Source organism: Desulforadius tongensis (genome assembly GCF_016907915.1).
Classification (GTDB): Bacteria; Bacillota; Desulfotomaculia; order Desulfotomaculales; family Desulfohalotomaculaceae; genus Desulforadius; species Desulforadius tongensis.
This window is the reverse complement of sequence record NZ_JAFBCW010000020.1, coordinates 1-46,018: the sequence shown is the minus strand read 5'-3', so window position 1 is coordinate 46,018 and position 46,018 is coordinate 1. Positions and strand designations below refer to the sequence as shown.

The 46,018-nt window shown below is 46.1% G+C and carries 44 protein-coding genes, 1 rRNA gene and 1 riboswitch; of the genes, 15 read left to right on the top strand and 30 right to left on the bottom strand.

Annotated elements, in window-relative coordinates; all coding sequences use genetic code 11:
- Positions 1–280 precede the first annotated feature (280 nt).
- A complete protein-coding gene (locus tag JOC37_RS08935; RefSeq protein ID WP_204618150.1) occupies positions 281–559 on the bottom strand; it encodes a DUF1294 domain-containing protein in 279 nt (92 codons plus the stop codon).
- 98 nt (positions 560–657) lie between these two features.
- Here JOC37_RS08935 and JOC37_RS08930 point away from each other — a divergent pair, with 98 nt between their 5' ends.
- Positions 658–2,604: a molybdopterin-containing oxidoreductase family protein gene (locus JOC37_RS08930; protein WP_204618148.1), complete on the top strand. Its 1,947-nt coding sequence runs from the start codon at positions 658–660 to the stop codon at positions 2,602–2,604.
- A 62-nt stretch (positions 2,605–2,666) separates the two neighbouring features.
- Here JOC37_RS08930 and glpX read toward each other — a convergent pair whose 3' ends face one another.
- The 3 genes from glpX to JOC37_RS08915 form a co-directional block, all read right to left on the bottom strand.
- Positions 2,667–3,635, bottom strand: coding sequence for a class II fructose-bisphosphatase (gene glpX / locus JOC37_RS08925; RefSeq protein WP_204618147.1), 969 nt, complete (start codon positions 3,633–3,635; stop codon positions 2,667–2,669).
- 94 nt (positions 3,636–3,729) lie between these two features.
- Positions 3,730–4,620 (bottom strand): mechanosensitive ion channel family protein, encoded by an 891-nt coding sequence (locus JOC37_RS08920; RefSeq protein WP_204618145.1) that lies wholly within the window; start codon positions 4,618–4,620, stop codon positions 3,730–3,732.
- A gap of 105 nt (positions 4,621–4,725) precedes the next feature.
- Positions 4,726–6,276 carry a Na+/H+ antiporter NhaC family protein gene (locus JOC37_RS08915; protein WP_204618144.1) on the bottom strand — a complete coding sequence of 517 codons (1,551 nt, stop codon included), beginning with the start codon at positions 6,274–6,276 and terminating at the stop codon, positions 4,726–4,728.
- 377 nt (positions 6,277–6,653) lie between these two features.
- Between JOC37_RS08915 and JOC37_RS08910 the strand changes: the two genes are divergently transcribed.
- Both JOC37_RS08910 and JOC37_RS08905 read left to right on the top strand, forming a co-directional pair.
- Complete coding sequence (locus JOC37_RS08910) at positions 6,654–7,166, top strand: winged helix DNA-binding protein (RefSeq protein WP_204618142.1); 513 nt, start codon at positions 6,654–6,656, stop codon at positions 7,164–7,166.
- A 58-nt stretch (positions 7,167–7,224) separates the two neighbouring features.
- Positions 7,225–8,235 (top strand): inorganic phosphate transporter, encoded by a 1,011-nt coding sequence (locus JOC37_RS08905; protein ID WP_204618140.1) that lies wholly within the window; start codon positions 7,225–7,227, stop codon positions 8,233–8,235.
- Here the strand turns inward: JOC37_RS08905 and JOC37_RS08900 are convergent.
- The 4 genes from JOC37_RS08900 to JOC37_RS08885 all read right to left on the bottom strand — a co-directional run bounded on the left by JOC37_RS08900 (position 8,212) and on the right by JOC37_RS08885 (position 10,548).
- Positions 8,212–8,484 (bottom strand): TM1266 family iron-only hydrogenase system putative regulator, encoded by a 273-nt coding sequence (locus tag JOC37_RS08900; protein WP_204618138.1) that lies wholly within the window; start codon positions 8,482–8,484, stop codon positions 8,212–8,214. The two genes, JOC37_RS08905 and JOC37_RS08900, sit on opposite strands and share 24 nt — an antisense overlap.
- Before the next feature lie 68 nt (positions 8,485–8,552).
- On the bottom strand, positions 8,553–9,467 hold the full coding sequence (gene glsA / locus JOC37_RS08895; RefSeq protein ID WP_204618136.1) for a glutaminase A: 915 nt from the start codon (positions 9,465–9,467) through the stop codon (positions 8,553–8,555).
- A 125-nt stretch (positions 9,468–9,592) separates the two neighbouring features.
- The gene (locus JOC37_RS08890) at positions 9,593–9,781 is read right to left on the bottom strand and encodes a 4Fe-4S binding protein (protein WP_204618134.1); all 189 of its coding nucleotides are present in this window, start codon (positions 9,779–9,781) and stop codon (positions 9,593–9,595) included.
- A 98-nt stretch (positions 9,782–9,879) separates the two neighbouring features.
- Positions 9,880–10,548 carry a cyclic nucleotide-binding domain-containing protein gene (locus JOC37_RS08885; protein WP_204618132.1) on the bottom strand — a complete coding sequence of 223 codons (669 nt, stop codon included), beginning with the start codon at positions 10,546–10,548 and terminating at the stop codon, positions 9,880–9,882.
- A 228-nt stretch (positions 10,549–10,776) separates the two neighbouring features.
- Here JOC37_RS08885 and JOC37_RS08880 point away from each other — a divergent pair, with 228 nt between their 5' ends.
- A complete protein-coding gene (locus JOC37_RS08880) occupies positions 10,777–11,160 on the top strand; it encodes an ATP-binding protein (protein WP_204618130.1) in 384 nt (127 codons plus the stop codon).
- Between the two features lie 111 nt (positions 11,161–11,271).
- Positions 11,272–11,952: a Crp/Fnr family transcriptional regulator gene (locus tag JOC37_RS08875; RefSeq protein WP_204618128.1), complete on the top strand. Its 681-nt coding sequence runs from the start codon at positions 11,272–11,274 to the stop codon at positions 11,950–11,952.
- A gap of 62 nt (positions 11,953–12,014) precedes the next feature.
- On the opposite strand, the gene JOC37_RS08870 is transcribed toward JOC37_RS08875, so the two are convergent.
- From JOC37_RS08870 to JOC37_RS08830, 9 genes are all read right to left on the bottom strand, one after another.
- The gene (locus tag JOC37_RS08870) at positions 12,015–13,127 is read right to left on the bottom strand and encodes a Coenzyme F420 hydrogenase/dehydrogenase, beta subunit C-terminal domain (RefSeq protein ID WP_204618126.1); all 1,113 of its coding nucleotides are present in this window, start codon (positions 13,125–13,127) and stop codon (positions 12,015–12,017) included.
- Between the two features lie 16 nt (positions 13,128–13,143).
- The gene (locus tag JOC37_RS08865; RefSeq protein WP_204618152.1) at positions 13,144–13,533 is read right to left on the bottom strand and encodes a hydrogenase iron-sulfur subunit; all 390 of its coding nucleotides are present in this window, start codon (positions 13,531–13,533) and stop codon (positions 13,144–13,146) included.
- Positions 13,534–13,646: 113 nt separating this feature from the next.
- Entirely contained in the window at positions 13,647–16,673 is a 3,027-nt protein-coding gene (locus JOC37_RS08860; protein ID WP_204618125.1) for a CoB--CoM heterodisulfide reductase iron-sulfur subunit A family protein, read from the bottom strand.
- Positions 16,674–16,754: 81 nt separating this feature from the next.
- On the bottom strand, positions 16,755–17,606 hold the full coding sequence (locus tag JOC37_RS08855; protein ID WP_204618123.1) for a CoB--CoM heterodisulfide reductase iron-sulfur subunit B family protein: 852 nt from the start codon (positions 17,604–17,606) through the stop codon (positions 16,755–16,757).
- A 5-nt stretch (positions 17,607–17,611) separates the two neighbouring features.
- Positions 17,612–18,226 (bottom strand): 4Fe-4S dicluster domain-containing protein, encoded by a 615-nt coding sequence (locus tag JOC37_RS08850; protein ID WP_204618121.1) that lies wholly within the window; start codon positions 18,224–18,226, stop codon positions 17,612–17,614.
- Positions 18,227–18,555: 329 nt separating this feature from the next.
- The gene (locus JOC37_RS08845; protein WP_204618119.1) at positions 18,556–20,289 is read right to left on the bottom strand and encodes a FapA family protein; all 1,734 of its coding nucleotides are present in this window, start codon (positions 20,287–20,289) and stop codon (positions 18,556–18,558) included.
- A 235-nt stretch (positions 20,290–20,524) separates the two neighbouring features.
- Entirely contained in the window at positions 20,525–21,280 is a 756-nt protein-coding gene (locus JOC37_RS08840) for a UPF0280 family protein (RefSeq protein ID WP_204618118.1), read from the bottom strand.
- 1 nt (position 21,281) lies between these two features.
- Positions 21,282–21,683 carry an NIL domain-containing protein gene (locus JOC37_RS08835; protein ID WP_204618116.1) on the bottom strand — a complete coding sequence of 134 codons (402 nt, stop codon included), beginning with the start codon at positions 21,681–21,683 and terminating at the stop codon, positions 21,282–21,284.
- Between the two features lie 345 nt (positions 21,684–22,028).
- The gene (locus JOC37_RS08830; protein WP_204618114.1) at positions 22,029–23,237 is read right to left on the bottom strand and encodes a homocysteine biosynthesis protein; all 1,209 of its coding nucleotides are present in this window, start codon (positions 23,235–23,237) and stop codon (positions 22,029–22,031) included.
- Between the two features lie 118 nt (positions 23,238–23,355).
- A riboswitch (SAM riboswitch) is annotated at positions 23,356–23,469 on the bottom strand.
- Positions 23,470–23,609: 140 nt separating this feature from the next.
- On the opposite strand from JOC37_RS08830, the gene JOC37_RS08825 reads away from it, so the two are divergent.
- On the top strand, positions 23,610–24,356 hold the full coding sequence (locus tag JOC37_RS08825) for a tRNA 2-thiocytidine biosynthesis TtcA family protein (RefSeq protein WP_204618112.1): 747 nt from the start codon (positions 23,610–23,612) through the stop codon (positions 24,354–24,356).
- A gap of 133 nt (positions 24,357–24,489) precedes the next feature.
- Complete coding sequence (locus JOC37_RS13615; protein ID WP_204618110.1) at positions 24,490–25,542, top strand: GNAT family N-acetyltransferase; 1,053 nt, start codon at positions 24,490–24,492, stop codon at positions 25,540–25,542.
- 72 nt (positions 25,543–25,614) lie between these two features.
- Here JOC37_RS13615 and lgt read toward each other — a convergent pair whose 3' ends face one another.
- On the bottom strand, positions 25,615–26,394 hold the full coding sequence (lgt, locus tag JOC37_RS08815; protein ID WP_204618109.1) for a prolipoprotein diacylglyceryl transferase: 780 nt from the start codon (positions 26,392–26,394) through the stop codon (positions 25,615–25,617).
- Positions 26,395–26,568: 174 nt separating this feature from the next.
- Here lgt and upp point away from each other — a divergent pair, with 174 nt between their 5' ends.
- Positions 26,569–27,207, top strand: coding sequence for a uracil phosphoribosyltransferase (gene upp, locus JOC37_RS08810; protein WP_204618107.1), 639 nt, complete (start codon positions 26,569–26,571; stop codon positions 27,205–27,207).
- 197 nt (positions 27,208–27,404) lie between these two features.
- Positions 27,405–28,673, top strand: coding sequence for a uracil permease (gene uraA, locus JOC37_RS08805; RefSeq protein ID WP_204618105.1), 1,269 nt, complete (start codon positions 27,405–27,407; stop codon positions 28,671–28,673).
- 58 nt (positions 28,674–28,731) lie between these two features.
- Here uraA and JOC37_RS08800 read toward each other — a convergent pair whose 3' ends face one another.
- Entirely contained in the window at positions 28,732–29,229 is a 498-nt protein-coding gene (locus JOC37_RS08800; RefSeq protein ID WP_204618103.1) for a BON domain-containing protein, read from the bottom strand.
- A 326-nt stretch (positions 29,230–29,555) separates the two neighbouring features.
- Here JOC37_RS08800 and sdaAB point away from each other — a divergent pair, with 326 nt between their 5' ends.
- Together sdaAB and sdaAA are read left to right on the top strand one after the other, a co-directional pair.
- Positions 29,556–30,233, top strand: coding sequence for an L-serine ammonia-lyase, iron-sulfur-dependent subunit beta (gene sdaAB, locus JOC37_RS08795; RefSeq protein ID WP_204618101.1), 678 nt, complete (start codon positions 29,556–29,558; stop codon positions 30,231–30,233).
- A 12-nt stretch (positions 30,234–30,245) separates the two neighbouring features.
- The gene (gene sdaAA, locus JOC37_RS08790; RefSeq protein ID WP_204618099.1) at positions 30,246–31,115 is read left to right on the top strand and encodes an L-serine ammonia-lyase, iron-sulfur-dependent, subunit alpha; all 870 of its coding nucleotides are present in this window, start codon (positions 30,246–30,248) and stop codon (positions 31,113–31,115) included.
- 3 nt (positions 31,116–31,118) lie between these two features.
- Here sdaAA and JOC37_RS08785 read toward each other — a convergent pair whose 3' ends face one another.
- Positions 31,119–31,445 carry a hypothetical protein gene (locus JOC37_RS08785; protein WP_204618097.1) on the bottom strand — a complete coding sequence of 109 codons (327 nt, stop codon included), beginning with the start codon at positions 31,443–31,445 and terminating at the stop codon, positions 31,119–31,121.
- A 218-nt stretch (positions 31,446–31,663) separates the two neighbouring features.
- On the opposite strand from JOC37_RS08785, the gene JOC37_RS08780 reads away from it, so the two are divergent.
- The 3 genes from JOC37_RS08780 (at position 31,664) to JOC37_RS08770 (ending at position 36,531) form a co-directional block, all read left to right on the top strand.
- Positions 31,664–33,031 (top strand): alanine/glycine:cation symporter family protein, encoded by a 1,368-nt coding sequence (locus JOC37_RS08780; RefSeq protein ID WP_204618095.1) that lies wholly within the window; start codon positions 31,664–31,666, stop codon positions 33,029–33,031.
- Positions 33,032–33,188: 157 nt separating this feature from the next.
- Positions 33,189–34,517, top strand: coding sequence for a L,D-transpeptidase family protein (locus JOC37_RS08775; protein WP_204618093.1), 1,329 nt, complete (start codon positions 33,189–33,191; stop codon positions 34,515–34,517).
- A gap of 166 nt (positions 34,518–34,683) precedes the next feature.
- A complete protein-coding gene (locus JOC37_RS08770; RefSeq protein ID WP_204618092.1) occupies positions 34,684–36,531 on the top strand; it encodes a methyl-accepting chemotaxis protein in 1,848 nt (615 codons plus the stop codon).
- A 51-nt stretch (positions 36,532–36,582) separates the two neighbouring features.
- Here the strand turns inward: JOC37_RS08770 and JOC37_RS08765 are convergent, their stop codons facing one another.
- Positions 36,583–37,218, bottom strand: coding sequence for a CBS and ACT domain-containing protein (locus tag JOC37_RS08765; RefSeq protein ID WP_204618090.1), 636 nt, complete (start codon positions 37,216–37,218; stop codon positions 36,583–36,585).
- Between the two features lie 150 nt (positions 37,219–37,368).
- Here JOC37_RS08765 and JOC37_RS08760 point away from each other — a divergent pair, with 150 nt between their 5' ends.
- Positions 37,369–37,563, top strand: a complete 195-nt coding sequence (locus JOC37_RS08760) for a hypothetical protein (protein WP_204618088.1) — start codon at positions 37,369–37,371, stop codon at positions 37,561–37,563.
- A 19-nt stretch (positions 37,564–37,582) separates the two neighbouring features.
- Here the strand turns inward: JOC37_RS08760 and JOC37_RS08755 are convergent, their stop codons facing one another.
- The 9 genes from JOC37_RS08755 to rrf all read right to left on the bottom strand — a co-directional run.
- Positions 37,583–37,864: a DUF503 domain-containing protein gene (locus JOC37_RS08755; RefSeq protein WP_204618087.1), complete on the bottom strand. Its 282-nt coding sequence runs from the start codon at positions 37,862–37,864 to the stop codon at positions 37,583–37,585.
- 92 nt (positions 37,865–37,956) lie between these two features.
- Positions 37,957–38,322 carry a CGGC domain-containing protein gene (locus JOC37_RS08750; RefSeq protein ID WP_204618085.1) on the bottom strand — a complete coding sequence of 122 codons (366 nt, stop codon included), beginning with the start codon at positions 38,320–38,322 and terminating at the stop codon, positions 37,957–37,959.
- 80 nt (positions 38,323–38,402) lie between these two features.
- A complete protein-coding gene (locus tag JOC37_RS08745) occupies positions 38,403–40,013 on the bottom strand; it encodes a DAK2 domain-containing protein (protein ID WP_204618083.1) in 1,611 nt (536 codons plus the stop codon).
- Between the two features lie 94 nt (positions 40,014–40,107).
- Positions 40,108–41,814 (bottom strand): ABC-ATPase domain-containing protein, encoded by a 1,707-nt coding sequence (locus JOC37_RS08740; RefSeq protein WP_204618081.1) that lies wholly within the window; start codon positions 41,812–41,814, stop codon positions 40,108–40,110.
- A 140-nt stretch (positions 41,815–41,954) separates the two neighbouring features.
- Positions 41,955–42,413, bottom strand: coding sequence for a hypothetical protein (locus JOC37_RS08735; RefSeq protein ID WP_204618079.1), 459 nt, complete (start codon positions 42,411–42,413; stop codon positions 41,955–41,957).
- Positions 42,414–42,547: 134 nt separating this feature from the next.
- Positions 42,548–43,540 (bottom strand): TSUP family transporter, encoded by a 993-nt coding sequence (locus JOC37_RS08730; RefSeq protein ID WP_204618078.1) that lies wholly within the window; start codon positions 43,538–43,540, stop codon positions 42,548–42,550.
- A 455-nt stretch (positions 43,541–43,995) separates the two neighbouring features.
- On the bottom strand, positions 43,996–44,901 hold the full coding sequence (locus JOC37_RS08725) for a putative PEP-binding protein (RefSeq protein WP_204618076.1): 906 nt from the start codon (positions 44,899–44,901) through the stop codon (positions 43,996–43,998).
- 144 nt (positions 44,902–45,045) lie between these two features.
- Positions 45,046–45,777, bottom strand: coding sequence for a hypothetical protein (locus tag JOC37_RS08720; protein ID WP_204618074.1), 732 nt, complete (start codon positions 45,775–45,777; stop codon positions 45,046–45,048).
- Positions 45,778–45,936: 159 nt separating this feature from the next.
- Positions 45,937–46,018: ribosomal RNA gene (gene rrf, locus JOC37_RS08715) — 5S ribosomal RNA — on the bottom strand; the annotation flags it as partial.

Sequence of the window (46,018 nt, the reverse complement as noted above, 5' to 3'; positions counted from 1 at the left end):
GAGGTTTATCAGGAGCCGTATACGAGGCCCGTACGTACGGTTCTGTGAGAGGGATAACGCCGTAGCAAATTACTGCGGCGTTACCCTACTCGATCATATCGGCACGCTGTTCACTGAAAAGCGTTTGTTCCTGCAAACGGCGGCCGGAATTTTCACTGTCCGCCGGTACCGTAAAGCGGCATGGGGAGCTGCCGGTGAAACAAATAGCTATCTGCCAAACAGTCCATATGCTACAATAGTAATTGGGAGTGCAGCTTTAGCATTCCAAGGTGGGGACATTTTAATCCACCAGCTGTCTGATAAAAAAGGCAATTACCGCCCCTTGAATAAGCAGTATGGCCGGTATCCCCCACTTAAATTTTATTTTTTGGGTTTTATGGCGTACTAACTGCATGGCCGCCAGCGCTCCCAGTGAACCGCCAATGACACTGGCCAAAAGCAGGCGGTTTTCAGGAATGCGCCACCTTACCCTTTTACGCCCGGCCAGCCATTTATCCAGCACAAACAGGCCGAAGGTAAGCAGGTTTATGGATATGACATAAAATTTAACGAACTGCATTTTAATGAACTCCCAACTTTTTTTATTTATAGCTTCTTATAGCTTCTTGCTCATCAAATAACTTTCCTGCCAATAATTTAGAAACGGAGTGATACGGATTGACTATTTACAAATCCACCTGCCCGTTGGACTGCCCTGACACCTGTGGAATGCTGGTGCACGTGGAAAATGAAAAAGTAGTCAAAATTGAGGGCGACCCGGATCATCCCCTCACCCGGGGTTTTTTGTGTTCCAAGGGCTACCGCCATTTACAGCGAATGTACAGCAGCCAGCGGATTACTCATCCCCTGGTAAGGAAAAACGGAAGCTGGCAGGCCATTGAGTGGTCAGATGCCTATGACCTGATAGCTGAAAGGTTAAATCATATTAAGCAGCAGTACGGCAGCACCGCCGTTTTACTGCACACCGGCAGCGGCAGCGGGGGGCTGCTGCACCAACTGGATACCCGTTTTGGCAATGCCTACGGCGGTATGACCACCCCCCGGGGCAGTATCTGCTGGGGCAGCGGTTATGCCGCCCAGGAAGCAGACTTTGGCATGCTGCAAATTCACCCCTGGTCGGATGTACTCAATTCCCGCTTAATTGTGCTCTGGGGCAGGGACCCGGATACTACCAACCTGCATATGGTTCCCTTTATTAAAAAAGCCAGGGAAAAAGGGGCTAAATTAATGGTTATAAACCCGCTGCAAATTAAAATGGCCGAAGAGGCGGATTTACATGTCCGGCCCCTGCCGGGAACCGACGGTGCCCTGGCACTGGCCATGGCCGGTGTAATAATTGAAGAAAACCTGCACAATTACCAGTTTGCGCGCAGCTGCGCCAATTACCACAGCTACTGCCAACTGGTTAAAAACTTCTCCCTGCAAAAGGCGGAAGAAATAACCGCCGTGCCGGCGGAAACCATTCGCCGTGCCGCCCTGATGTACGCCAAATGCAAACCGGCCAGCATTCTTTTTGGTTACGGCATGCAGCGCTACGCCAACGGGGGGAATACCGTCAGGTACATTGATGCCCTGGCTGCATTAACCGGTAATATTGGTATTCCCGGCGGCGGAGCTAACTATGCCCACCAGTTATGGCACGGGTTTTTTAATGACCTGGCGGGAAAACACCTGGCTGAAAAAGAGCGCACGCTGGCCACCCCTACACTGGCCGAAGAAATTATCAATGCCCAGGACCCACCGATCAAGGCCATAATTGTCACCCGTTCCAACCCGGTGAACCAGCTGCCCAACACCAAAAAAGTGCTGCAGGCTTTTAAATCTGCCGGCTTTGTGGTGGTGGTGGACATGTTTATGACCGACACCGCGGAAACAGCTGATTTGGTACTGCCCTGCACTTATTTTTTGGAAGAAGAAAATATTATTATCAGTTCATGGAACTATTACCTGGGGTATGTCCGCAAAGTGGTAGAGCCGCCGGGGCAGTGCAAACCGGACCCGGTAATCTTTAGCGAACTGGCCCGGCATATGAACCTACCGGGATTTGAACTGCAAACACCCAGGCAGTGGCTGGAGTGGGCGCTGAAGCCGGCCGCTGAAAAATACGGCCTGACCATAGAAAAGCTAGCCCAGGGAGCAATAAGGCACCCGGCAGCACCGTCGGCGGCCTGGGAGAACGGTAAATTTAAAACTGCCGACGGCAAATTTCAATTTTGTTCCCAGGAGTATCAAGGGGTGTATGAACCACCAACCGAGGAATACCCCCTGCAGCTTATCACCGCCCATCACAGGGCATATATGCATTCGCAGTATCACAACTTAGATAAAAACAGCAGCCAGCCCATGCCGGTGGAAATAAATCCTTTAGAAGCGGAAAAACGCGGTTTATCAGAGGGCCAGCTGGCGGTAATAAAAACCCCCCGGGGTAAATTAAAGGTCAAAGTATCCATTACCGGCCGGGTGCCGGAAAAAGCAGCGTTAATATACCAGGGCCGCTGGTTGAAATCGGGAGGCGGCGTCAACCTGTTAACCCCGGATTTTATACCGGATTTAGGCCCGGGCACACCCTTTTATGACTGTCATTGCCAAATAGAAGCTTTATAAAAAGCAGATATAGACCGGAGAGTGAAAAGGGGCCTAACGGCCCCTTTCAATATGCTAACTAATTATTTCAGAACCAAATGCGGCTTATTGGGCAGGTAATGAACGGCCTTAATAAACCTAACGGTTCCCGTTTTAGCTCTCATTACTATGGAATGGGTTTCCGCCCGGTCGTTGCTTAAATAACGAACCCCCTTTAAAAGCTCGCCGTCAGTTACGCCGGTGGCAGCAAAGATGGCATCATCACCTTTAACCAGGTCGTCCATGTATAATATCTGCCGGGGGTCTTTTAAACCCATTTTCACGCAGCGGCGGTATTCTTCATCGTTCTGCGGCACTAACCGAGCCTGCATTTCCCCGCCCATGCATTTCAGCGCCGCAGCGGCAATAACGCCCTCCGGCGCCCCGCCGATTCCCACGTACAAATCGATACCGGTTTCATCCAGGGCGGTATTGATGGCTGCCCCCACATCACCGTCACTGAACAGGCGCACCCTGGCCCCGGCACTGCGGGCACCTTCTATAAAGTGTTTGTGACGCTCCCGTTCCAGTATCATCACTGTTAAATCGCTGATATTTTTATTATTAACCTCGGCCAAAATTTTTAAAGTATGTTCAATGGGATCATCAATATGAATTTTACCCGCTGCCCGGGGGCCCACAGCAATTTTCTCCATATACATATCCGGCGCGTGCAATAAATTCCCCCGGTCTGCTACGGCCACCACCGCCAGCGCATTGCCGTAACCCTTGGCCACCAGGTTGGTGCCCTCCAGCGGGTCCACGGCCACATCCACTTCGGGAGCCGGCGCACAGCCAAGTTTTTCGCCAATATATAACATGGGGGCCTCATCCATTTCCCCCTCACCGATAACCACCGTACCATTCATGCTTACCGAATCAAACATCTCCCTCATGGCGCTGGTGGCGGCATCATCTGCCTCGGTCTTTTTACCGCGCCCCAACCAGCGGGCACTTCCCAATGCTGCCACCTCGGTAACCCGGACAAGCTCCATTGCCAGTTCGCGATCCATATGTAAACCTCCCAAAAATAACATAATATATAAATACATTATAACATATCATTTTCTACTTTTTAATTAAGTACTGTATACTAAATATTTGATGCTAAATACCGGCAGCACCCGTTCCCGCTTCTCTGCTCTCCACTTCCTGGTAAATGCGCCTGGGGTAAGCAATTTTTACTCCCTGCTGGTAGCAGTGGCGCCAAATATATTCTTTTAACATTTTTTCCACCGTCCAAATGGAGGCCGGTTTAGTTTTGGCAATAATGGTAAACGTACCGCCCCGGTCGTTTTCGTTTATATCGGTAACACCATATACCTGGGGCGGTTCCACCAGGCTGCCCCTTTCATCGGTTAAAAATTGATCCCGGAAATCACGTTCCACCTGCCTGCACACGTCCTCCAGCAGTTCCCTCACTTTAACAGGATCTTCTTCATAGGGAAATGTCACCGACACAATGGCCCGCAGTTCCCGGCGGTTATAGTTTCGCACCGTACGGATTTCTGAATTGGGAATGTAAAATTTTTTACCAGACCATTCCCTGATGGTGGTCATCCGCAGTCCAATTTCTTCCACCGTACCGGTTACTTCCCCGTTAATCTGCACAAAGTCCCCCACGTGAAACTGATCTTCAAACATGACAAAGAAACCGGTAATTACGTCTTTTACCAGGCTTTGGGCACCAAAACCAATGGCCAGCCCCACCACCCCGGCTCCGGCAATAATGGGGGTAATGTCCACAAACTGCTTTAATATTAACAGCACGGCAATGATGTAAATGACATACCTGGTAAAGGACATCAGCATGGTTGCCAAGGTGCGCTCTTTGTTTTCATCCATTTTGGTAAATTTAAATATCCGCGCTATCAGCTTAGTTCTCAGCTTCATTAAAATATAACTGATAATGATTATGGCCACAGTAACAACCATTTTTTCAATTACTGAAAGCCACTGCACCTGTTCCAGCAAACTCATAAACTTTTCTTCCGCCATCCCGGCATTTCACCTACCCTGAAATAATAAAAATTACAACCAAACAGCAGACCTCCCGCATATATGGGAGGCCTGCTGCTTAATATCATATTTCAAATACCACTGTTATTCAACCTCTAATTTTCCCTTTTTCAGGGCAAAAACGGCACCGATTAAAAGCAGTATGGAAAAACCTAAACCGGCCAGTACATTGTTAACCAGCACCATTATAATATAGCCCACCATGCTGATAGCGGCCACCAGTGTGGCATAGGGCAGCTGGGTGCGCACGTGGTCAATATGGTGACAGGCTGCGCCGGTGGAAGACAAAATGGTGGTATCGGATATGGGGGAAATATGGTCCCCGTACACTGCACCGGCCAGCACGGCAGCCATGGACATCAAAATAATATCCGTACCGGTACCGGCACCGGCTGCCATTGGAGCAGCAATGGGCAGCATGATACCAAAGGTGCCCCATGATGTACCGGTGGCAAAGGCCATTAAACCGGAAAGGGCAAAGGCCAAACTGGGCAGCAGGTATACGGGCAGTTTTTCACTTAATTTAGAAGCCAAAAATTTACCTGTACCCAGCTCACCAATTACACCGCCGATGGCCCAGGCCAGTACAAGAATAACAATGGCGGTAACCATAGACTGCATCCCCTTCAGCAGCGCCGGGATAAAATCCCGGGGTTTCATCTGTTTCCGCGGCAGGTACAGAAAAGCAGCAAAAATAATGGTTAAGGCAGCACCGTATACCAGCGATATACTAACGGCGGTATTTAGGAAGGCATCCATCAATGAGCCGCCCTGTTCACCAAAATAACCGCCGGTATACAGCATGGCCAGCGTGGTAAAAAATATCAGCCCCAAAATGGGCAGCACCAGGTCGATAACTTTACCTTTTACCGTACCGTCTTTACTTAATTCCACTTCCGGGCTGCCCGGGGGCTCACCCTTGCTTTGGTCATACAGCTGGCCGGTTTTAAGGGCTCTTTTTTCTTCCCCGGCCATGGGGCCAAACTCAACATTGGTAACAGCGATTACAATCACCATCAGCAGTGTCAGTATGGCGTAAATGTTCATGGGAATCATGGTTATAAAAGCTGTCAGCGGCTCAATACCGGTGACATTTACGTTTTTCAATTGGTCGGCAATAACGGTAATGATGTAAGCGCCCCAACTGGAAAGGGGAGCAATAATACAAACCGGTGCGGCGGTGGAGTCAATTATATAAGCCAACTTGGCCCTGGAAACACGGTGCCTGTCGGTGATGGGACGGGCCACCTGACCCACTGCCAGGCTGTTGAAGTAGTCGTCAATAAAGATAATAATTCCTAATAACATTGTCACCATTTGGGCCCCCGTGCGGCTTTTTACCCGGGCCAGTGCCCATTCACCAAAGGCTCTGCTGCCGCCGGAGGCAGAAATCAGAGCAGTCAATCCACCGAGTAAAAACAGAAAGGCCAAAATGGGAATATTCCACTCCGGGTCTGACATGCTTTTAAATCCAATGGCAAAGGTTTTTTCAAAGGCCGCAATTAAGCTGTAATCGGAAAGAATAAATGCACCCACAAAAATACCTAAAAATAACGACAATAGAACTTCTTTAGTAATTAGTGCTGCCGTAATAGCAATTAATGGCGGAATTACTGACAGCCATCCATATTCCATTTACTTACCTCCTCATTAATAGTCTCTCGTGTCCATTTTGAACATTCACTTTAAAATCTTTTTGTTTTAGTAAATAATTTTTCACCACCTTTATAAAATTATCAGACAACTGTTTTTTCTCCTTCAACTGTAAATATCCTTTTTTATTGTTAAATTTTATCAAAACATCCCGCTGCCGCACAGAAAAAGCGGGAACTTTATACATTTTTATATAATAAAAAAGCCCCGCATATATCTCAAGTTCTTTTATATAAGTATACATTATACTGCGGGGGTTTTCTTTTTTGTTTAAATTTTAGAAATTAGGTGCAAATTAAAAGGATTTTTACAATACTTTGTATAATATTTTGTTATCTTTTGGTAAGGGAGTGAAGCCTTTGGATGAAATAAACAAGACCTGCTTGCTGCATGAAATACTGAATTTAACCCGCGGGCTGTATAAAGCCATTGATGAAGACTGGAGAAAATGCGCCGCTAAAAGTGGTTTAACTGTTTCCCAGCAGCACCTGCTGTGGATTCTTTACTTCGAAAACGGCAGTACCCTTTCGCAAATTAGTGAATACGGTATTTGGCACCTCTCAACGGTTATAGACCTGGTGGAAAGAATGGAACGGTTCGGTATGGTGCGTAAAGAAACCGATGTAAAGGATGCCCGCACCAAACGGGTCTACATAACCGACAAGGGTAAAAAAATGCTCAAAATCAGCTGGAACAATAAGGATAATTTTAAATTTATAGATGCATTAAATTTGGGAAACAAAGAACTGGTACAGCAGTATTTCGATACTCTCTACCGGCTGAACAGATTGTTCAACGGCGAAAAATTTGTACAATATGTTCAAAAGTCAACTAAAAAGCTGCGTAATAAACTGGAAAGAAAAGAATTATAGTCATTAATACCTCAATCCGGAATATGGTGTGAAAAAGAACTTTTTTATGAGGTGCCATATGCCGGAAAGTTTTGGGCTGGTATTTGTTATTGTATTAATGGCTTTAATCTTCGACTTTATTAACGGCTTTCACGACACCGCCAACGCGGTGGCCACATCCATCGCCACCGGTGCCCTTTCCCCCCGCCGGGCCATCATTTGGGCTTCTGTTTTAAACTTTTTAGGAGCGGTACTTTTTACCGGGGTGGCCCATACCATCGGTGCAGAAATCGCCGATCCGGCACAGCTGGAAAATGGTCTGCCGGTAATTATGGCTGCATTAATGTCAGCAGTAACATGGAACTTATTCACCTGGTACCTGGGAATACCCAGCAGTTCTTCCCACGCTCTAATCGGTTCACTGGCCGGAGCGGCAGCCGCTGCTGCCGGATGGGAGACAGTAAACAAAGCCGGCCTTTGGCACATTATTCAGGCTTTGATAATCTCCCCCCTGCTGGCCATGGCAACGGGTTTTTTTATTATGTCCCTGTGCAAACGCTTAATCCCACCATCTTCCGCCGCCAAAGCCGATCATTATTTCCGAAAACTGCAGGTAATTACCGCCTTCTTCCAGGCCTTCAGCCACGGTACAAATGACGCTCAAAAAACTATGGGCGTCATCACCTTTGCCCTGGTGGCAGCGGGATTACAGCCGGACTGCCGCACCATACCCCTGTGGGTTAAAATCACCGCCGCACTGGCCATGGCCGCCGGCACTTCGGTGGGGGGGTGGCGCATAATTTACACCGTCAGCCAACGCATCACCAGGCTGCGTCCGCCCAACGCCTTTTCTGCCGACCTGAGTTCGGCCGGCATAATTATCACCGCTACGTTACTGCATCTGCCGGTAAGCACCACCCATGTTATATCATCCTCGGTGGTGGGAGCGGGCATAAGCGGCGGTGTTAATGCTGTAAACTGGCAGACTGTGCGCAGCATGATCTGCGCCTGGTTAGTTACATTACCCGTCAGCTTTATTTCCGGGACGATAATTTACCGGCTGTTATCAGCATTCATGGAATACATCTGACGGTACTCCAAAACTGATTGACCTTACCTGTACCCCATGTATTTGTCCCAGTTCCTGCTCCATTTCTTGACGTTCCTGCTGGGAGGCTTCCATGGTCAAGGTTATTATTCCCCTGTTTTTACTGGGTGCCGGGATACCGCTGCGGGATAAAATCCGTGCCCCGTAACGGGTCAACACATCCTGCACCTCCGGGGCATGGGAAGCCCGCTCGTCAACAAGTAATCCTAAAATAGTAATATCTCGTTCCACTAAACATTCCCCTTTCTTTTTAGATACTAACTTTATCCACCAGGTGGTCTTCGGCTAAAGACACCGCCTTAAAAGATGCTTAAGTCCAACCAGGCCGATAAATCCTCCAAAATATGTATGCCGGCTGTACTGTTACCTTTCGGGTCCAGGGCAGGACTGTACACCCCAATACCCATCTTTTGAGGCACCACCGCCATTATACCGCCGGAAACCCCACTCTTGGCAGGTATTCCCGCTTTGATGGCAAACTCCCCGGAAGCATTGTACATGCCGCAGGTAACCATAAAAGTAGTGATAATCCGCACTATTTCAGCGGGAACTATCTCCCGGCCGGCAGGCGTACTTCCCCTATTGGCCAGGCAGAGAGCTATATTGGCTATATCTGAACAGGTAACTTCAATGGCACACTGCAGAAAGTACGTATCCAGTATATCTTCCACATCTCCATCCAGCACCCCGGTATCCAGCATGAAATAGGCCATAGCCCGGTTGCGGTGGGCAGTTTCTTTTTCCGAACGGTAAACCTTCTCATTTATACCAATGCTTTCATTACCCGCCATCAACCGGACCAGTTTTAAAATTCTCTCTATCCTTTCACTGCTGTTTTTTCCCTTTATTAAAGAAGTGATAGCTATGGCACCGGCATTAATCATGGGATTAAGGGGTTTACTGGGGTTAAGGGTCTCCAGTTTAATTATAGAGTTAAAGGGATCCCCGGTGGGTTCCATTCCCACCTTTCTAAACACCTCCACCGGTCCCCTGTCCACCAGGGCCTGTATCAAAGCCAGGGGTTTGGCAATACTCTGCATGGTAAACTTAACACAGCAATCTCCAGCGGTGAACAACTGCCCTTTCATATTCGCCACACTTATGCCCACGTTTCCCGGGTCTGCCTTGGCCAGCGCGGGAATATACGAGGCCACCCGGCCGTACTTAACCCGGTAGCGATTTTGCTCTAATATTTTTTGCAACAGTTCTTCCATCTTACCACCGCTTTAGATAATTTTTCTTAGTGTACCCAAAGTTAAATATTAATTGCATCAATGCTTCCAAATAATAATAAAACCCACCGAGATACTTTTATCTCGATGGGTTTCGGCCGGCAGTTTTATTCATCCAGCATGCGAATGGAACTTGCGGGGCAGTTAACCTCACATTCCATACACCCGGTGCATGCCTCGGGATGGATAACCTGGCAGTGGTGGTCATCCGCTTCAAATACGTTGGGCTCCGCCGGGCAGACATTATGGCAGTTACCACAGCCAATACAGGTATCGTGATCAATAACCGGTCGCACAAATATCACCGCCTGTCATTTATAATTATTTAACTAGTATATAAAATAAAAAATCTTTAAACAATAGACAACTATAATCTTAAATAAAAACCGTTTTGTCAACCCATTTCGGCATTCTCTTTCAATTTCTCGTACTGCAGTATTTTTAACCTGCGGTTCTTTAAAGCTATTACTCCCGTTTTGCGAAATTCACTGAGTACCCTGGATGCCGTTTCCTGGGTTAAACCGCTCATGTAAGCCAGGGTTTGAACGGTAACCGGCAGCTTAATTTCCATCCCACCGGGTGCATCCCTGCCCTCTTCATTGGCCAGCCTGACAATAATGGAAGCCATTCTCTGCCGGGCCCTCTTTAATGATAAATCCCTGATCATTTTTCTTGATTTAGTCAGCTGGGACTCAAGCACCGTCAGCAGGCGAATGGCCACCTGGGGTTTGCTTTGTACCAGCTGCTGGTAATAGTCCAGCGGAATACTGCAGTACACCCCGTCTTCATATGCTTCTGCACTGACATCATACCTGCTGTTGGCGGTTAATGACACATCCCCAAACACCGCACCGGGACCAATAATATCAACAATTTGTTCTTTACCGTCGATACTTTCGTAATATAATTTCACCCGGCCGTGCATGATGATATACAACCCGGCACATTTTTCTCCCTCGGAGTAAATAAGCTGACCGGATTTTACCCTGTGCTTTTGTACATTCCTTTGAAATTCCAGCAAATCTTCCCCTTTTAAATCACATACTATAGTTAACCTGCGCACCGGACACCCTGCACATTCCCAAATAGGGGGCTGTTTTTTCAGAAACTATCCCTCCCTTGACGGCCAGCGGTCAACCGCAAGCACCTTTAGCGCTGATTTTATATTAATTTGACATCAGCGCTGTTAATCCTTTATTTATAAAACATGTGATCTATATCATTAACAGTATACAATAAAAGTGCTACTATTAAACACATGCAGCATTAAACAACAAGGAGTGAAATGACTATGGCTAAAATTAAAAGACAAATTGTTAAAATTGATGAAGAAAAGTGCACCGGCTGCGGCAACTGTGTAGCCCCGTGTGCCGAAGGGGCTATTGAAATAGTCAACGGCAAGGCCAAGGTAATAAAAGAAGAGCTTTGCGATGGGGCCGGTTTTTGCATCGGCACCTGTCCCACGGGGGCGCTTTCTTTAGAAACCAGGGAAGCAGAACCCTTTTCTGAAGAGGCAGTTAAAGAACAGCAGGCTAAAAGGGATGTGCATTTTGAAGTTCAAAAATGTTTTAACTGCAGCAGAACCGAAATGGATGCCCCGCTGCTGCCCTGCCGTAAGGAAGGGGAAAGTTTGTGGGTATGTACCAGATGCCTGCCGGCATTAATTCACGGGTAGTAAGAAAAAACTCCTGCCGAACCCAGCCCGGCAGGAGTTTTTTTCTAATTACAGCCGTGTAAACGGGCCAAAATACTGTAAAATATATTTTCCAGAACAGTGGGTGCAGCAATGAACGACAACGTGAAATATTTTAAAAAATGCGCGCTGTTTTCCGAGCTCACCGGTGAACAGCTTGCCAAAATAGCCAAATTGGTGCACGACCGCAGTTACAAAAAGGGCAGTTTTGTTTTTTTAGAAGACGACCCGGGCACAGCACTGTTTATATTAAAACAGGGCCTGGTAAAACTGACCAAACGCAGTGCCGACGGGCGGGAACACATACTGCATTTCGTTCACCCCGGGGAAGTCTTTGCCGAGGTGGTATTGTTTGGCAGCAGCAGTTACCCCGCCAGCGCAGAAGTGCAGCAGGACTCGGTTATCGGCGCGGTAAAAAACAGCGACATGGAAAAATTAATTATCGCCAATCCCGGGATTGCCCTGTCCATGCTGCACATTATGTCCAAGCGTCTGCGCTCTGCCCAGGAAAAGGTGCGGAATTTAGCACTAAACGACGTGCGCAGGAGAATAATACTGGCACTGCTGGAAATAGCAGCAGAACACGGGGTGCAGAGGGAAGAAGACATTATATTAAAACTGACGCTGACAAATCAAGAACTGGCCAGTATGGTGGGAACCTCCAGGGAAGCCGCCAACAGGATAATAAGTGAATTAAAGAAAAAGGGTATTTTAGAAGTAAACCGCCGGCAAATAGTAATTAAAGACCAAAAAAAGCTGCGGGCACTGGTGTAAGCAGCCTAACGACAGGTATAAAAAGGCCCCGTCCCAATGGGACAGGGCGCAGGAATATTTTATCAACGGGGTTCCAGCTCCACTTCTTTATATGTAGACAGCGGCAGCGGTTCTTCAATGTCACGGCCGGGCACATAGTCAAACAAATCCTGTATCCGTTTGCTCATCACCTGGAACATCATGCCCACGGGTATGCCGCTGGGACAGGCTGATTCACACTGCCCGCAGCCAACACAGGATTCTCCCATGTGATTGGCCCTGGTCAGGTGGAAGAGCACAGTGTCCGTTGGCATTTCGATACAGCCCTTTCGCTCGGCCCACTTCAAGTACTTGTCAGCATCGTGCTGGAAGGTGGGACTTATAAATACGCACTCGCGGCAGAAACAGATGGGACAGGCCTGACGGCAGTTGCTGCACTTCAAGCAGGCGGACAGCTCATCCATTAACTTATCCATACTGTTTAATTTGTCGCTGTATTCAGCAATCATTTTTTCTTTTTCTGCCGCCCTGGTTTCCACCAGCCTGCTGATTAAATCGCTGCGTTTGGACAAATCACCGCCGCCGGACAGCCCTATTTTTTCCACCGCACCGGCCAGCTCATCACCGGCCTGAATCAACAGTTCACTATTTACATTCATGCCCACCCAACCGATGTGAATTTGGGCATGCTCTGCAGTAACATGATCACAAATCCGACATGACCGGCGAACATCCGTACCGCCAATTGCCGTTTCCCCGCCGGCCGCCTTGGCCGCCCAATCCTCCGGCTTAAGCTGACCCGATTTTACCAATTGACGGTATGTGCTTGGTTCAAAGGTACCCAAGCAGTCCACACCGATAATCACCAGGTTATCGAGCTTGGCCTGCTGCAGCTTAACCAGTTCTACCAGCGCCCGCACCTCACAGGACCGCAGCACCACACCAACCTTTTCTTTCAATCCCCGGCTGGTGAGGTCGGACACCAACCGGGCAGCGTTTTGTAAACTAACGGGCACCAGCGGGTTGGCACCGGCGGCAGCTTCCGGCTCCTTTACCAGCGTATGCACAGCAGCACCGTCAACGGGCTGCTGCACAAACAGCGCGTCAACAACCTGCTGCTCTAAAAGCCCCTTCATAAAACCAGCCAGGCTTTTTACCGGGTTATTGTTTTCCACCTTTAATATATAATTTTTCATCACTCACCCCACCTCCTTATGTCTGCCATTTTTTACCCATCGGGTTGGGGCCCAATTGTTTTAATTTTTCTACCATCTCGGTAATGGTTTGACCGAAATAGTTGCCTTCGGAAGCACTGATAAATCTAAACCACAGTCGATCCTCTTCCACACCAAACTGTTTTAATATTTCTTTTACCATCGCTATTTTACGGCGCGCCTTGTAATTGCCACTACCATAGTGGCAGTCACCGGGGTGTCAACCACCCACCAGCACACCATCAGCACCTTCCAACAGCGGGCGCACCAAATACATCGGGTCTACCGAACCGGTACACATAACCCGTACAATGCGAACATTTGGAGGGTACTGGATACGGGAAGTACCTGCCAAGTCGGCACCTGTGTAGGAGCACCAGTTGCACATTAAACCAACAATTTTGGGTTCAAATTCAGCGTCTAGCTTTTGTTCCGGAATGCTCACAACAGACCTCCTTTCCCCTCACATGGTGAGGAGTTGCTTATATATTAATTGAACTGCTAACTTATCGCCGCGTCGATTATAGTAAGGAGTTGTTTCTTCTCAAAACCATTTTGCTGTGACGCACTGCTGGGACAAGCGGCAACACAGGCCCCGCAGCCCTGGCAGAGCACTTCACGTACCACAGCCACATTTTTGTTTTCGTCTATTACCCGGGCATCATAGGGGCAGATACTTACGCACAGGCCGCAGCCCTTACACCATTTTTCATTAACCGTGGCCACAATACCCAGGCTTTCCAGGCGATCCTTAGACAGCAGTGTTACCGCCCTGATGGCCGCAGCGTTGGCCTGGGCCAGTGATTCGCTAATCAGCTTGGGCGAATGGGCCAACCCACAGAGATATAAGCCGTCGGCGGCAAAGTCCACCGGGCGCAGCTTCATATGGGCTTCATTGTAAAAACCATCGGCGTTGAGGGGCAGCTTGTACAGGCGGGATAATTTTTCACCGTCTTTCCTGGGCACAATGCCGGTGGACAGCACCAACAGGTCAGCATCCAGCACCAGCTGCCGTTCCAGTACCGGGTCAGTAATTTTAACTTCAATTTTATCTCCTTTGGCATTAACCACCGGTTTGTCCTCCGGTGTATAACGAATAAATATTACACCCTGTTCCCTGGCCTGCCGGTAATATTTTTCTTTCATGCCGTAGGTGCGAATATCCCGGTACAATACGAAAACCCTGGCCCCGGGGTTTTTCTTTTTAATCTGCAGGGCATTTTTAATTGCCTGGGTGCAGCATATGCGGCTGCAGTAGGGGCGTCCTTCCTGGCGTGAACCAACGCATTGAATCATCACTACATTGTTCACGCCCTCCAACCGGCCGCCGGCCAGGCGCTCCTCCAGTTCCCTCTGGGTAAGTACACCGTCATGTTCACCGTAAAGATATTCGGTTGGTTTTGCTTCTTCCGCCCCGCTGGCAACAATTACCACGCCATGTTCCAGCACTTTCAACTGCGAGTCAATTTCCACCGTGGTTTTATAGTTGCCCAGGTAACCGGAAACCGCTGTAATTTCAGCCCCGGTTAAAACTTCCACCAGCGGGTGTTCATTTACCCGGCTGCTTAAATCGGCAATTAACTTTTGCGGATCGGAACCATCAATGGTGTATTTGACGTGACGGGCATTCCCACCCAGCTGGGGTTCCTTTTCTACCAGGTATACGCCAAAACCCTGGCCGGCCAAATTCAACGCTGCGGTCATACCTGACAATCCCCCGCCAATTACCAACACCCTGCGGTTAATTTCAAAGAACGAGGTGTGCACCGGCTTAGCCAGTTTTACCTTTTCCACCGCCATGCGCACCAAATCCTTGGCCTTTTCGGTGGCCGCCCGGGGATTATCCTGGTGCACCCAGCTGGCATGTTCACGAATGTTGGCCTGTTCGTACAAGTAGGGGTTTAATCCCGCTTCGCGAATGCTGGCCATAAACAGCGGAGCGTGGGTACGCGGTGTACAAGAAGCCACCACCACCCGGTTCAAGTCATGTTCTTTAATTCTCTCCTTTATGCGTTCAACATTGTCCTGGGAGCAGGTAAACAGAAATTCTTCGGCGTGAACAACACCGGGAAGGGTTTTTACATATTCCACCACTTCGGGAACTTTAACCACCGATCCGATGTTTATACCACAGTTACAGATAAAGGCACCAATCCTCGGTTCCGCACCTGAAATATCCTTTTCCGGCGGGTACTCTTTAACCTGGGCCAGCGTTCCCCTGGATTCTGCCAGGACACGCCCGGCCTGTGCCGCAGCACAGCTGGCATCCCCCACCGTTTCCGGAATATCCTTCGGTGCCACAAAGGCTCCCCCGGCAAAAATACCGGGTTTTGTGGTGGCACTGGGATTAAATTCATCACACTTGCAAAAACCGTTACTATCCAGTTCTACACCCACCGCCTCGGCCAGCTGTTTGGCCGTGCTGCTGGGTTTCAAACCCACAGATAAAACCAGCATGTCAAATTCTTCTTCTCTGTACTCACCTTCCGGGGTGAGATAACGTATCAGCAGGTTTTTGCTCTGCTGCAGTTCCTTTACTGAAGAAATCATGCTTCTTACATATTTAACACCGTACTGCAGCCGGGCCCGGTCGTAATACTTCTCAAAATCCTTACCGTACGCCCGGATATCCATGTAGAAAATAGTGGCCTCCAGGCCTTCAACGTGTTCCTTGGCAATAATGGCCTCTTTAGTGGCATACATACAGCAGACAGCAGAACAGTAATTTTTACCTCTATGTATATCCCGGGAACCGACGCACTGAATAAAGGCAATTTTTTTCGGTTCAACGTGATCAGAGGGGCGCACCACGTGGCCTTGGAAAGGACCGGAGGCAGCCAGCATCCGTTCAAATTGAACACTGGTGATTACATTATCGTAAATACCCCAGCCATATTCCCCGTAAGGAGCGGGGTCAATGGGTTCAAAACCCGGCGACAAAATTATTGAACCAACTTCCAGCACCAGCTCTTCGTCTTTCATCTGGTGGTTTATAGCGCCGGCCTCACAAACTTTTAAACATTTACCACAGGCTTTAGGATTTTTTAATCGCAAACATTTGTCCCTATCAATGGCATAGGCATTGGGAGTAGCTTGGGCATACATTTTATAAATGGCCTTGCGCTTACCCAGCCCGCCGTCAAATTCACTGGGCACCTTGACGGGACATTCTTCGGCGCACCGGCCGCAGGCTATACATTTCTCCTCATCCACGTAACGGGCCTTTTTTAACACCCGGGCTTTAAAGTTACCCGGTTCCCCTTCTACTCCCAGCACTTCAGCATTGGTGATAATCTCAACGTTCAAGTGCCTGCCCACGTCAACCAGCTTGGGTGACATGGTGCACATTGCGCAGTCGTTGGTGGGAAATGTTTTGTCCAGCATGGCCATGATGCCGCCAATGGCCGGTTTTTGTTCCAGCAGGTATACTTTAAAACCTGCTTCCGCCAAATCCAACGCTGACTGCATACCCGATATACCACCGCCAACCACCATCACTGCTCCGGTTAGTAAATTATTTTTACTCATAATAATTACCAGACCTCCAGTCTCCGTTTTTGGTCCGGATGTCCCAAATTTTATTGATGATAACAGCTAACTAACTACCATTTAACCCGTTTCAGTTAAAGATCTCACCAGGGGCATGGGGTCAACCATATGTTTCTTAAACCACCTGTTGGTATCAGGCAGGCCAAAGGCCAATCCCATTAATTCAGTAAAGTAAAATACCGGAATATCAATACCGCCCCGGCGGCGCGTTTCCAAATTTGTTTGGCACAGCGGGCAGGTGGTGACAATGGCCTGGGCCCCCGCTTCCACCGCCGCATCCAATATCCGTCCGGTCATACTGTAAACAATATCTGCCTTGGTAATTGACAAACTGGCACCGCAGCAATCGGTTTTGTAGGACCAGGTTAAAGGTTCCGCACCCAAAGCCTTCATTAGCTTATCCATGCTCTGCGGATTTTCAGGGTCTTCAAAGGCCACCGCCTCCGGGGGGCGGGAGGTTAAGCACCCGTAATAACAAACCACCTTTAAGCCTGTCAATTTTCTTTCTACCCGTTTGGTAATGGCGGTCAGCCCCACATCCTTTGTAAAGGCCTCCAAAGCTGATTTGGTCTGCACTTCTCCTGTAAAACGGCATCCTAACAGGCTTTCAACCTGTTTTCTAAGTTCATCATTGGTTTTAATGGCATGTTCCGCCGTCTTCAGGCGATTGTAACAGGCCGAACAGGGCACCACCGGATCAAGCCTCTGTTCTTCAGCAATGACAAGGTTTTGTGCCGGTAAAGCCAGGGCTAATTTATGAGAAGTGGCGTGAGCCGATGTAGAACCACAGCATACCCAATCGGGTAGTTCCACCAATTCCACATCTAAAGCCTTACTAACAGCCCGGATGGAATAATCAAACTCCTGGCCGGTGGACTCCAGCGAACATCCGGGGTAATAGGCAAATTTCAACTGTACTACCCCCTTTCTTCAATGGATGCAGAGTTAAAGTTTTGTCCGCATCTGCTGAAACCGGTTCCTTTTACCCGGTCAAAAATCTTTTTCACCTGATCTTTATTCTTAGTCCGGCTGGGGAACAGCGGAAGTTTGCCCTTTTTAAATAAATCTATACCCATTTTCATATCCTCAAACAGATTGCCGCTCTTCAATTTATAGCGAACCAGCATCGTTGGTTCATGTACCCTGCCGCCGGATTTCACCGAGTTTAAGAACGCCTGGTGGAACAGCGGTACATTTTTCACACCGGCCGGCACTCCTTCTTCCAGCGCCATTTCTCTCAATGTATCGGTAACTGCAGAAACCGAAATGCCGTTGGGACACCGGGCACCACAAGTTTCGCAGTTCACGCAGAGCCAAATGGCGGTACTCTTCAACAGTTCATCCTTTAAACCAAATTGAATCATCCTAATAATTTGGTTGGGACGAAAATCGGTATACGAAGCCACCTGGCAGCCTACAGAACACTTCTGACAGTGATAGCACAAATCCACCGGTTGACAGCTTCTTTCTTTAACTTCTTTAATGAAATTAAAATCCAGCTGTTCCGGCCCATGGTTTGTGATAATATTCACTAACTCACCCCTCCTTTGCTGCTGTATTATTGTTAAAATACTTATCTTTATGAAAATTTTATCACATAATTATTGGTTTTTGTACCCTAAAATTCTGCTTTTTTTAAATTTAGCAAAATTCATTTTCACTATAGCAGAATAACACCATTTATATTAAATTAAAAAATTTAACCAAGCACCGCGTTTCACATCATACTTATTTTATTTTTCGCTGCCATTATTTCAGAACACCATCATTTACCCCGGCCATTGTGTCGTTTTTCACAATTATATGTCTAATTTTGTCTAATATAGGGGCATAAAAAAATAACGCGATACCCCGCGTCATTTTACTGGTTCTGTTCTTCTCTTACATATACTTTGTACTCCGTACCGTTGATATTTTTACTGCTGCTGCCTACGGTAATGAAAACATTTTGGTAAGCCTTTTCAATCTTTACCGGGCTGCCGCCGGTTTTAATTACTGTTTTAACCCCCATTTCCGACCCGGCCTCATTAATTTTCACAGCACCTTTGCAGCTGATAATGCCCCCTCTGAAAACGGCATCTATGGTTACATTTCCTTTGGCGTTAATATTGGTATTAATACAGCCTTTACCGGCAATATAAACACTGCCTTCCGCTTCAATATTTGAATTTATGGCGTAAGAAACGGTAACATTGCCCTTTTCTTCATTATCCTGTGCTTCCAAGAAATCCATCACCGCCGATACCCGCTGCTGCAGCTGCTGCAGTTCTTCAATGCTTTTAATTTTCAGCCAGCCCAGTCTCCTAAATTTCAATTCCAATTCTGTAATTAAATTTCTGACCTCGGATGAAACCACAACCTTTTTATTCTTTAACAGGTGTACAAGTTCATTTATTGTTTTGGGCAGATGGGAAAATTTTTTATTTATCAATCCCACTATTAACTGCCCCAGGCAAACTTCCTTATTTAACTGCCTGCACCTTTCCTGCAGCAGGACCACCAATTCAACCAGCTGAATCAATGATTTGTTAATTGATTGAAATTTGATTTTAAGATTTTCCAAATATTGAGACATGCCCCCGGCATTAACAAAGGAGCTGATAACATTTTTACTCACTATCACATCGCCCAGGGCAACAATTTTGGCCCCGTAAACCGATCCGCCAATTTTTACATCACCGGCAGCAAAAACCGACATCCCTTCGGCCACATCTTTATTCACCACTAGATCGCCGTTAAATTCTAAATTGCCGGTACTTAAGGTAACCTCTTCCACCTGGTACACAGGAATAACCTTAAATATCCAGGTGTTTTTGTTCCTTTGTACCAGCGGTAAACCCCGCCCGGTGGAAACAACGCTGAAACCGTTTTGCTGCAGTAAGGTTCCCTCTCCGGCCTGCAGTTCCATTCTTTTATAGTCGGGAGGTTCTATGGGACGGCCATCCACCCCGGTCCCCGGTTCACCGGGTTTTCCCGGTATTTTTACCGCCAGCACCTGCCCAATATCCACCGACGTGAGGCGTTTTTGTCTAAAATCCACCCTGCCGTCAGGCAGTATTTCCGGCTGATTGTTATTCTCTGTATCAATCAATAGGTTTACCGATTCATCAACCCCCGGCTTAAAAGGGGTGCCCTCTGCCACCAGTGTCTTTGTTTCTGATGGTTTTTTTAGCAATGAAGATATTTTTTCCCGGCTTATTCCATAAACTACCCCGTTTTCTTTCAGTGCCTGTACGATTGCTTCCGTGGTAAAGGGGTATTCCGCTTTTAATTGGGGTAAAACTTTTACCGTTACACCATTGGGGGTATATTCAACCTCTATCTGCGGTGCAATAACAACGGCAGGGGTCAGCGTAACGTAGGCTGACAACCTGTCCTTTGAAATTTCCACTGTTATTTTGCCCTGGTCACCCTTGACGGCGGCAAGCTCAACATTATCTTCCCCGCTGATGGAAACCGGCTCGCGCACTTGTTTTCCGTTAACTGTGACCGCTATATCAGAGTGAGGAACCAACTGTACATGTTGATTCAAATCCCCCGGCAGTATTACTTTGCCCTTTTCATTTAAGGTTATTTTATTGGTTCCCATGACCATCATCATACCCCTTTATATGTATTAAAAACATGCTACCAAACTTTGTTACCTTGTTCAAGCCATACACTATATACAGAGTAAAAAATAACCTTACTAGATATTCGTTAAGGTCAGTACAATAATGTATAGGACATTACTCCTAATAAAATAAGACTTTTGTCCTAAATAATCATGTAAAAATTAAACCCGTTATATCACTTTTAACAGCAGTATAACGGGCTGACCATTATTTTCATTAATCACTTTTTTGCACCAGGGGCACCAGTTTAATTTCACCCTGGACAACCATTTTATCATCTTTAATAGCTAAAACACCCTTTACACCGGGAACTGTTACGGCCAACTGCACCGCTTTTTTTAAATCATCACTGTTTTTTACCATATTGGCAGCTGCGGTGGCCACCGCATCGGCAAGGATGGCTGATGATGACAGCACCACCACTGCGTCCGCACTGCCAAAGCTGAGGGAGTGTCCCACAGTACCGGATGAAGTGCAAATTCCCAGCGGTGTTTGTTCCGGCTGTATTTCCAAGGCCATTCGATTGCTGAAGGGCGATTGGGCTGCAAATATGCCTATGTATCTTCTTTTAGCGGAAAGCAAAAATATGTCGCCGCCGTTCTCAATTATTACCTCGCTGGACAGCTGTGACAGCTCCCTTCCTACATACTGGGCAAAGGTTCCGGCCACCGCTGCCATGGGCCCCACCCCGGCCAACCTAGCCGCCTCTGCCATTTCCCTGGCCATTGGCGGTGCCCCGGGTTTTAATTTGTGGGGGGTTAAGGTTTTAGCAAATTCAGGATCCCGCTGGATGTATTTTTCCAGCTGCCGGCGGTATTTTTCAATCATTTTTTTAATTTCATCCACCAGACCCGGGTTAAAGCACCGGCGGGTCACCGCTATATCCAGATCGGTTTCTTTCACCGCCACTTGAAAGTGTTTTAAATCCCGCTGGCGGTGCAGCCGGCGGTAGGTTCTATCAATGTACTGCAAGTTAGAAACAAACCTCCATCGCTTTCATCGGACATACTTTAACACACATTTGACATACGATACATTTGTCACCGTCAAAGTTTACCTGCATGGAAGGCCGCTGCAGATACAGTGCCCCGGTGGGACAGGAATCGGTGCAGCAGCCGCAGCTGGTACACCGCTCTTTATGGTAATTTATTTGTTCAGCCAGCCGCTGTACGGTAATTTTTTGCTCCTTTAAAAAATTAATTCCTTCTTCATAGCGCTCACCGGTCAATTCTAAAACTAAGGTTCCCTCTTTATCGGGGTTAATATGGGCTTTTATTATATTAACTACCAGGTCGAAATCTTTAACCAGGTGGTAAATAATTGGTTTATCAGAGGTTTCCGGTGAGAAACGTAAAATAATTTTTTTCGAAGGCATACTAATCTCCCCTTACATTTTATTCTACCCTGGAAAACGGCATCCTGCTAAGCCCGGCAGCATTTGCACACCGCTCACTGGTTTCGTTTCGCAGGCCGAACTACCACTCAGCCGCCCGGCTCCGGCAGGACCCCGGCATATTCGCCTTCCCTGGCTCAGATGCCGGTAACGCACTTCCTGTGCGTTACCCTGCCTCCGCCTGCCGTCTTCGCTAAGTCCGGCAGCTGCTCACTCAAAAATGCTTACTCCTGCAAATGGCTGCCGGGGCTTTTTATCCTCTGATGGTGCCGCAAAGCGGCATGATGGTCTGCCCCGGAAAACGGCATCCTGCTGAGCCCGGCAGCATTACTTTTTCTGTTTTTCTTCATCAAGGGCTTTGGGTATGATGCTGTCCTCAGCCGAAGGCAGCAGCTGCACCGGCCGACTTATTTCAAACTTACCTGCCTTTATCCATTCCTTTAGCTCATTGGCAATCTCCACTGCCATGGGGTAACTGGACATTGGGGCCGTTTTAACCTTCTTCCCGTTAACGGTAATTTCACCGCTCTTTAAATCTGCATAACTGGCATAACCCAGAATGTCTCCTTTGCGGTTGGGGTATGCATCACTGTAATCTACAATGGGCGCGTATAGTTCTCTGTCGGAACGGGAGGCCCAGCGCATAACTTCTTCATTTAATATGGGTATGGGTATACCAATACCCACTGCTAATGAACAGCCATATCCCAGCATGCTGGTTCCTCTAAGATAACGGGGATTCATCTGCTTCATGTCACCTATTACCGCCAGCGTGCCGCCGCTGGGATGCAGATCAACTCCCGCTGCATTCATCACCGCAGGAAAATGCTGGGTGCCCGGCCAAGCCACGTACCCTATGCCCCCACCCAGAAAAATACGGGTACCTATGCCAATGGTTAAAAAGTGCGGGTCCTTCAGCAGCGGGCTGAGCTGGCCGGAGGTGCTGTAATGGGCGCTGCCCAGTTTCGGCTGCAGCATGCCCATGTAGGTGTAAATGGTTTTTTCACTGCAGTTTACCGCACAGTTATAATTTTGATAAGCATTACGGGGGTTAAACAAAAAGGCCTCATTTATGTCATCCAAGCTGATATCCATCTCCAGCTCCCGGCGGGGATAGCAATGGGTGCCGTAGGAGAAGGCCTTTAAATGAACTTTTTTCCCGGCCACCAGGTCCTCTATCACATGGCCGCCGCCGTAGCGAAATTCCCCGGGAAAGTGTTTATTTAACGGGTCATCCTCGGCGGGTTCGGTGGCACCAATGTAAGCATCCACAGCAGCTATACCGGCATATGCGGGAACTTTGTTCAGCCACACTTTGCTCATTCTTATCCGCGGGCTGGCATGGCCGAAGTTTAAAAAGGCGCCGGAGGAACACATGGGGCCAAAGGTCCCGGTGGTAACCACATCCACTTCCTTGGCCGCCTGGGCAACACCTTTTTCCTCCACCAGAGAAACAACTTCTTCGGCAGTTAAAACCACTGCCTGCCCGCTTTTAATTTTTTCATTAATTTCCGCATAGGTTCTTTCAATGCCCATCAAACATACCTCCCATAAATTAAATAACAAACTTTTGCCGGTTGCTCGGGGGCATGTTAGATTTTATATATAAAAAAACCCCTTCTTAACAGAAGAGGTTTAGCAAATCCACTTTGCCCCCTTATCTGTCAAGAGAATAATCTCTTGCAGGAATTAGCACCGGACCGCCAGTACAGCTGGCGCGGTTGCCGGGTTTCATTGGGCCTGTTCCCTCCACCACTCTTGATAAGAGATGCGCTAACTGTTTATTCAATTAGTAGGAATATTTTAACACTCTAATAAAGTGTTGTCAAATGTTATTTAGTTGGAGATAATAATACCTGGGTTAGATTTCAACACTGAAAATAAACTTAGCAAAGGATGTATTAACCGATGGGAAAAAACAAAAGCAACATTCTCCGCTGGGTATTAAGTGAGGCTGTAAAAGCTGTGGCAGATTACAAGATGATCGAAAACGGCGATAAAATCGCCATCGGCCTTTCCGGGGGTAAAGACAGCACCACATTGTTATACGTTTTAGCTTATTATCAAAAATATTATCCCTACGATTTTGAAATCCAACCCATTCACGTAACCATGGGTTTTGAAGATATGGATATCACTCCGTTAAAGGATTTCTGCACTTCCCTGGGGCTGCCCTTATACATTCAACCGGGGGAAATAGGCCGCATCGTCTTCGACGCCCGGCAGGAAAAAAACCCCTGCGCCCTTTGCGCTAATCTGCGCCGGGGGGCATTAAACAGCGCTGCAGTGGAATTGGGGTGCAATAAGGTGGCGTTGGCTCACCACCTTGATGATGCCATTGAAACTTTTTTTATGAGCTTTTTCTATAATGCCCAGCTGCGCACTTTTTCACCCCGTACCTACCTGGATAGAACAGGTTTAACAATCATCCGGCCCTTTGTATACATACCGGAAAGGGACATCATCAGGTTGTCTAAAAAGGCCGCTGTACCGGTTATTGACAACCCGTGCCCGGCAAACCGCCGAACCAAGCGTGAAGAAGCCAAGGAACTGGTAACGGAGCTTTCCAAGCGCTACCCCCGGCTGCGGGAAAACTTTATCAATGCTTTAAAAAACTTTGATCAAAGAAATCTCTGGCCCAAAGTTATGCGCTAAATATTTGCATGGGCAATCACGCTTTTGCCGTCCTCTCCATAATATAAATTAAGCCCAGCCACGTAACAACTATACGCTGGATTATTCTTAGGCTGACCTGTAAAGTCAGTCTTTTTTTTGGAGGGATTTGGCCGTGACTGTTAAAGCATTTGAAGTTTCCAACAGGCGGGAGCTGGATATTTTTATCAGGATGCCCGGCGTCATTTATTATGATGATCCCCTGTGGACCCCTCCCTCCCCCCACCAGGTATTAAATAAACTAATGCAAATATCCCCCCAGGATTTGATTCTGCTGGTGGCAGTGGAAAACAACTCCGTGGTGGGTAGGGTGGCGGGAATGATTAACCGCCGGCAGCAGGAAAAAGATACCGCCCTGTTTGGATATTTTGAATGTGTTAATAATGAACAGGCAGCAAAGGAACTTTTTAAGGAGCTGGAGTTGTGGGCAGTAAAAAAAGGATACCGCTGCCTTTCCGGACCGGTGAGCTGCAATACAAATGACAGTATTGGTCTGCTGGTGGAAGGATTTAATCTTCCACCGAAAAACGGTATGCCGTACAACCCATATTATTATTCTCATCTGCTGGAAAAATGCGGTTTTAAAAAGCAGCTGGATTTACTTGCCTATCATTGGACTAACCGCCACCCGGTACCTGAAAAGTTAGCCCGTATAGCTAAAAAAGTGTATCAAACCAAGGGCCTGGTATTAAGACCGATCAACCTGGCCAACATTTACAGGGAAGCACAGTTATTATCGGTAATACATAATGAAACTATGCAGGACAACTGGGGTGCGGAAAGGCTTTCGGTGACCGATGCCGCCCAGTATTTAAGCAATTATCGTTCCTTCGCCGACCCGGAACTGCTGCTGGCGGTGGAAATTAACGGGGAACCGGCGGGAGTCTGCCTTACCCTGCCGGAGCAGCATTCCCAAAGCTGCCGGGTGGCAGTTTTGGCAGTGGTGCCGAAATATCGTAAAAGGGGTGTGGCAGCCCTGCTGATGTACGAAACCATGTTAAGGGTGCAGCGCAGGGGTTACAAAGAAGCAGAATTATCTTTAATTATGGAAAGCAACACTATGATGAACAGAATTTTGCAAAACACTTTTAATTTTAAGGTTTCTAAAAGGTTTCGACTGTACAACAAGCAGCTGGAAGCACAGCAGCTTTGTTCTAACTTATCCTAATCCTGTATCCTGCTGGGCCCGGCAGCATTTGCGCTGCCGGGGTTTTTATTGGCTGATGGTGCCGTATTGGCATCACTCTTTATGCTTCGTTTTTTTTCTGCGGTAAATAATTACCGCCGTACCGGTGACAATCAAAAACAAACTGACAAGCTGCGCCACTCTAAAGGGCCCCAGCATTAAGCTGTCTGTACGCATGGCTTCGATAAAATACCGGCCAAGGGAATATAATACCAGGTACAGCAGGGCAATTTCCCCTTCAAAGCGCTTCTTTTTCCAGTACAGGAACAGAAAAACAAAGACACTGAAATCCCACAACGATTCATAGAGAAAGGTGGGGTGATAATAACGGCCATCTATAAACATTTGGTTTTTTATAAATTCCGGAAATTTAGATATAAACTGCAGGCTTACCGGCCCCCCGTGGGCTTCCTGGTTTATAAAATTACCCCACCGGCCTATGGCCTGTCCGATTATCACACTGGGGGCACATATATCGGCAATCTGCCACACCGGCAGTTTGTGTTTTCGCACATAAAAGTACCCGGCTAAAATTCCTCCAATTAGTCCCCCGTGAATTGCCAAACCGCCGTGCCAAACCGCCAGGGTTTCCCAGGGATTGTCGGCATAGCGCTGCCATTCAAAAATAACATAATATAACCTTGCACCCACAATGGCCGCAGGAATGATTAAAGTAATCATGTTGATTATGTGCTCGGGGTGGATATTTGTTTGTTCAGCTCGACGATAGGCCAGGTACATCCCCACCAAAAAAGCAGAAGCCATAATTATGCCATACCAGTGCACTTTTATCGGGCCAATGGTAAAAGCAATGGGGTCAATCAAATTCCTCATCTCCTAACAAATTTTATCTTTAAAGCAGGAATTAAGTATTATTATATCGAAAAGGAATTAAGTTTGACAAATTTGTTGTGATTTACTAGATTATAACACAGGAATACTTTGAATCCGATTAGGCTATGCTTAAAAAATACAGAAGCTGCAGCAATCTTAGGAGGAGGAATATTTTTGAGTAACGTAACCGTGCTTAAACATCCTGTTGTTGATAATTGTTTAAGATACCTGCGGGATAAGGATGCAGACATTGTTCAATTTCGCCGGTCATTAAAACACCTGGGACTTTTTTTAGCCATGGAAGCCACTGCTGATCTGCCCACCAGGCAGTACCAGGTAGAAACACCTTTAAATATAACCGCTGACGTAGCAGAAGCTGCCGATGATACCGTATTATTAATACCAATTTTAAGGGCCGGATTGGGCTTTGTGGAAAGTTTCTTGGAAGTTATTCCCCGGGCTAAGGTTGCCCACATCGGCATGGCCAGAGATCATGAAACTTTGGAAGCCAAGGTATACCTCAGCACCCTGCCGAAAAATGTTGATGTTTACCAAAGAGTTTATGTTATGGATCCCATGCTGGCCACCGGCAACAGTTGTGTAAAAACCCTGGACATACTGGTTGAAGGGGGCATTAAGCCGGAAAGCATTGTTGTAGCCTGTGCTTTTGCCGCCCCGGAAGGGATTAATCAAGTTCACAGCCGCTACCCGCAGGTTAAAATTATAGCTGCCACCGTTGATAAGAAGTTAAATGAAGTGGGTTACATAATTCCCGGTTGCGGTGATGCGGGAGATAGGTTATACTTACTGTAGTTATAATTAAATATTTTAACACTACCGAAACCTTTAAATTAGTCCAGTGAGGCTAAAAAGGTGCAAAAGGGTACAGTGCAGCCGGCCGGGGTTCCCGTGCCGGCTGAGGAAATATGTCGAATTTTGCTTCTCGCCTCTCTGGCGAGAAGCTTTTTTTATGCTCTGAGAAAGATAAACCAAAGGGGAGGTTCTTATTAATGAGAAAAAGGGAAATTCAGGTTGAAGAAAGGTTACCACTGCTGCAGACACTGCCTCTTTCACTGCAGCACCTGTTTGCCATGTTTGGGGCCACTGTACTTGTTCCGTTCATTTTTAAAGTTGACCCGGCAACCATACTGCTGATGAACGGTATCGGCACACTGCTGTATATCTTTTTATGTAAGGGCGGTATACCTGCTTATTTGGGTTCCAGTTTTGCATTTATTTCCCCGGTGATGGTTGTTCTGGGCAGCAAGAGTTATGAAGCCGCGCTGGGCGGATTTATCTGCGTGGGTTTAGTTTTTACACTGGTGGCGTTAATTGTTAAGGCTGCCGGCACCGGGTGGATTGATGTGCTGTTTCCCCCCGCTGCCATGGGAGCCATTGTGGCGGTAATCGGTTTGGAGCTGGCACCGGTGGCAGCACAAATGGCCGGTCTGGTACTGCCTCCCGGCGCGCCGGCAGACGCTGTAAAGGATCCCCAGGCCATTATGGTATCTATGACAACGCTGGCCATTACCGTTTTAGGCTCGGTGTTATTTAGAGGTTTTTTAGCCATTATCCCCATCTTAATCGGTATTTTAAGCGGTTATGCCATATCCTTTGCCATGGGTATGGTAAATACCGCCTCTATCGCTAAAGCCCAGTGGGTAAAAATTCCCACTTTTTACACACCACAATTTGACTGGGAAGCCATTATGATTATCTTACCGGCTGCCCTGGTGGTAATTGCCGAGCACGTGGGGCACCTTTTTGTAAGCAGCAATATTGTGGGCCGGGACCTGGCCAAAAATCCGGGCCTGCATCGTTCCCTGCTGGGTAACGGTTTGTCCACATTGATTTCCGGTTTTGTGGGTTCAACCCCCAACACCACTTACGGTGAAAATATTGGTGTTATGGCCATCACTAAGGTATACAGTGTATGGGTAATTGGTATTGCTGCGGTAATTGCCATTATTCTTTCCTTCTCCGGCAAACTGGCTGCCGCCATCATGAGCATTCCAACACCGGTGATGGGTGGTGTAAGCCTGCTGCTGTTTGGTGTTATCGCCGCCTCCGGTATACGCATGCTGGTTGAAGCGAAGGTGGATTACAGTAAACCCAGAAACTTGGTTTTAACTTCCGTGGTGCTGATTCTCGGCATCAGCGGTGCGGAAGTTACCATGGGAGCGGTAAGTTTAAAAGGTATGGGGTTGGCTACGGTGGTGGCCATTATTTTAAGCCTGGCCTTTAAATTGTTCGATATGTTTGGATTAACAAATGAATAGAAGGTATGCCCCAGGGGCATATCCCTGGGGCATGCTGTGTCCCCCGAAAAATGGTATCTTAATCCTCTTTATCATTTCTCACCTGGCTGTGGAAGATTTCCTCCAGGCTTAAATCTCCTGTCCGCTTGTGTTTCACCCGGGAAATAACCTCGGTCACTCCCCTGGCCTTGGATGCCGCTTCTATGGCCGCCCGTTCCTCCGCCGGATCGTCGGTACGTCCTACTAAAAAAACTTTACCGTCTGCAATTTTAGCCCCGATATTTTTCATGTTCACCCGGGGGTGGGCATTTAATTCCTCGGTAACTTCCATAGCTACACCGCTGTCATTTATCTGGCCGTCTGTGGATACGGTAATACCGTTTTCAATCCGTTTAACACCGGGAACCCGGGATGCGATTTCATTAAGCCTGTTTTTTTCGGCCGCGGTGTCTACAATGCCGGTTAACTGCACTTCACCATCCACCACATCGGCCTGTATCCCGTAACGTTCCATTTCGGGATGGGCATCAATGGCTTCCTGCACCTGCGCTCTCAATTTATTGTCTTTTTTATGCATTTAAATCGCCCCTTTTACCTCAAAATTTAAGGAATGTTTTTTCCCGCTATTATACCCCCGCCGCCGGTTAAATATTTAAGGTAAAAGGTTCATAACATTAAAAGTAACTATTTCCATTGTCAGCAGCAGTTATTTTTTGATACTATGAATTAAGGAGTTAAATCATTATTTTAGCCTCCTTAATTTAATATGCCTGAAGCCCGGTTCTTCAGGCTTTTTTCTTTATTTTATTAATTTTTCATTACTTCAATTTATACTTTTTATTATCTAATTAATGTGTTATACATTACATTAGTATTAACTTTCAAACACCGGGAGGGCAGGAAATGAGTAAATACAGCTCTGTTTTTGACATTGTGGGACCGTCAATGATTGGTCCTTCAAGTTCACATACTGCGGGTGCTGCTAAAATTGGTTTAATGGCCCGAAACATATTTAACGCCCAACCTCAAAACGTTCAAATAATACTTTACGGTTCATTTGCCAAAACATATAAAGGGCACGGTACAGATTTAGCGCTAATTGGGGGGCTGCTGGGCTACAGTGCCGATGACCGGCGAATAGTGAATTCCGCCCAAGATGCTCTCAGGCTGGGCATAAATATCAATTTAACTACCAGTGATGAAGAAACAGACCATCCTAACACAGCAAAGATTATCATGAACAGGGATAACCGCACCTTCGAAATAGTGGGTATATCACCGGGGGGCGGCAGGGCCGAAATTGTGGAAATAAACGGTTTTAAGGTTAAAGCCGCGGCGGATAATAACTTTTTATTGGTATTTCACCACGACAGGTATGGCGTAATAGCTGCGGTGGCCAACCTGCTGGCTTCCCACGGGATTAATATCGGGCACATGGAAGTGGCCAGAAAATCCAAAGGTGCGGAGGCTTTAATGGTAATACAAACTGACCAGCAGGTACCGGATGACATAACCATCGAGTTAAAAGAGTTGGCCCACGTCACCGGTATTGTGGCCTTCAACAAAAACAGCGGAAGGTAGGTAGTTAAAAAAATGCAGTTTACTACTATAGAACAATTGGTTGCTTCAGCTGAAACAAAAAAAGTAAAAATATCCGATATAATGATTGAACAGGAAATGGAAACCAGCGGGCAGGACAAAGATACTTTATATGAAAATATGTTCAAGCACCTGAAGGTGATGGAACAGGCGGTGGAGCGCGGGCTGAAGGAAGATTTAAAATCCCGCAGCGGCCTGGTGGGGGGAGATGCCAGGCTGCTTTCACAATATAATCAAAGCAACAGGTCGCTGGCAGGGAATTTAATTATCCAGGCCATGTCCATGGCCATGGCCACCGCTGAAGTAAACGCCTGCATGGGAGCAGTTGTGGCCACTCCCACCGCCGGTTCCTGCGGGGTGGTTCCCGGCTGTATTTTTGCCGCCGGTTCTCACCTTAAAGCCAGCAGGAAAGACCTGGTGGATGCTCTGTTCGCCGCCGGTGCCGTTGGATTGGTTATTGCCAATAACGCCAGCATAGCCGGTGCAGCAGGGGGATGCCAGGCGGAAATCGGTTCCGCTTCCGCTATGGCGGCAGCGGCAGTGGTACAGCTGGCCGGCGGTACACCCAGGCAGTGCGCCAATGCGGTGGCCATCGTTTTAAAAAGCGTGCTGGGACTGGTATGCGACCCGGTGGCCGGTTTGGTGGAAATTCCCTGCATTAAAAGAAACGCCACCGGCGCATCGCTGGCCATTGTATCTGCCGATATGGCCCTGGCCGGAATAGAAAGCGCCATCCCCTGTGACGAGGTAATTGACGCCATGTACAGGGTAGGACGCTCCATCCCGGTTACACTGCGGGAAACATCCATGGGAGGCCTGGCCACCACAGAAACAGCAAAAAAAATTGAGAAAAAAGTGCTGTAAATGTTACTTCTGCCGCTGTCCAAAAATCTTGGCATTTATCCTTTCCACCAGGTACACGGTGGAAAAGTTGTGATGTATTTGATTAGCCACACTTTCCACCGCACCGTCAAACTGAACCAAGTTACCAGGCAGGATAACTTCAAAGCCATATTCCGATTCCAAATGGGACTTAACTTTACTTAGTATCTGCTCCCTAATCTGTGCATCGCCCAGTTCCTGCCACGCTGCATAGGGATTAACAATATCCTGCCCGGTGACTTCTTTTACCACGTTAAAGAAATATTCTCTAAATTTAACAAATGATGGCTGTCTTTTTTCCAGTACGCCCATATTAACACTCCTTATCCGATAAATATTAAATGTTTAATTTATTCAATAATACAATCCCCGTTCCCTGCCGGTGAACTGGACATTCTTTATTGTCAGAATTGCACAATTTTTCGTTCGCACCGGCAGGAATTTTGTAATCCTTAGACGAATATACATAACCCGAGCGGGCGGTAGTATTTATTATTTTATTAAAAATTTAAAGGAGTGATGCTTTTCTAATGGACTTTATGACTGTTCTTACCAAGGTAAACGATTTTGTTTGGGGCCCATGGATGCTGACTTTCCTGGTGGGCACCGGTATCTTTCTCTCTCTGCGCCTGGGATTTATACAGGTTACCACCTTACCCTACGCGTTAAAGCTGGCATTCTCTAAAAATCAAGATGACAAATCCGGCGGGGATATTTCCCACTTCCAAGCCTTAATGACCGCCCTTGCCGCCACCATCGGTACCGGTAACATTGCCGGCGTGGCCACAGCCTTTGTGCTGGGTGGCCCCGGGGCCATTTTCTGGATGTGGGTTACCGCCTTCTTTGGAATGGCTACCAAGTACGGCGAAGCCATTTTAGCCATTAAATACCGCACCGTTGACGAAAACGGCAACATGGCCGGCGGCCCGATGTACTACATTGAAAAAGGTTTGGGCTGGAAATGGCTGGGCTTAGCCTTTGCCGTGTTTGGTGCCACTGCTGCCTTCGGCATTGGCAACATGGTACAGACAAACTCTGTGGCCGATGTTGTAAATTCCAATTTCGGTGTACCCACCTGGGTAACCGGTTTTGTACTGTCAGCTTTAACCGCCGCTGTTATTTTAGGTGGTATCAAAAGTATCGGCCGGGTTACAGGCTTAATTGTTCCCTTTATGGCTGTTTTCTATGTTGCTGCCGGACTAATTATTCTTTTAACTAATATTGATTCCGTTCCCTCCGCTTTTGCTTTAATCTTCTCCGATGCCTTTACCGGCCAGGCTGTGGCCGGCGGTGCCATCGGTTTAGTGATTCGCTGGGGCGTAGCCCGGGGTGTATTCTCAAACGAGGCCGGTTTAGGTTCCGCTCCCATCGCCGCTGCCGCTGCCAAAACCGACCACCCCGGCCGCCAAGCGCTGGTATCTATGACCGGTACCTTTTTGGATACCATTGTAGTATGTACCATCACCGGCCTGGCTTTAACCATCGCCAATATAAAAGGCGTTGTGGAAGAAGGGTTGGAAGGTGCTACTTTAACCGCCGCCTCCTTTAACGGCCTCCTGCCGGGCGGAATCGGTGCTTATATTGTTACCATCGGCTTAATCTTCTTTGCCTACTCCACCGTGCTGGGCTGGTCTTACTACGGTGAAAAATGCTTCCAGTACATCTTTGGCACCAAAGGCATTGTATTTTACCGCCTGGCCTTCGTGCTGACTGCATTTTGGGGTGCCGTACAAACGCTGGACACCGTTTGGTTTATCGCCGACACTTTAAACGGCTGCATGGCCGTCCCCAACTTAATCGGCCTGCTGCTGCTCTCGGGAGTAATTGTTGCTGAAACCAAGTCCTTTAACGAGCTGCGCAGAAAAGAAGAGGAAACTTCCACCGGTTTAAGCGCTTAACCGCTTGCAAACAGGGGGCACTGCTGCTGCCCCCTGTTTTTATGTTTCATAAACCGCAGCATTTTTTCAAGCTGATAAATTCCTGTGCTAAATAAATCAAACAGCGCATAATTTATAAAAAAACAGCCTGCTGTTTTTACGGGGGGACAGCATAAGGATGATGTCCACCAGCCGGGGAAAAATACTTTTTAGTATTTTACTGCTTCTTGCCGCATCCTTTATAATCAAATTTAACATCTTGAAAACAGTTTCCCGCACCGATTCCGGGCAGATGAAAGCGGTTATTCAATTTTTAGTGCCGGTTAAATTAGTAAAATCATCTTCCACCGTTATTCCCGAATATCCCACACACATGCCCCGCTGGGCATTAACCCAGCAAAATAACCGCCAAATTACTTTAACCATCCGAGAAAATATTCCCTACGGGCAAAAAATAAAATTACTGGCAGCTTATAAGCCCTTTGGCCTGCCCATTACCCTTCATACAACCAAAACGATGTCCAATGATGCGGCACCAAAACTCTTGGGTGCCACTTCCAGAACAGTGCCCACAGATAAACCGGTGGAATTTAAATTCAACACTTTTATAGAACCCGGCAGTTTTATAAAAGCAGCCAAAGCAAGTATCCCGGGCAGCTTTATGCCCGCGGAATTTAATAACACCGGTACAAAGGATTACAGCCGGTGGCTGTTTGTTCCTGAAACTCCCTTATCTCCAAACCAAAGCTTTAAAGTTACATTTAACGAACAGCTAAAAACATTTACCGGCAGACATTTAAAACAGAAAACAGCATGTAAAATAACCGCAGCCGTTAAACCCCGAATTTTGAGCTGCAGTATTACAAACGGCAGCACAAATGTTCCCCTTTATCCGGTATTAAAATTTTCTTATGACCAAACTTTAGACAGCGGATCAGTGATTATAAAGGAAAGTACCACCAACCATGATGTTCCCGGCCGGGTAAAAGCAGTTAAAAATACCATTATCTTTAAACCGTACAACGCCCTTTTACCCGGTACTAAATATAACTTAACAGTTAAAGCAGCCTCCGCAGCTAAAGAGTCCAGCAGGCCGTTTAAAATTTCATTTACCACCAGAACAATGAATAACCAGTACTGGATGGAGGTTAAACTGGGTAATATACACACCGTAACGGTATATAAAGACCGCTGCCCGGTAAGAGTGATGCTGGCCTCCGGCGGGCGTTCCGGCCATGAAACCCCGCCGGGAACTTACTACACCGGTGACCGGGGAAGGAGTTTTTGGGCCGCCAGGTTTGGGGAAGGTGCTGCCTATTGGGTAAGAGTTGCGGGCAGTATATTAATCCATTCCGTTCCTAAAAACAGCCGCTGGCAGACCAAAGAAGAAGAGCATATCAAACTGGGACTGCCTGCCAGTCATGGCTGTATAAGATTGGCAGAACCGGATGCCAAATGGGTGTACGAAAATATTCCCGCCCATACCATGATTATAATTCACGATTAGGTGGTGATAACCTGCCGGGTTATTTTTTTTTTGCTTATTTCCGGCCCCTAAAAAAATTATTACTGGCATTAATATCAAATCTTGCAGTATTATGTAATATTTGCTACCATTATCTTGTGATCTCTTTCTCTTTCCATCATCATCATTTACAGAAAGGAGCAGGAAGTTGTTTAGGAGTTTAAAAGCAAAACTAAGTATCTTCATCGCCGTCATCTCTATATTCAGCATCGGCACACTGACTTTATTATCCACCAATTACATTTCCAAGACGATTATCAATAATTTAAACGCCAGCAACAAAAACCTGAACCTTGCCTTACAGGATAACATTGCGGGATACTTTAACAGTAAGGGCCAGCTGCTGCTGACAATAAGTGCAATGGAACAGGTTAAATCGCTGGATCAGGATAAAATGTCAGCTGTCTTTCGGTCCATGCTGGATGCCGACCCCCATCTCGTAAATGTGTATTTCGGCAGTAAAGAAGGTAAGCTGATAACTGAACCGCCGGCACCAGTACCGCCGGATTATGACCCCCGCAAGCAGGCTTGGTATAAAGAACCAGCAGAAAAAAACAAGCTGGTTTATTCCGATGTTTACATAGACGGGGCTACGCACAAGCCGGTGGTAACAATCTCCTGCCCGCTGCGGGATAAAAGCGGAAATTTTGCCGGTGTACTGGGTATGGACGTATCGCTGAACGAACTTACCGAAGTGGTAAACAAAAACAACCTGGGTGAAAAAGGGTATGTATTTTTAACAGACCGGAAGGGAAAAATCATCGCCCACCCAAATTCGGACTGGGTTGATAACAGCCGCGATTTATCCAACGAAGAATATGTAAAAAAGGCCCTGGCCAACAAATCCGGTACTGCCGAGTTTACCGACAGCAGCGGCAGCAGGCAGATTGTTTACTACTCGCACATACCAATCACCGGCTGGGGGCTGTTTGTGGTCCAAAGTGAAGATGAGGCCTACGGGGTAATTAACGTAATCAAAAAACAAGGGTTAATAATTTCTTTAATAGTTTTAGTTTTTGCGGTCATCCTCGGTGTATTTATCGCCCAAAAACTGGTTGGCTCGCTGAAGTCCATCGAGCAGGGGGCCAATACCATCGCCCAGGGAGACTTAACCCACACTGTTAAAGTAAGCAGCAGCGATGAATTGAGCAGCCTGACTAAATCAATTAACCAGATGACCAATCATTTGAAAGATATTATCGGCAGTGTAAAGTCATCCTCCGATTCCATAACCGACGCCTGTGAAGTGCTGGCGGAAGGAACAAAGCAAACCACTGAGGCGGTGAACAGGACCAGCCAGGAAATCACCCAGGTGGCTGCCACCGTGGAACAAATTTCCGCCTCTTCCAGCGAAATATTTGAGGGGGCGCAAAGGGCTTCAGCAAGTGCCAACAGGGGGCAGGCAATTATTAAGGACGTAGTTTCTTCCATGGAGTCCATAATCAGCGCCACAAAAGAAGTAACAGAGGCCATTACAGAAGTGAATTTAAAGGCCCAGGATATCAGTAAAATAGTTGATTTAATTACCGCCATTGCAGAGCAGACCAATCTGCTGGCTTTAAATGCCGCCATTGAAGCTGCCAGGGCTGGCGAACAGGGACGGGGATTTGCAGTGGTGGCAGATGAAGTTAGGAAGCTGGCCGAACAAACGGCTGATGCCACCCAAAATGTAGCCGGGCTTATTGCCGATATGCAGAAGGGTACCAGCACCGCTGTGGAAAAAATGCAGCAGGGATACAACCTGGTGGAAAGCGGTATGGACAAAGTAAATGAAACCGGTGCAGTCTTTAAAGAAATTTACCATTTGGTTACCAGCCTAACCGAGCAGATAGAACAAGCCACCGCTGCCACCCATGAAGTTGCCACCAGTATACAAAATGTAGCTGCTGCCTCAGAGGAACAAGCGGCCATTACAGATGAATTTAACTCCTCGGTGGAAAAACTAACCCAAATGTCCGCCAACCTGAATGAATTGGTAAGCAAATTTAAAGTATAAAATTTTGGAAGGCTGTCATCCTAACGGGATAACAGCCTTCCTGCCGTTAGCTCAGCAGCTGCATTTTACAATTTTAAAGCCCGCTTCTTCCAAAGCCTTAATAAGATGCCCGGGGTCTTTGGTACCCAGGCGGAGCATCACATGAACCCGTTCCCTGTTCTTTTCCAGCACCGCAATACCAATTACATTTACTTTACAATCTCTCACTATACTTGTAATTTCAGCTATTAATCCCACCCTATCCCGGGATTCGATTACCATCCTGGTTCCTGCTTTTCTAAGGCCCAATATTTTAATCAGCGCTTCAAAAATATCTGTCTGGGTAATGATACCCACTAAAACTTCGTTTTCTTCCACCAGCAGGCAGCTTATTTTATGCTCGCGCATAATTAATGCCGCCTCTTCTATAGTGCAGTATGGATCAACAGTGATGGGATTTTTAATCATTACATCTGAAACCATTAGTTTAGACATTAATCCTCTTATCTCATAAACACTTAAAGTAGTGGCCGGAGAAGGGGATACGGCAAGTAACTCTTTCTCGGTAACCAGGCTCACCAACCTGTTACCCTGGACAACCGGCAGTTCTCTAAACCTATGCTTTTTCATCAGCTCTAAAGCATCTAAAACCGGTGTTTCTTTGGTAATGGTTATCGGAGAAGTGGTCATATGATCAGCCACAAACATTTTTATATACCCCCTCGATTAATGTTACCAGTATTTTATCCCACCACCATTTTTAGTGCAATACTTATATTTTAACTAATTAAATATAAAAGGCGCCATTTAGGACGGCTTTATGTTATAATGGTTTTAAAGAAAGGGGTGTTTGCCGGGATGTTTGATGTTATTTGTTATCGGCTAAAGGGTCACCTGCAGTACCAAAGCGAAATAGTGCCGGCGGGTACGCCTATCAATGAAGCCATTGAAAATATTCAAAACGTAGAAGAAACCTTACGGTTTACGGGTTATTCAAATGAAAAAGAAGCTAAAAAATTTATAGATAAGTTTCAGTCAGACTCTTCCCAGTAAGGGTCTGACTTTTTTATAATTATAATATTTCAGTGGATATGGAAATAATTTCGGCCGTTCCCTGGTTTTCTATAAATTTAGCCACATTACTGAGCATACTTTGAGCATGAGCCGTTTCGTTACTAACACATGCCACCCCAAGGGTTGAACGCTGCCAAATGTCATGCCCGTCAACCTCTGCTATTGATACATTAAACTTTGCTTTTACCCGGTCAATAATACTTTTCAGTACCCTGCGCTTATCTTTAAGAGTACTGGCTTCGCCAACAAAAAGTTCTATTGTTAACGTACCCACCACCATTATTCATGCCTCCCAAAAAATTTTTTAAAAAAATCCCTTATATATTAAAAAACAAAACGGCGACAAGTTTACCCCCTGCCGCCGCTTTTTACTTAGTAGTTGTGAGTACCTATAACAACTTCTTTTTTAAATTTCTTCTCCAACGTGTTTTTCAGCTTTTGTAAATCAATGGGACAGGCTGCTGTTTCAACCGCCTTTACCATACAGGTTGCGATGTGAATAACATCTACATCCCGGCCCTGGGCTCTCAGGTTTTCCATCACCAAAACGGTACGCGGTATCATTAAACCGGGACAATCACCGCAGCTGCTCATAGCCACAATTTCCACTTCATCTTCCTGCTGGTAACGAGCAAACTCCCCAGCCCGATCAGCCAGGGCTTTAAAACACTTAATACAGCCGATACAGCTTATATCACGGATTTTTTTGCAGCTAAATATGGCAATTCCTTTAGACATAAAATCCCCCCCTGATTTGGGGGTATTCTATATTTAATATCATAAATCCTGCTTGATAAACAATTAATTTATTTTAACAATTACTCCGCTGAAATGATATAATGATAAAGCGGCTGTCCCCCGTAATGCACCTCAATTTCCAAATCCAAAAAATCCTCCCGCAGCTTATCTGCAGCCTGTTGGGCTATTTCCCCGGTGAGGTCTTGGCCGTAATATAACGTGACCAGTTCTTCTCCGTCCGATGTCAATTCCTGAACCAGCTGTTTCATCACCGAGTATATGTCATCCCCGCTGGATACCAGCCGGCCGTCTACCAAACCAATAACATCCCCGCTGCTCACAGACCGGCCGCCAATACTTACATCCCGAACGGCTTTTGTTATTTCCCCGGTTCTAACCATTTCCATTGCTTCATTCATACGCTCTTCGTTTTCCTCTAAGCTCCCTTCGGGATTATATACCAGCAGGGCAGACAGCCCCTGGGGTATAGAAACAGTTGGTATTACTGCCACTGACTTTTTAGTCATTGAGGCAGCCTGCCGGGCTGCCATGATTATGTTTTTATTATTGGGCATTATGATTACATTTTTAGACGGCACCTCTTCCACAGCCTGTAAAATATCCTCGGTACTCGGGTTCATGGTCTGGCCGCCGGTAATAACTATGTCCGCACCAATACTTTCCATGATATTAACTATCCCTTCACCCAAAGCCACTGCAATAACAGCTAAAGGTTTGGCTGTTTGCTCCTGCCGCCAATTTTCATTTTGCTCCTGCATGTTGCTGATCCGCAATTTGTGCAGCGAACCGTAATTTAAGCAGGTTTCAATTACCAAACCGGGATGATTGGAATGAATATGTACTTTGGTTACCTGCTCACTGCCCACCACCATTAAACAATCACCATAGGGCTGCAGTTCCCTTTTAATCTGCTCCAGCGGCAGGCCATTACCCTTTAGTAAAAACTCAGTACAATATGTATAAGTTATATCACTTTCCAGTTCCTTGGGAATGTATTCTGCCAGGCGCTTCTTCTGACTGGCGGTAAAATCATCAAGTAATCCAATTTGCTCCACTTTTCTCAGGGTATAAAGTATGCCCTGTAAAATAACCACCCAGCCCTTACCGCCGGCATCAACCACTCCCGCTTCCTTCAGCACCGGCAGTTGATCCGGAGTGGCTTCCAGGGCTTTGCGAGCCTGACGGGAAACAGCAACCATAAAACGCGTTAACTCGGGACTGCGCTCAGCAGCATGGTGAGCCGCCTCGGCACTCTTTCTTAATACAGTTAAAATAGTACCCTCCACAGGCTCGGAAACAGCCTGGTAAGACAATTTAGCCCCTTCCTCAATGGCTTTGGCCAAATCTTTGGCATCCGCCTTGGTCTTTCCGCTTAAGGCATTGGCAAAGCCCCTTACCACCTGGGACAATATTACACCGGAGTTGCCCCGGGCACCCATTAAACAGCCATTTGCTGCCGCTTTAATTACTTTATCCAAATCGTTACCGTCAACCCGCTGTGCTGCTTTGGTACCTTCCAGCAGTGTTAGGTACATATTGGTACCGGTATCGCCATCGGGCACCGGAAATACATTTAATGCGTCTATTTCTGTTTTTAATTTTGCTAAAAAATTTACACAGCCCATTAATATAAACTTTAGTCCCGTACCATCTAAGTTATATATACCCAAAATAGCGTTCCCCCAACTACTAAAATTACTCTAACCATAATATACTTCTAGATAATAGTTCCGTTTCCTGCTATGAACCAATATTTTAAATTATTTATAATGTTTCAACCCCACGCATTCTATTTATGGCAGAACAAATTTCATGTTTCCTGGGTAAAGCCAGGTTTCCCGGGTGCTGCCCTTTAAACGGTGAAATAACATCCAACCCAAACTGCTTAATGTCATTTAACACACTGTCCACCACTTCTGCCAATGTAAGTTTCCCGTTGAAATAATGCTTGGCAGCATATCTAATGATTTCCGCTATGGCATTAGTTTGGCTGTCATCCACAAGCTGCTCAACGTAGTGTAAGTTAATATCCTTCCGCCCGTATTGAATTTGATACAGCCCCCTGGCTTTAACCTTATCCCTATTATTCAGCTTAAATCCGGCGGGGTTAAATATACGCCGGGTTATACTAAACTCATTGCTTACTTCTCGCCGGCGGGTATCCATACTTTGGGCAGCAATTTCCTTAGCTTCCTTTGTAACATCTTTTACCGTATAGTTTTCCATTTTAATAACACAATCTGCCACCGTAAAATAATCCCCTGAGCCGCCAACCACCAGTATGCTGGAAACGGCATATTTATCATATAATTCCCGCACCCGGTCTATAAACGGAGTAATGGGCTCCTGTTCCTTTGACACCAGCTTCTGCATCCGCCCATCGCGAATCATAAAATTTGTGGCACTGGTATCCTCATCCAGCAGCAGCAGGCTTGTACCTACCTCCAGCGCTTCAACTATATTGGCCGCCTGAGATGTACTGCCGCTGGCATTCTCCGTGGAAAATTTCTCGGTATCCTGTTGGAAAGGTAAGTTATTAATAAAACCGCTGATGTTTACTCCCTGAACACTGCGGCCATCTTCCGCCCGAATTTTCACCGCATCGGGAACAGTTACCACAAACTCCCTTCCATCCCCGGGAATGTGATGATAAACTCCCCGTTCAATGGCTCTCAACAGCGTTGACTTGCCGTGATAACCGCCTCCTACTATTAATGTTACCCCCTTGGGAATACCCATACCGGTTACCCGGCCGTTGTTGGGCAGCTCAAAGGTAACCTCTAAACTTTTGGGAGCCCGGAAGGGAATTACATTTTTACCTGTTAGCGGTTTATCGCTGACGCCGCTCTCCCGGGGAAGTATGGAACCATTGGCCACAAAGGCCACCAAGCCCTGCTCCAGCAGCTTGGACTGGAGATAAGCCTGGTCCTCCACTAATTCAATATGCCGCTGCAGCTGTTTTTGATGCAAATTTTTATAGTAAAGCGACCGGCTGACAATTTCACTCATCTGATCAAAGAAAATACTGATCGCTTCTTTAGCCATAATTGTTCTACCCCTGGCCGGCAGTCCGATGGCCAGCCGCGCTTCTACAAACCGGTCATTAACTACCATAGCGGTACGCTCCAGTATCTCCTGGCCGCACCGGTCAATTGATATTATACCGCTTTTGCCGCTGCCTGTTTTACCTTGAGATATTACCGATATGCTGCGGGCAAACTGCCTGGTTAAATAATCTTGTAAAGCTGCCCGGCGATGATAATTTTTAAACAAATGCCCCGGGAACCCGGCCATATCCTGAGGCACCCTAACCCTTATCCTGGAAGGCGGCGCAAAGGGATCGCTCTGCACATGGTCAATAAACAATTGAAAATGCGGGAACCGGTACATTCCGGCAATGGATTTGTATGCCTTGTAACCCCTGCCGTCAATACTGCTTAACTTGGATTTCAAATCCCTGTCAGTGAACATAAATAATAACCCTCCATTAGCAACTGTAAAGTATAATATCATATATTTAGAGTTTATCACCAGGCAAAAATTTCAAAAAATACGGTAAGAGCCCTGAACAAACAAAAGCATCACCTACCGCATTAATTTATATTTTAACATTACTGCCAGTAAGGCCTAAAGTAGCGGACCTTCGGTTTAAGGGGTTTAATTACCGCAAAGAAAAAAGCAACAGCACTGATAACATACCAGGCCATACTCCCTAACCCGTCGCCAAAGAACCAAATGGAGGTGGGAAAAGGAATAATTTCCACAAAGTAATACCTTTGTATCATCCCCAGTGCCAGTACGTGCAGCGCCATCTCCACAACCGCTTCTTTATACATGGCAACAAAATAATCCATTAATTTTTCATTACCCTGTTTTTGATAGGCGGCATAAATACCCTTGGCCCCGACATCGGATGCATCTTTAGAAAGCTGGTTATACTTTTTAATTTCCGCCATCAATTCATCTTTCCGCTTTTGCTGAGACAGCCGGGCACTAATAATTACCACCAGGGTGGTTACAGCAAAGGCCAGCAGACTAACAATTAAAGCAGCTTTTAAATTTATTATCACCACTACCTTTCTAAAACAACTACTGCATTAATATATAATTCTTTTAATAACAGGTCAATATTCTTTATTTTAAACGGCATGAAAAAATCACCGGCAGTTACTCCGGTGATTTTTTATATCGTATTAATTATTACTTAGATGGGAATACCCAGTGCAGCCCATACACCCATAAAACGCAGACCGTAGAAGAATAATATTGCAGCCAGGAACATCCTGAGATATTTTTCTTTATAATATTTTTGAGTAACCGGGCCCACGAAAGAACCAATGGCAATACCCACCAGCATAACTCCCATGAACATCAGATCGGGTTGAGCACCCTTTGCCAGATAGCTGATAATGGCAATTACTGAGTTAACAAGTACAATGGTTATTGAGGTTCCGCTTACAACGAACATTGGCAGTACAAATATTGAGGACAGGTATGGTACCAGCAGGAACCCGCCGCCTAAACCAAACATAGAAGCGATAATGGCAATGAAGAAACCACCCAGTGCTGCCGCCATAGGATTAATGGAGAATTCTTCGCCCCAGAAGGTAAATTTTAAACCGGAAATACTGAAGTTGTTAACTTTGAAACCCTCTGCTGCTAACTCATCCCAGTTACCGGATTTCTTAAGTTCTTTAACTTTTTCTTCAAATTTTTTGGAGATGTTTTTTAACTTTTGTTTTTTATTGCGGGCATAATCTGTTGTTTCATAGAATAACCTGATACCGATCAGGAAGGTTACTACACCGAACCAAAACTTATATGCTTTCATTGACATTGGAATCATGGGACCAATTACAGCACCGGCAACAACACCTACTGCAACACACAGCGCCAGGGGAATGGCCACCCTTTTCTCTTTAAAGTACCGGGGTACTGCAATGAGCGGTGAAAAAATTACAGCCATCAGGTTATGAACCTTTAAGGTATTTTTAGCGGCTGCTTTAGCTTCAGATTCTGCCATACCTGTAGTTATTAAATGTTTAATCATGGCCTTGTCAAATTTAAATAACACAGTTTGACCAATAAAGGTAAGAACGGCCCCCGCAGCACCTACGGTAGAAAAAACATAACCAACAATGATACCCCAAAACAGAATGCCAAATGGGTTGGCATCTAAACCATAAGCAAACTCCACAGTAAGTCCCTCCTCTTGATTTTGTACCACAGCTCTTTATCACTTATAATAATTGCCTTATATTTAAAATAAAAGCTCGATTGTGCAAGTTATATTTATTGCAAATTAACCGATAAAAAAAATTCTTACACCTCCTTTTCAGCCGCTAATATAATCTCAGCACTAAAAAACACACCACACCACCTTTCACTTCCTGTTGTTTTCACCTGGAGAAATTTAATTTTTACCAGAAAAATGTATACATTATGTAGGATAGTATAATTTTTCACTATTAAGATAATTAAAACCCATCGTTCATTAATTAGTTTATCACACTATTATTTGGCGATATGTCTTGACAGCGACAGGGGATTTGTCTTTATTAAGACATTGTAATTGTCGCGTGTAAGACAATGGGGTTATGATTTTGTAATTTAAAAAATTAAAAACCAGCTTATACTACAAGCTGGTTAATATTACATTTTATATTTATCAATAGCCGCCATAACATAATTTTTTATACGCTGAGAGTTGGAAAGGGCCAACGTCTTAGATGCTATTCGAAGACAATTTTCTTTGCTTACACTCTTTTCCAATGCAGATATACTGGAAAGTATGCCGGCCCTTACAGCTATACTTTTAATTCCCATTCCTTTCAAAATGGGTACAGCATAATCAGTTTCGGCTAACCTGCCGCAAACAGACAGCTTTATGCGTCCACCGGGCCTGGCAGTCATTATCTGTTTTATTGTGCGCAGCACAGCCGGGTGCAGTGGGTCTTTAAGAGTTTCTAAAGTATCGTTACCGGCATTAATAACCATGAGATTCTGCAGCAGCCTGTCTGAATCAATGATATAAAAATTAACCTCATGGATGAGCATATCTAAACACATAACCACTGCCGGTATTTCAATCATTATTCCCATAAGAGCACGCTTATTATATTTGATATTTTGTTCTTCAAGCTGCTTTTTTACCAGTTCCAGCTGTTTTTTAGCCCATTTAAACTCCTCTGCATCAGATATACCCGGCAGAGCAATATTTACATTTCCATTTACACCGGCCCTTAAGATAGCTCGCAGCTGGGTTTGAAAAATATCCGGGTAAACCATACTAAAGCGAATACCCCACCGCCCCGTCTTTTGTTCATCAGAAAAACCACTAAAGGTACGTATGGTAACAGGCCGGTTACCGGCTATTTTAACAGCTTCACGGTAAAGCATAAATTGCTCTTCTTCAGAACAGTTTCGGGCATTTTGGTATAAACACTCTGTTCGTAAAATTCCAATACCCTGGGCACCGTTATCAATGGCCTCTTTAAGTTGATCTAAACTGCTGACATCGGCATATATAAGCAGGGATTCAGCCATTTTACTATCCATATAAAATAATCACCCCGAAATATATGTGCATTATAAATTAACAAGCTACACTATATCAAATAGATAGATATTTTTCCACCGTTTTTTATTAAATTTTCTGCTTTTCGGGGTGCATTTCATGGGCTGGATATACGCGCTCAAATTTTAAGTTTCAATTTCCCACCATCTGACATCAAAAGCAGCGGTATCGGTTTCAGCTCCCTGGTTTAAAAATTGAATTACACAGTTGTGCCCCGGCGGAAGGGTAAGCGCCCCTTTAAATTCCATGAAAAAAGGCTGCTTTTGTATACAATAATAAAGTGCTGTTCCTCCTGAAACGGGGTTGGTGGCAACATTAAAAGCGGACCGAACGGTTAAGGCACTATTATCAGAAAAAGCAGGATTGTTATTGCGCGGGGTGAGGGTACCTGTATCGGAAAATGAAGTTACATCTTTATATACGCTGACGCTTATAGTCCTGCGCACTTCTCCGAAAACACAAGTAAACTGTGCCGTTATTCCGGAACCGGAAGGATTATTAAAATAAAAATCCGCATATTTATTAGCGTCTATTGTTACACTGCCTGAATAAGTAGAGTAAAGCTTTCCTGCGAGAGAGGCGTTTCCCTCAGGATATCCCGTTCCTATGGTTTTGAGGTCAAAAACATTAACCGGTTCAGAAAATAAAGGCTGCCTTCTATCATTAAAAACATTATTATTTAAACGATACATGTTATCTTCAGTTAATGCCGTTTTCCCTAACAACCGGTACAATCTATCCTGGTATTCCAGGTTTTCAGATATTTTTTCATTCAGCTGGTTTAAAAGTTTATTCTGCATATTTAGACTGTGGTTTATTTTATACAGAACCTTTATCAGCTTATCTTTTTCATTCATAAACCATCTCTCCAAATCAATATTATACATATATAATATGAAGCCAGATATATTTTGACATAAAAATTCTCAAAAAATAATTTTGGCCCGGCAGACCTATGCCAGGCAAACTATTAAAAGCCCTGGGATTTTTACATCTCAGGGCTTTATAAAAATTAATTCTGGCAGCGACCTACTCTCCCAGGGGTCAACCCCCAAGTACCATCGGCCCTGCAGAGCTTAACTTCCGTGTTCGGTATGG

Coding starts and splice junctions, on each gene's coding strand:
- JOC37_RS08935 (WP_204618150.1), bottom strand. CDS start 559: ATGCAGTTCGTTAAATTTTATGTCATATCCATAAACCTGCTTACCTTC.
- JOC37_RS08880 (WP_204618130.1), top strand. CDS start 10,777: ATGGCTAAAATTAAAAGACAAATTGTTAAAATTGATGAAGAAAAGTGC.
- lgt (WP_204618109.1), bottom strand. CDS start 26,394: ATGAGGAATTTGATTGACCCCATTGCTTTTACCATTGGCCCGATAAAA.
- JOC37_RS08860 (WP_204618125.1), bottom strand. CDS start 16,673: ATGAGTAAAAATAATTTACTAACCGGAGCAGTGATGGTGGTTGGCGGT.
- JOC37_RS08905 (WP_204618140.1), top strand. CDS start 7,225: ATGCCGGAAAGTTTTGGGCTGGTATTTGTTATTGTATTAATGGCTTTA.
- sdaAA (WP_204618099.1), top strand. CDS start 30,246: ATGCAGTTTACTACTATAGAACAATTGGTTGCTTCAGCTGAAACAAAA.
- JOC37_RS08780 (WP_204618095.1), top strand. CDS start 31,664: ATGGACTTTATGACTGTTCTTACCAAGGTAAACGATTTTGTTTGGGGC.
- JOC37_RS08725 (WP_204618076.1), bottom strand. CDS start 44,901: ATGGATAGTAAAATGGCTGAATCCCTGCTTATATATGCCGATGTCAGC.
- JOC37_RS08875 (WP_204618128.1), top strand. CDS start 11,272: ATGAACGACAACGTGAAATATTTTAAAAAATGCGCGCTGTTTTCCGAG.
- sdaAB (WP_204618101.1), top strand. CDS start 29,556: ATGAGTAAATACAGCTCTGTTTTTGACATTGTGGGACCGTCAATGATT.
- JOC37_RS08720 (WP_204618074.1), bottom strand. CDS start 45,777: ATGAATGAAAAAGATAAGCTGATAAAGGTTCTGTATAAAATAAACCAC.
- JOC37_RS08830 (WP_204618114.1), bottom strand. CDS start 23,237: ATGGGCATTGAAAGAACCTATGCGGAAATTAATGAAAAAATTAAAAGC.
- glpX (WP_204618147.1), bottom strand. CDS start 3,635: ATGGATCGCGAACTGGCAATGGAGCTTGTCCGGGTTACCGAGGTGGCA.
- JOC37_RS08915 (WP_204618144.1), bottom strand. CDS start 6,276: ATGGAATATGGATGGCTGTCAGTAATTCCGCCATTAATTGCTATTACG.
- JOC37_RS08740 (WP_204618081.1), bottom strand. CDS start 41,814: ATGTTCACTGACAGGGATTTGAAATCCAAGTTAAGCAGTATTGACGGC.
- JOC37_RS08775 (WP_204618093.1), top strand. CDS start 33,189: ATGATGTCCACCAGCCGGGGAAAAATACTTTTTAGTATTTTACTGCTT.
- glsA (WP_204618136.1), bottom strand. CDS start 9,467: ATGGAAGAACTGTTGCAAAAAATATTAGAGCAAAATCGCTACCGGGTT.
- JOC37_RS08760 (WP_204618088.1), top strand. CDS start 37,369: ATGTTTGATGTTATTTGTTATCGGCTAAAGGGTCACCTGCAGTACCAA.
- JOC37_RS08825 (WP_204618112.1), top strand. CDS start 23,610: ATGGGAAAAAACAAAAGCAACATTCTCCGCTGGGTATTAAGTGAGGCT.
- JOC37_RS08845 (WP_204618119.1), bottom strand. CDS start 20,289: ATGGTCATGGGAACCAATAAAATAACCTTAAATGAAAAGGGCAAAGTA.
- JOC37_RS08785 (WP_204618097.1), bottom strand. CDS start 31,445: ATGGGCGTACTGGAAAAAAGACAGCCATCATTTGTTAAATTTAGAGAA.
- uraA (WP_204618105.1), top strand. CDS start 27,405: ATGAGAAAAAGGGAAATTCAGGTTGAAGAAAGGTTACCACTGCTGCAG.
- JOC37_RS08755 (WP_204618087.1), bottom strand. CDS start 37,864: ATGGTGGTGGGTACGTTAACAATAGAACTTTTTGTTGGCGAAGCCAGT.
- JOC37_RS08750 (WP_204618085.1), bottom strand. CDS start 38,322: ATGTCTAAAGGAATTGCCATATTTAGCTGCAAAAAAATCCGTGATATA.
- JOC37_RS08765 (WP_204618090.1), bottom strand. CDS start 37,218: ATGTTTGTGGCTGATCATATGACCACTTCTCCGATAACCATTACCAAA.
- JOC37_RS08800 (WP_204618103.1), bottom strand. CDS start 29,229: ATGCATAAAAAAGACAATAAATTGAGAGCGCAGGTGCAGGAAGCCATT.
- JOC37_RS08920 (WP_204618145.1), bottom strand. CDS start 4,620: ATGGCGGAAGAAAAGTTTATGAGTTTGCTGGAACAGGTGCAGTGGCTT.
- JOC37_RS08870 (WP_204618126.1), bottom strand. CDS start 13,127: ATGAAAAATTATATATTAAAGGTGGAAAACAATAACCCGGTAAAAAGC.
- JOC37_RS08835 (WP_204618116.1), bottom strand. CDS start 21,683: ATGCCTTCGAAAAAAATTATTTTACGTTTCTCACCGGAAACCTCTGAT.